Annotated in this window: 60 protein-coding genes, 1 tRNA gene, 1 pseudogene and 1 riboswitch (2 of these 63 cut by a window edge); of the genes and pseudogenes, 18 read left to right on the plus strand and 44 right to left on the minus strand. The window is 62.8% G+C overall.

Going from position 1 to position 54,065, the window contains the following annotated elements:
- Both E0E41_RS09030 and E0E41_RS09035 read right to left on the minus strand, forming a co-directional pair.
- Positions 1-53 carry the start of an enoyl-CoA hydratase-related protein gene (locus E0E41_RS09030; protein WP_130869635.1) on the minus strand. It extends 724 nt beyond the left edge of the window, so only the first 53 of its 777 coding nucleotides appear in the window; it begins with the start codon at positions 51-53; its stop codon lies off the left edge, out of view.
- 362 nt (positions 54-415) lie between these two features.
- Positions 416-1,126: a DUF554 domain-containing protein gene (locus tag E0E41_RS09035; protein ID WP_165450533.1), complete on the minus strand. Its 711-nt coding sequence runs from the start codon at positions 1,124-1,126 to the stop codon at positions 416-418.
- Positions 1,127-1,256: 130 nt separating this feature from the next.
- Here E0E41_RS09035 and E0E41_RS09040 point away from each other — a divergent pair, with 130 nt between their 5' ends.
- Positions 1,257-2,798 (plus strand): putative polysaccharide biosynthesis protein, encoded by a 1,542-nt coding sequence (locus E0E41_RS09040; protein ID WP_242623743.1) that lies wholly within the window; start codon positions 1,257-1,259, stop codon positions 2,796-2,798.
- Between the two features lie 67 nt (positions 2,799-2,865).
- On the opposite strand, the gene E0E41_RS09045 is transcribed toward E0E41_RS09040, so the two are convergent.
- The 3 genes from E0E41_RS09045 to E0E41_RS09055 are packed head-to-tail and all read right to left on the minus strand — an operon-like array spanning position 2,866 to position 4,950.
- The gene (locus E0E41_RS09045) at positions 2,866-3,303 is read right to left on the minus strand and encodes a PaaI family thioesterase (RefSeq protein ID WP_130869637.1); all 438 of its coding nucleotides are present in this window, start codon (positions 3,301-3,303) and stop codon (positions 2,866-2,868) included.
- Entirely contained in the window at positions 3,287-4,210 is a 924-nt protein-coding gene (locus E0E41_RS09050; RefSeq protein ID WP_130869638.1) for a SufB/SufD family protein, read from the minus strand. The genes E0E41_RS09045 and E0E41_RS09050 overlap by 17 nt, the downstream gene beginning before the upstream one ends.
- Positions 4,210-4,950: an ABC transporter ATP-binding protein gene (locus E0E41_RS09055; protein ID WP_130869639.1), complete on the minus strand. Its 741-nt coding sequence runs from the start codon at positions 4,948-4,950 to the stop codon at positions 4,210-4,212. The genes E0E41_RS09050 and E0E41_RS09055 overlap by 1 nt, the downstream gene beginning before the upstream one ends.
- Before the next feature lie 141 nt (positions 4,951-5,091).
- Between E0E41_RS09055 and E0E41_RS09060 the strand changes: the two genes are divergently transcribed.
- Positions 5,092-5,706 (plus strand): ferritin family protein, encoded by a 615-nt coding sequence (locus E0E41_RS09060; RefSeq protein WP_130869640.1) that lies wholly within the window; start codon positions 5,092-5,094, stop codon positions 5,704-5,706.
- A 53-nt stretch (positions 5,707-5,759) separates the two neighbouring features.
- Here E0E41_RS09060 and eno read toward each other — a convergent pair whose 3' ends face one another.
- Complete coding sequence (eno, locus tag E0E41_RS09065) at positions 5,760-7,064, minus strand: phosphopyruvate hydratase (protein ID WP_130869641.1); 1,305 nt, start codon at positions 7,062-7,064, stop codon at positions 5,760-5,762.
- 287 nt (positions 7,065-7,351) lie between these two features.
- Here eno and E0E41_RS09070 point away from each other — a divergent pair, with 287 nt between their 5' ends.
- Positions 7,352-8,560, plus strand: a complete 1,209-nt coding sequence (locus tag E0E41_RS09070; protein ID WP_130870814.1) for an IS110 family transposase — start codon at positions 7,352-7,354, stop codon at positions 8,558-8,560.
- Positions 8,561-9,134: 574 nt separating this feature from the next.
- On the opposite strand, the gene gpmI is transcribed toward E0E41_RS09070, so the two are convergent.
- The 4 genes from gpmI to E0E41_RS09095 form a co-directional block, all read right to left on the minus strand.
- A complete protein-coding gene (gpmI, locus tag E0E41_RS09080) occupies positions 9,135-10,655 on the minus strand; it encodes a 2,3-bisphosphoglycerate-independent phosphoglycerate mutase (RefSeq protein WP_130869643.1) in 1,521 nt (506 codons plus the stop codon).
- Between the two features lie 35 nt (positions 10,656-10,690).
- Positions 10,691-11,464, minus strand: a complete 774-nt coding sequence (gene tpiA / locus E0E41_RS09085; RefSeq protein ID WP_130869644.1) for a triose-phosphate isomerase — start codon at positions 11,462-11,464, stop codon at positions 10,691-10,693.
- Positions 11,465-11,688: 224 nt separating this feature from the next.
- Positions 11,689-12,960, minus strand: a complete 1,272-nt coding sequence (locus E0E41_RS09090) for a phosphoglycerate kinase (protein ID WP_130869645.1) — start codon at positions 12,958-12,960, stop codon at positions 11,689-11,691.
- Positions 12,957-13,451, minus strand: a complete 495-nt coding sequence (locus E0E41_RS09095; RefSeq protein ID WP_130869646.1) for a tRNA (cytidine(34)-2'-O)-methyltransferase — start codon at positions 13,449-13,451, stop codon at positions 12,957-12,959. Before E0E41_RS09095 ends, E0E41_RS09090 begins: the two co-directional genes overlap by 4 nt.
- Before the next feature lie 216 nt (positions 13,452-13,667).
- Between E0E41_RS09095 and proB the strand changes: the two genes are divergently transcribed.
- From proB to E0E41_RS09110, 3 genes are all read left to right on the plus strand, one after another.
- On the plus strand, positions 13,668-14,474 hold the full coding sequence (proB, locus tag E0E41_RS09100) for a glutamate 5-kinase (RefSeq protein WP_242623744.1): 807 nt from the start codon (positions 13,668-13,670) through the stop codon (positions 14,472-14,474).
- 42 nt (positions 14,475-14,516) lie between these two features.
- Positions 14,517-15,764, plus strand: a complete 1,248-nt coding sequence (locus E0E41_RS09105; protein WP_130869648.1) for a glutamate-5-semialdehyde dehydrogenase — start codon at positions 14,517-14,519, stop codon at positions 15,762-15,764.
- Between the two features lie 88 nt (positions 15,765-15,852).
- Positions 15,853-16,185, plus strand: a complete 333-nt coding sequence (locus E0E41_RS09110; protein ID WP_130869649.1) for a hypothetical protein — start codon at positions 15,853-15,855, stop codon at positions 16,183-16,185.
- A 42-nt stretch (positions 16,186-16,227) separates the two neighbouring features.
- On the opposite strand, the gene E0E41_RS09115 is transcribed toward E0E41_RS09110, so the two are convergent.
- The 3 genes from E0E41_RS09115 to E0E41_RS09125 are packed head-to-tail and all read right to left on the minus strand — an operon-like array spanning position 16,228 to position 19,329.
- Positions 16,228-16,815, minus strand: a complete 588-nt coding sequence (locus E0E41_RS09115; protein WP_130869650.1) for a chromate transporter — start codon at positions 16,813-16,815, stop codon at positions 16,228-16,230.
- Positions 16,812-17,405, minus strand: a complete 594-nt coding sequence (locus tag E0E41_RS09120) for a chromate transporter (RefSeq protein ID WP_130869651.1) — start codon at positions 17,403-17,405, stop codon at positions 16,812-16,814. The genes E0E41_RS09115 and E0E41_RS09120 overlap by 4 nt, the downstream gene beginning before the upstream one ends.
- 1 nt (position 17,406) lies before the next feature.
- The gene (locus E0E41_RS09125) at positions 17,407-19,329 is read right to left on the minus strand and encodes an NAD(+) synthase (protein ID WP_130869652.1); all 1,923 of its coding nucleotides are present in this window, start codon (positions 19,327-19,329) and stop codon (positions 17,407-17,409) included.
- A gap of 615 nt (positions 19,330-19,944) precedes the next feature.
- On the opposite strand from E0E41_RS09125, the gene thrS reads away from it, so the two are divergent.
- From thrS to E0E41_RS09150, 5 genes are all read left to right on the plus strand, one after another.
- Positions 19,945-21,711, plus strand: coding sequence for a threonine--tRNA ligase (gene thrS / locus E0E41_RS09130; protein WP_130869653.1), 1,767 nt, complete (start codon positions 19,945-19,947; stop codon positions 21,709-21,711).
- A gap of 149 nt (positions 21,712-21,860) precedes the next feature.
- On the plus strand, positions 21,861-22,127 hold the full coding sequence (locus tag E0E41_RS09135) for an autorepressor SdpR family transcription factor (protein ID WP_130869654.1): 267 nt from the start codon (positions 21,861-21,863) through the stop codon (positions 22,125-22,127).
- A 1-nt stretch (position 22,128) separates the two neighbouring features.
- Positions 22,129-22,728: an SdpI family protein gene (locus E0E41_RS09140; RefSeq protein ID WP_165450534.1), complete on the plus strand. Its 600-nt coding sequence runs from the start codon at positions 22,129-22,131 to the stop codon at positions 22,726-22,728.
- A 98-nt stretch (positions 22,729-22,826) separates the two neighbouring features.
- Positions 22,827-23,801 (plus strand): lysine exporter LysO family protein, encoded by a 975-nt coding sequence (locus E0E41_RS09145; RefSeq protein WP_130869656.1) that lies wholly within the window; start codon positions 22,827-22,829, stop codon positions 23,799-23,801.
- A gap of 14 nt (positions 23,802-23,815) precedes the next feature.
- Positions 23,816-24,298: a hypothetical protein gene (locus E0E41_RS09150; RefSeq protein ID WP_130869657.1), complete on the plus strand. Its 483-nt coding sequence runs from the start codon at positions 23,816-23,818 to the stop codon at positions 24,296-24,298.
- A 74-nt stretch (positions 24,299-24,372) separates the two neighbouring features.
- Here the strand turns inward: E0E41_RS09150 and typA are convergent, their stop codons facing one another.
- Positions 24,373-26,199, minus strand: a complete 1,827-nt coding sequence (typA, locus tag E0E41_RS09155) for a translational GTPase TypA (protein WP_130869658.1) — start codon at positions 26,197-26,199, stop codon at positions 24,373-24,375.
- Positions 26,200-26,400: 201 nt separating this feature from the next.
- On the opposite strand from typA, the gene E0E41_RS09160 reads away from it, so the two are divergent.
- A tRNA-Arg gene (locus E0E41_RS09160) sits at positions 26,401-26,477 on the plus strand.
- Between the two features lie 91 nt (positions 26,478-26,568).
- Here the strand turns inward: E0E41_RS09160 and E0E41_RS09165 are convergent.
- The gene (locus E0E41_RS09165; RefSeq protein WP_130869659.1) at positions 26,569-27,315 is read right to left on the minus strand and encodes a copper homeostasis protein CutC; all 747 of its coding nucleotides are present in this window, start codon (positions 27,313-27,315) and stop codon (positions 26,569-26,571) included.
- Positions 27,316-27,395: 80 nt separating this feature from the next.
- On the opposite strand from E0E41_RS09165, the gene E0E41_RS09170 reads away from it, so the two are divergent.
- A complete protein-coding gene (locus E0E41_RS09170; RefSeq protein WP_130869660.1) occupies positions 27,396-29,570 on the plus strand; it encodes a transglutaminase-like domain-containing protein in 2,175 nt (724 codons plus the stop codon).
- Here E0E41_RS09170 and E0E41_RS09175 read toward each other — a convergent pair.
- Positions 29,551-30,279 (minus strand): nitroreductase family protein, encoded by a 729-nt coding sequence (locus E0E41_RS09175; protein ID WP_130869661.1) that lies wholly within the window; start codon positions 30,277-30,279, stop codon positions 29,551-29,553. The two genes, E0E41_RS09170 and E0E41_RS09175, sit on opposite strands and share 20 nt — an antisense overlap.
- A gap of 29 nt (positions 30,280-30,308) precedes the next feature.
- On the opposite strand from E0E41_RS09175, the gene E0E41_RS09180 reads away from it, so the two are divergent.
- The gene (locus tag E0E41_RS09180) at positions 30,309-31,166 is read left to right on the plus strand and encodes an RluA family pseudouridine synthase (RefSeq protein ID WP_130869662.1); all 858 of its coding nucleotides are present in this window, start codon (positions 30,309-30,311) and stop codon (positions 31,164-31,166) included.
- Between the two features lie 3 nt (positions 31,167-31,169).
- On the opposite strand, the gene E0E41_RS09185 is transcribed toward E0E41_RS09180, so the two are convergent.
- Together E0E41_RS09185 and E0E41_RS09190 are read right to left on the minus strand one after the other, a co-directional pair.
- Positions 31,170-32,156, minus strand: a complete 987-nt coding sequence (locus tag E0E41_RS09185) for a hypothetical protein (protein WP_130869663.1) — start codon at positions 32,154-32,156, stop codon at positions 31,170-31,172.
- Between the two features lie 176 nt (positions 32,157-32,332).
- Positions 32,333-33,397, minus strand: coding sequence for a branched-chain amino acid aminotransferase (locus tag E0E41_RS09190; protein ID WP_130869664.1), 1,065 nt, complete (start codon positions 33,395-33,397; stop codon positions 32,333-32,335).
- 244 nt (positions 33,398-33,641) lie between these two features.
- Between E0E41_RS09190 and lspA the strand changes: the two genes are divergently transcribed.
- From lspA to E0E41_RS09210, 4 genes are all read left to right on the plus strand, one after another.
- Complete coding sequence (gene lspA / locus E0E41_RS09195; RefSeq protein WP_130869665.1) at positions 33,642-34,121, plus strand: signal peptidase II; 480 nt, start codon at positions 33,642-33,644, stop codon at positions 34,119-34,121.
- Positions 34,096-35,010 carry an RluA family pseudouridine synthase gene (locus E0E41_RS09200; RefSeq protein WP_130869666.1) on the plus strand — a complete coding sequence of 305 codons (915 nt, stop codon included), beginning with the start codon at positions 34,096-34,098 and terminating at the stop codon, positions 35,008-35,010. Before lspA ends, E0E41_RS09200 begins: the two co-directional genes overlap by 26 nt.
- A gap of 24 nt (positions 35,011-35,034) precedes the next feature.
- Positions 35,035-35,149, plus strand: a riboswitch (TPP riboswitch).
- Between the two features lie 68 nt (positions 35,150-35,217).
- Entirely contained in the window at positions 35,218-35,808 is a 591-nt protein-coding gene (locus E0E41_RS09205; protein ID WP_242623745.1) for an energy-coupled thiamine transporter ThiT, read from the plus strand.
- 6 nt (positions 35,809-35,814) lie between these two features.
- Positions 35,815-36,621, plus strand: coding sequence for an HAD-IIB family hydrolase (locus tag E0E41_RS09210; protein ID WP_130869667.1), 807 nt, complete (start codon positions 35,815-35,817; stop codon positions 36,619-36,621).
- Between the two features lie 53 nt (positions 36,622-36,674).
- Here E0E41_RS09210 and E0E41_RS09215 read toward each other — a convergent pair whose 3' ends face one another.
- The 26 genes and pseudogenes from E0E41_RS09215 to E0E41_RS19265 form a co-directional block, all read right to left on the minus strand.
- Positions 36,675-37,928: a M16 family metallopeptidase gene (locus E0E41_RS09215; RefSeq protein ID WP_130869668.1), complete on the minus strand. Its 1,254-nt coding sequence runs from the start codon at positions 37,926-37,928 to the stop codon at positions 36,675-36,677.
- 176 nt (positions 37,929-38,104) lie between these two features.
- Entirely contained in the window at positions 38,105-38,935 is an 831-nt protein-coding gene (locus E0E41_RS09220) for a nitroreductase family protein (protein ID WP_130869669.1), read from the minus strand.
- 102 nt (positions 38,936-39,037) lie between these two features.
- Entirely contained in the window at positions 39,038-41,188 is a 2,151-nt protein-coding gene (locus E0E41_RS09225; protein ID WP_130869670.1) for a polyribonucleotide nucleotidyltransferase, read from the minus strand.
- Positions 41,189-41,360: 172 nt separating this feature from the next.
- Positions 41,361-41,627 (minus strand): 30S ribosomal protein S15, encoded by a 267-nt coding sequence (gene rpsO, locus E0E41_RS09230; protein ID WP_130869671.1) that lies wholly within the window; start codon positions 41,625-41,627, stop codon positions 41,361-41,363.
- 169 nt (positions 41,628-41,796) lie between these two features.
- Positions 41,797-42,321: a nitroreductase family protein gene (locus E0E41_RS09235; RefSeq protein WP_130869672.1), complete on the minus strand. Its 525-nt coding sequence runs from the start codon at positions 42,319-42,321 to the stop codon at positions 41,797-41,799.
- A gap of 35 nt (positions 42,322-42,356) precedes the next feature.
- Positions 42,357-43,667, minus strand: coding sequence for an HlyC/CorC family transporter (locus tag E0E41_RS09240; protein WP_130869673.1), 1,311 nt, complete (start codon positions 43,665-43,667; stop codon positions 42,357-42,359).
- Between the two features lie 239 nt (positions 43,668-43,906).
- Positions 43,907-44,248, minus strand: a complete 342-nt coding sequence (gene rplQ / locus E0E41_RS09245; RefSeq protein ID WP_130869674.1) for a 50S ribosomal protein L17 — start codon at positions 44,246-44,248, stop codon at positions 43,907-43,909.
- A 132-nt stretch (positions 44,249-44,380) separates the two neighbouring features.
- A complete protein-coding gene (locus tag E0E41_RS09250) occupies positions 44,381-45,328 on the minus strand; it encodes a DNA-directed RNA polymerase subunit alpha (protein ID WP_130869675.1) in 948 nt (315 codons plus the stop codon).
- A gap of 80 nt (positions 45,329-45,408) precedes the next feature.
- Positions 45,409-46,011, minus strand: coding sequence for a 30S ribosomal protein S4 (gene rpsD / locus E0E41_RS09255; RefSeq protein ID WP_130869676.1), 603 nt, complete (start codon positions 46,009-46,011; stop codon positions 45,409-45,411).
- A gap of 18 nt (positions 46,012-46,029) precedes the next feature.
- Positions 46,030-46,434, minus strand: a complete 405-nt coding sequence (gene rpsK, locus E0E41_RS09260; RefSeq protein ID WP_130869677.1) for a 30S ribosomal protein S11 — start codon at positions 46,432-46,434, stop codon at positions 46,030-46,032.
- A gap of 15 nt (positions 46,435-46,449) precedes the next feature.
- Entirely contained in the window at positions 46,450-46,818 is a 369-nt protein-coding gene (gene rpsM / locus E0E41_RS09265; RefSeq protein ID WP_130869678.1) for a 30S ribosomal protein S13, read from the minus strand.
- Positions 46,819-46,837: 19 nt separating this feature from the next.
- Positions 46,838-46,951: a 50S ribosomal protein L36 gene (gene rpmJ / locus E0E41_RS09270; RefSeq protein WP_006573428.1), complete on the minus strand. Its 114-nt coding sequence runs from the start codon at positions 46,949-46,951 to the stop codon at positions 46,838-46,840.
- Positions 46,952-47,040: 89 nt separating this feature from the next.
- Positions 47,041-47,259 carry a translation initiation factor IF-1 gene (infA, locus tag E0E41_RS09275; protein WP_009258089.1) on the minus strand — a complete coding sequence of 73 codons (219 nt, stop codon included), beginning with the start codon at positions 47,257-47,259 and terminating at the stop codon, positions 47,041-47,043.
- Between the two features lie 4 nt (positions 47,260-47,263).
- Positions 47,264-47,542 carry a KOW domain-containing RNA-binding protein gene (locus E0E41_RS09280; protein ID WP_130869679.1) on the minus strand — a complete coding sequence of 93 codons (279 nt, stop codon included), beginning with the start codon at positions 47,540-47,542 and terminating at the stop codon, positions 47,264-47,266.
- A 2-nt stretch (positions 47,543-47,544) separates the two neighbouring features.
- The gene (gene map / locus E0E41_RS09285) at positions 47,545-48,297 is read right to left on the minus strand and encodes a type I methionyl aminopeptidase (protein ID WP_130870816.1); all 753 of its coding nucleotides are present in this window, start codon (positions 48,295-48,297) and stop codon (positions 47,545-47,547) included.
- A gap of 12 nt (positions 48,298-48,309) precedes the next feature.
- Positions 48,310-48,942: an adenylate kinase gene (locus E0E41_RS09290; RefSeq protein WP_130869680.1), complete on the minus strand. Its 633-nt coding sequence runs from the start codon at positions 48,940-48,942 to the stop codon at positions 48,310-48,312.
- A 14-nt stretch (positions 48,943-48,956) separates the two neighbouring features.
- Positions 48,957-50,288 carry a preprotein translocase subunit SecY gene (secY, locus tag E0E41_RS09295; protein WP_130869681.1) on the minus strand — a complete coding sequence of 444 codons (1,332 nt, stop codon included), beginning with the start codon at positions 50,286-50,288 and terminating at the stop codon, positions 48,957-48,959.
- On the minus strand, positions 50,289-50,729 hold the full coding sequence (gene rplO / locus E0E41_RS09300) for a 50S ribosomal protein L15 (protein ID WP_087343129.1): 441 nt from the start codon (positions 50,727-50,729) through the stop codon (positions 50,289-50,291).
- Positions 50,730-50,742: 13 nt separating this feature from the next.
- Entirely contained in the window at positions 50,743-50,925 is a 183-nt protein-coding gene (gene rpmD / locus E0E41_RS09305; protein WP_087335586.1) for a 50S ribosomal protein L30, read from the minus strand.
- 14 nt (positions 50,926-50,939) lie between these two features.
- Positions 50,940-51,440, minus strand: coding sequence for a 30S ribosomal protein S5 (rpsE, locus tag E0E41_RS09310; RefSeq protein WP_087343126.1), 501 nt, complete (start codon positions 51,438-51,440; stop codon positions 50,940-50,942).
- Positions 51,441-51,458: 18 nt separating this feature from the next.
- Positions 51,459-51,818, minus strand: coding sequence for a 50S ribosomal protein L18 (gene rplR, locus E0E41_RS09315; protein WP_130869682.1), 360 nt, complete (start codon positions 51,816-51,818; stop codon positions 51,459-51,461).
- A 14-nt stretch (positions 51,819-51,832) separates the two neighbouring features.
- Complete coding sequence (gene rplF, locus E0E41_RS09320) at positions 51,833-52,381, minus strand: 50S ribosomal protein L6 (protein WP_130869683.1); 549 nt, start codon at positions 52,379-52,381, stop codon at positions 51,833-51,835.
- Between the two features lie 16 nt (positions 52,382-52,397).
- Positions 52,398-52,796 carry a 30S ribosomal protein S8 gene (gene rpsH / locus E0E41_RS09325; RefSeq protein ID WP_130869684.1) on the minus strand — a complete coding sequence of 133 codons (399 nt, stop codon included), beginning with the start codon at positions 52,794-52,796 and terminating at the stop codon, positions 52,398-52,400.
- A 131-nt stretch (positions 52,797-52,927) separates the two neighbouring features.
- Positions 52,928-53,113, minus strand: coding sequence for a type Z 30S ribosomal protein S14 (locus tag E0E41_RS09330; protein ID WP_006573415.1), 186 nt, complete (start codon positions 53,111-53,113; stop codon positions 52,928-52,930).
- Between the two features lie 14 nt (positions 53,114-53,127).
- Positions 53,128-53,682, minus strand: a complete 555-nt coding sequence (gene rplE / locus E0E41_RS09335; RefSeq protein WP_130869685.1) for a 50S ribosomal protein L5 — start codon at positions 53,680-53,682, stop codon at positions 53,128-53,130.
- 320 nt (positions 53,683-54,002) lie between these two features.
- A pseudogene (locus tag E0E41_RS19265) lies at positions 54,003-54,065 on the minus strand (KOW motif-containing protein) (its annotated part continues 66 nt past the right edge of the window); the annotation flags it as partial.

Genomic DNA, 54,065 nt, shown 5'->3' on the forward strand with positions numbered 1-54,065 from the left:
TCAATGGTAACCACACCCACGTGGCCCTGCTTTTCCAGCTTAACGAATCCCATTTGTCCTGCCTCCTTAAAAGGTCATAACATTAAAGGTCAGAATCGTTATTTTTTTAACACTGCCTTTCCTAATAAGTATAACGCTTTCCGGTCAAACAGGCAAGCAAAATGCAGGCAGAAAAGCGTTATTTTTTTGTCAATGATTATGTAAAAAATGCACAAAGCCATGAAATCACAGCTTTGTGCTCTCAGAAGAATGTTCAAACTGCTCCGTTTGCTTTTTCTTTCATCGACAGGTTTCCTTCCAATTCAGCCTGTCTTTTCCATTTCTGGATACTTCAGCACGCTCCCCGGCCGGCGGCTCAGCGGAATGCACCCCAGCGGCGGGAAGATGGCCGGCGGGGATACAATATGCCGCCCCTTTACCCCAGCACGCTCCCCAGCCATTGGCTCAGCGGAATGTACCCCAGCGGCAGGAAGATGGCAGGCAGCATGTTGCCCACCCGCAGCTTCTCCTTGGACAGCCCCAGCATATTGATGCCGATGCCCACGATGATGGTGCCGCCCACGGCGCTCATCTCGGTGACCACCGCCGGATCCATGCCCTGGCCCACCGCGGCGAAGATCAGGGTCAGGCCTCCCTGGTAGATCAGGATAGGCAGGGCGGCGAAAGCCACGCCCACCCCCATGGCGGCGGCAAAGGTGATGGAGGTCACCCCGTCAATGACGGCCTTGGAGATAATGATGTCGTAGTTGTGGTTCATGCCCGCCTCCATGGAGCCGTTGATGGCCATGGCCCCCACGCAGAAGAGCACCGAGGCGTTGACAAAGCCCTCCACGAAGCGGTTGTTGCCCTCCCCCCGGATGAGCTTGCGGCGGAGCAGCTCCCCTACGCTGTCCATCCGCTTTTCGATGTTGACGGCCTCTCCCAGCAGGGTGCCCACCACCATGCACACGATGACGCACAAGCTGTCCGCCGTGGAGATCATGCTGGTGATGCCGATACCCAGCACGCACAGGCCCAGGGCAAAAGTCAGGCCCGAGGCGAACCGGGCGCTGATGCGGTTCTTGAAGATCAGTCCCAGCATGCTCCCCAGAAGGATCAGGACTACGTTGATAATGGTGGCGATCATGGCTCTCCCTGCTTTCACACTGCAATGCGCTAATAGCGATATGATACCCCTTCTTTTCCCGTTTGTCAACGGATGACGTATGGCGGACAACCTGTGGAGAATAAAGTGGTAGGCGAAGGGGGGCGCAGTGATGAAGCTCGACCGCACATCCATGCTATACGGCACCCTGCTGCTGACGGGCACCGGGATCTGCTCTCAGGCCCTGGGGTTTGTGTACCGCATTTTTCTGTCCCGGCTCATCGGGGCGGAGGTGATGGGCCTGTACCAGCTGGTGATGCCGGTGTACTCCGTACTCATGTCCATCACCGCCGTGGGGCTGACGGCGGCGGTGTCCAATCTGTCGGCCAGTTACCATGCCCTGGGCAACCGGGCGGCCATATCCGCCCTGCTCCGCCGCTGTCTGGTCCTCTTTCTGGCCCTGTTCACCCCGGCGGCAGTCATCACCGTTGTGTGCTATGACCCCATTTCGGTGTACCTGCTGGGGGACGCCCGCACCCAGACAGGGCTGGTGCTGCTGCTGCCCTGCGTGCTGCTCACCGGGGTGGAGAACCTGCACAAGCACTACTTCTACGGCACGGGGAACGTGCGCCCCCCGGCGGCGGTGGAGCTGTGCGAGCAGTTCATCCGGGCGGCGGCGGTGCTGGGCCTGCTGGTGCTTTTCCTGCCCCAGAACCCGGAACGGACGGTGGCCCTCATCGTGCTGGGTATGACGGCCTGCGAGCTGTTCTCCGCCCTCACCCTCCTGCTGCTGGCCCGCCGCAGTCTGGACCGGGCCGCCGGTCTGCCGGGGACGGTACCCGGCCGGCGGGAGCTGACCCGGAAGGTGGCGTCCCTGGCCCTGCCGGTTGGGATGACCAGTCTGCTGGGCAACCTGATGGGTTCGGCCACGGCGGTGCTCATTCCCCAGCAGCTGGTGCGGGCGGGGGCGGAGGTCCACGAGGCCATGAGCGCCTTCGGCGTGCTGTGCGGCATGACCATCCCCATGCTCAGCCTGCCCACCGCCTTTATCGGTGCCCTGGGCCTCACCCTGATGCCCAAGCTGGCCCAGGCCGCCGCCCTGGGCCGGACCGACCTGGTGCGGAGCCGGCTGGACCGGGCCATGCTGGCCACCTCGGTGCTGGTCCTCCCCGCCATGGCCCTGCTCACCGTGCTGGGGCCCACTCTGGGGGTGCTCCTCTTCCGGGAGCCGACAGCGGGAGACTACCTGCTCCCCCTGGCCGTGGGGGTGGCCCTGACCTGCTGGCAGGCGGTGCTCTCCGGCGCCCTCAACGGGGTGGGCAGGCAGAAGACCGCCGCACGCAACGCCCTGCTGTCGGCGGTGGTGGAGCTGGGGGGCACCTACTTCCTCATGGGCCTGCCGGGGGTGGGGCTGGGGGGTTATGTGGCGGGCTTCGTGCTCTCCGCCGCCCTGGGAGCCTGGCTCAACTGGCGGGGGGTCCACAGGGCCACCGGACTGAAGGCCCGGATCTTTGCCTGGTGCACCGCCCCCGGCCTGGCCGCCCTGCTGATGGGTCTGGTGGTCCGGCTGCTGTTCCAGGTACTCCGCTCCCACGGACTGGCTGACATCCCCAATCTGGCCGTCTGCCTGCTCTTCGGTGTGGTCTTTTACCTGGCCGCTCTCCAGGCCCAGGGGGTATCCCTGTTCTCTATCTTCCGCCGGTCCCGGCGGTGACTGCGCGAAACAAAAATCCCGGCTGCCTGTTCCACGGCAGCCGGGACTTTTCCATTCGAATGAAAAATCAGTTCTTCTTGGGGGGCTGATATTCCCCTGTGGCGTAAAAGGTAAAAATACCTGTGGCCACCAGTCTGTTCTCCGAATCGGTCATGCTGATATCATACACCAGAATCGTGCGGCCGATCTTCTTTGGGGCGGCCACACAGAATACCTTGTTCCCTTTGGCGGCGGACAAAAACTGCATGGAACTGTCCAGGGTGACGCAGGTGCGGCCGGTGGTGAAAGCCGCGGTGCCCGCCACTGTGTCCGCCAGGGTGAACAGGGCGCCGCCGTGGACCATGCCCATGGGATTCTGGGTGTCGGTGCGGATCTCTAGCTCCCCCTCGGCGGAGTGGTCCCCGTGGATGGCGGTGACCACAGCCCCGCTCTTGGGCCCGAAGTATGGGCCGCTGTTGACCTTATTCAGCATGCCGCTGTAATCTCTGTTACTGCAGGAATCCATCCAGAATCTTCTCCTCTGCCTCCTGCTCGGTGAGGCCCAGGGTCATCAGCTTGAGGATCTGGTCACCGGCGATGCGGCCGATGGCCGCCTCATGGATGAGCTGTGCGTCTACATGGTTGGCCACGATGGCCGGGATGGAGGAGATCCGGGCCTGGCCCATGATGATGGAATCGCACTGGACGTGGCCGAAGCACTTGGTGTTGCCCGTCATCTTGGGGTAGAACACCTGCACGGACTGGTCCTGGGCCACGGAGCGGGAGATGACCCGCCCGGAGGCGTCCTCCCCGTCCAGGATGATCTCCATGTCGCTCTCGGCGGTCTGCTGGCCGTGGGTCAGCAGCTTTTCGGTGATCACCGCCTCGGCCCGGGGACCCACCACGATCTTGGTCTCCCGCTTGGTGGAGTCCACGCCCCGGATCTGGGTGGACTCCATATTGATGGAGGCGCCCTCGTCCAGGTAGACGATGGTCTGGGGATTCATGATCCGCTTGCCGGTGCCGGGACCCTCACCGTAGTGGCGCTCCACATAGCGCACCTTGGAGTTTTTGCCGATGTGGAAGGTGTGTACGCCGTCGTGCTGGCTGGTCTCGCAGCCGGTGTTGTGGATGCCGCAGCCCGCCACGATGTCCACGTCGCAGTCGTCCCCGATGAAGAAGTCGTTGTACACCAGCTCGGAAAGGCCGGTCTGGCTGATGATGACGGGGATGTGCACCGCCTCGTGCTTGGTGCCGCTCTTCACGGTGATGTTGATGCCCGACTTGCCCGGCTCGGTCTTGGTGGTGATCTCGATGTTGGCCGTGCTGTTGCGGGAATCCAGCTGTCCGTTGCGGCGGATGTTGTAGGCCCCCTGGGGGGTCTTTTCCAGGTCCGCGATCTCCTTGAGGAGCTTCCATTCTGCCTGATCCATTACTTGTTCGCTCCTTCCGAAAGATAGGTGCACCCCGTGCTGGTGTTGGCCAGGATCTGGGGGAAAATTTCGTCCTTGGGGCCGTGCTTCTGGACCTGGCCGTCGGCGATCATCACGATCTCGTCCGCCAGGTCGATGATCCGCTCCTGGTGGGAGATGACGATGAGGGTGGCCTCCCGCTTCTGGTGGATGAGCTTGAAGGTCTCGGTCAGCTTGGCGAAGGACCACAGGTCGATGCCCGCCTCCGGCTCGTCAAAGATCATCAGCCCGGTCTTGCGGGCCAGGATGGTGGCGATCTCGATGCGCTTGACCTCGCCGCCGGACAGGGAGGCGTCCACCTCCCGGTCGATATAGTCCCCGGCGCACAGGCCCACCTTGGTCAGGTACTGGCAGCCCTCCTCCCGGGTCAGCTTCTCGCTGCCGGAGGCCAGAGCCAGCAGATCCTTCACCTTCAGGCCCTTGAAACGGGGAGGCTGCTGGAAGCCGTAGCTCACGCCCAGCCGGGCCCGGTCGGTGATGGACATGTGGGTGATATCGGTGCCGTTCCAAATAATATTGCCCCCGGTGGGCTTCACCAGGCCCATGATGGCCTTGGCCAGGGTGGTTTTGCCGCCGCCGTTGGGGCCGGTAATGACCAGAAATTGATTGTCTGCCACAGTGAGGGACACATCGTTGAGGATGCCCAGCTCCTGGCCTTCCTCGCCCTCTACCTGATAGCTGAGATGCTTGATCTCCAGCATGAGCGGTCTCTCCTTTGTCTATTGGTTGATCTCAGGGTTAGTATTTTATCACGCTCCCTGCCAAAATACAACCCTGGCGGGACAAATGCTTGTATTCCCACATAGAATAGGGGGAATTCAAATAGAATTGGAGGCAGAGCTATGGAACAGAATTCCATTCCGGGCATGGACCGGGAGGTGTTTGAGCGGGTGTGGCGGCGGGTCATGCCGGAGGACCGGGGGGACTGTCCCTTCACCCTGGGGCAGGAGGACAGCCAGCAGGCCGGAGGGCTGCCGGCCGTACCGGCGGCGGCCCAGGCGGAGGTGGTGGCCATGGATCAGGGGGGCGGGGGCCATGACATACCCTGCCTGGGGCCCGGCTCCGCCGCGTATGGGGCCGCGCTCCAGGAATACATCGACGACGAGCTGGGGGATTGGCGGCGCTACCAGGCCCTGGCCCGCCGCACACCGGGCGGGGGCGGCCGGGCCCTGGCGGCGGTGGCCGCCGACGAGCGCCGCCACGCCAAAAAGCTGAGCACCGCCTACTTTCTCATCTCCGGGGTGCGCTACTGGCCGGAGGTGAAGGCCGCCCAGAGCCCCATGCCCCTTCACGCCGCCCTGCGGGAGCGGTTCTGGGCGGAGCAGCAGGGGGCGGCCTCCTACCAGGCCGCCGCCGCCGAGACCGCCGACCCCTGCCTGAAGGAGCTCTACACCGAGCTGGCCGGCGAGGAGGAGGCCCACGCCTGGACGGTGCGTGGGGTGCTGGAGGGGCTGTAACGCAAAAAGGGGGCCGCTGCCAATGGCAGCGGCCCCCTTGTGCTTATCACAGCTTACTTCTTCAGGTTGAAGAAAGCGTCCTTGCCCCAGTACTGAGCCACGTCGCCCAGCTCCTCCTCGATGCGGAGCAGCTGGTTGTACTTGGCCACACGGTCGGTGCGGCTGGGAGCGCCGGTCTTGATCTGGCCGGCGTTCATGCCCACCACGATGTCGGCAATGGTGGCGTCCTCGGTCTCGCCGGAGCGGTGGGACACGATGGCGGTGTAGCCGGCGCGGTTGGCCTTCTGGATGGTGTCCAGAGTCTCGGTCAGGGTGCCGATCTGGTTGACCTTGATCAGCACGGCGTTGGCAACATGGAGATCCAGGCCCTTCTGCACCCGCTCGGAGTTGGTGACGAACAGGTCGTCGCCCACCAGCTGGACGCGGTCGCCCAGAGCCTTGGTCAGCATGGCCCAGCCTTCCCAGTCGTCCTCGCCCATGCAGTCCTCCATGGAGATGATGGGGTAGTTGTCGGCAAACTTCTTCCACATGTTGACCATCTGCTGACGGGTCATGGTCTTGCCGGCCTTGGGCAGGGTGTAGGTGCCGTCCTCCTTGTTGTACCAGTCGGACACGGCGGCGTCCATGGCGATCTTGAAGTCCTCGCCGGGCTTGTAGCCGGCCTTCTCGATGGCGGCCACGATGCACTTGAAGGCGTCCTCATCCTTCTTCAGGTTGGGGGCATAGCCGCCCTCGTCGCCCACGCCGGTAGCGGGGGTGCCGTTCTCCTTCAGCACGCTCTTCAGGGTGTGGAACACCTCGGCGCACATCCGCAGGGCCTCATGCCAGCAGCAGGCGCCCACGGGCATGATCATGAACTCCTGGATGTCCACGTTGTTGGTGGCGTGAGCGCCGCCGTTGAGGATGTTCATCATGGGCACGGGCAGGACCTTGGCGTTCACGCCGCCGATATAGTTGTACAGGCTGGTGCCCAGGCTCTCGGCAGCGGCCTTGGCGCAGGCCAGGGAGGCGCCCAGGATGGCGTTGGCGCCCAGGCGGGCCTTGTTGGGAGTGCCGTCCAGAGCGATCATGGCCTTGTCGATGGCCACCTGATCCAGCACGTTCATGCCCACCAGGCACTCGGCGATCTCGGTGTTCACGTTCTTCACAGCGGTGAGCACGCCCTTGCCCATGTAACGGCTCTTGTCGCCGTCGCGCAGCTCGCAGGCCTCATAGATGCCGGTGGAAGCGCCGGAGGGCACGCTGGCGCGGCCCACGGTGCCGTCTTCCAGATAGACCTCCACCTCAACGGTGGGGTTGCCGCGGCTGTCCAGGATCTCACGGCCCAGCACGTCGACGATCTCAATGATCTGCTTCATGTTAAAAACTCCTATTACAATAAATTTGGACAGGAAAGCCGGGCAGCCAGTCCGGCTTTCCCTCCATCTCGTGCCTAAGCTACAATAAGAGGAGCAACTGGCTGACCACTCACTCCTTGGGCTTGTAAGTCCGTACGAAAGACTGTCAGCCATCCTCTTGTTGTAGCGTTCGATTTCAGCAGGTTGAGCCACCGGATGCCGGGGAGTTCGCGTCACCCAATAGATTGAATCGGCAACGAGAAAAGATGGATTCCGGTTGCAGATTCTTTAGTATTGGAGGAATGTGGATGAACAGCGTTGGCATCGATGTTTCCAAAGGGAAAAGCATGATCGCCGTCATGCGCCCCTTCGGTGAGGTGGTGGTTTCACCCTTTGAAGTGCGACACACCGCCAATGAACTGAACGAACTGGCAGGGCTGCTCAAAAGTTTGGACGGTGAGACCCGTGTGGTGATGGAATCCACGGGTAATTACCACGCGCCGGTGGCCTGGCTGCTCCACGACGCGGGACTTTATGTCTCCGTAGTCAATGCAATGCTGGTGCATGACTATGGGAACAACAGTTTAAGACGAGGCAAGACTGACAAGAAGGACGCCGTGAAACTGGCCAACTACGGCCTTGACCACTGGCTCACACTACCGAAATATGTCCCGGAGGAGGACACCCGGCTCATGCTGAAGACCTGCTACCGCCACTACCAGCAGTATCCCAAAGTCCGGACCCTGCTGAAGAACGACCTAGTCCCCCTGCTGGACCCCGCTTTCCCTGGTGCAAACCGCCTGTTTACCCGTCCCCCCCGCGCCGCTGGCAGCGAGGAGTGGGTGGATTTTGTAGCCGCTTTTTGGCATTGTGAGTGTGTCTGTGGTTTGTCTAAAAAGGCCTTTACCACCCAATACCAGAAGTGGTGCAGAAAGCACGGCTACAATTTTAGCGAGGATAAGGCACTGGACATATACGCCTCTGCATGTGGACACTTCGGTGTCATGCCGAAAACGGATACGGCAAAACTTTTGGTAGAACAGGCTGTTTCCCAACTCCGGGCAACTTCCGCCGCGTTAGCTGCTCTCAAGCAGGAGATGCAGTCCCTGGCCGTTTCTCTACCGGAGTATCCTGTGGTGATGGAGATGTTTGGTGTTGGCCCAACCCTCGGCCCCCAACTCATAGCTGAAATTGGCGATGTACGCCGTTTTCATTCCAAGAAAGCGCTGGTGGCCTTTGCAGGCATTGACGCCCCACCTTACCAATCTGGACAAGTGGATGTCCGTAGCCGTAACATTTCCAAGAGAGGATCTGCCTCACTGCGAAGGACGCTCTTTCTGGTGATGGGGGTCCTCCTGCAATGCGCTCCAATGGATGAGCCGGTCTACCAGTTCATGAACAAGAAACGCTCTGAAGGTAAGCCCTACCGTGTCTACATGATGGCCTCCGCCAACAAGTTCCTGCGCATCTACTACGCTTCTGTGAAAGCCTACCTGGATTCTCTGGAGCATGGCTGATTTCCCAGCTCTATACTGTCTGGCTGACCGCCATTTTTTGAAATGCACAGCGGTTTAATTTGGTGCACCCTTTTCCTTTGCTCGTTTCCTTTGAAAGTTTTACTTGACTTTTGTTAGCAGGTCTNGGAGCATGACTGATTTCCCAGCTCTATACTGTCTGGCTGACCGCCATTTTTTGAAATGCACAGCGGTTTAATTTGGTGCACCCTTTTCCTTTGCTCGTTTCCTTTGAAAGTTTTACTTGACTTTTGTTAGCAGGTCTTTCGTATGAGCGGCGGGAAAACCCGCCCTGCAGGGGTATTGAATTGTGGGGGGCGGGCAGCCGGCCCGCCGGGGCAATATTTGGTACGGCGAAATTCCGCCGGATACCGCTCAGTTGAGGATCAGGGTCTCGCCGTCCATTTCAGCGGGCTTCTCCAGACACCCCACGCGGCAGGCCGCGTAGGGACCCCGGTTCTTTTCATCTGCTCGGGGCAAATGAATTGCCCCGGCATCAAGGTTTTGACCTTCGGTCAAAACGCTTGGACGGCGCAAGCGCCGCCCGCCTGCGGCGGGGATGGGCCTTGAAAAGCCCTTAATTCAGGATCAGCGTCTCCCCGTCCATCTCCACGGGCTTTTCCAGGCCCATCAGGTCCAGCATGGTGGGGGCGATGTCGGCCAGGCGACCGTCCCGCAGCTTCACGTCGGCGCCCACAATGTAGAAGGGCACCAGGTTGGTGGTGTGGGCGGTGTAGGGGGTGACCCCGTCGTCGTCCAGCATCCGGTCGGCGTTGCCGTGGTCGGCGGTGATGAGGGACACGCCGCCCATCTTGGTGGTGGCCTCCACCACCTTGCCCACGCCGGTGTCCACGGCCTCCACGGCCTTCACGGCGGCGTCAAACACGCCGGTGTGGCCCACCATGTCGCAGTTGGCGAAGTTCAGGATGATCACATCGTACTTGCCGCTCTCGATGCGCTTGACGGCCTCCTCGGTGACCTCGGGAGCGCTCATCTCAGGCTGCAGGTCGTAGGTAGCCACCTTGGGAGAGGGGATCAGGCACCGGTCCTCGCCGGGGAATACCCGCTCCTCGCCGCCGTTGAAGAAGAAGGTCACATGGGCGTACTTCTCGGTCTCGGCGATGCGCAGCTGGGTGTAGCCCTGGCGGGCAATGTACTCGCCGAAAATGTTCTTCAGCTCGTGGTGGGGGAAGGCGATGAGCACGTTGGGCATGGTGGCGTCGTACTCGGTGGTGCATACATAGGTCACGGGGAAATAGCCGTGCTTGCGCTCCACGTCGGTGAAGGCGGGGTCCACGAAGCAGCGGGTGATCTCCCGGGCCCGGTCGGGGCGGAAGTTCATGAAGATGATGGAGTCGCCCTCCTTCACCTTGCCGTCCCTGGCGCACACGATGGGCTCCACGAACTCGTCGGTGACCCCGGCGTCATAGGACTTCTGCACGGCGTCCACCGGGTCGGGGTTCTCGGTACCCACGCCCAGCACGATGGCGTCATAGGCCCGCTGCAGGCGGTCCCAGCGCTTGTCCCGGTCCATGGCGTAGAAGCGGCCCATGACAGTGGCTATCTGGCCCACGCCGATCTCCCTGCACTTGTTCACCAGCTGCTCCACATACTCCTTGCCGGAGGCGGGGGGCACGTCGCGGCCGTCCAGGAAGCAGTGGACGAACACCTTGCTGATCCCCCGGCGCTTGGCCAGCTCCAGCAGGGCGAAGATGTGGGTGATGTGGCTGTGGACGCCGCCGTCGCTCAGCAGGCCGAACACGTGCAGCGCACCGTCCCGCTCCTTGCAGTCATCCATGGCCTCGATATAGGCCTCGTTCTCAAAGAAGCTGCCATCCTGGATGGACTTGGTGATCCGGGGCAGGTCCTGGAACACCACACGGCCGGCGCCGATGTTGGTGTGGCCCACCTCGGAGTTGCCCATCTGACCCTCAGGCAGGCCCACATCCATGCCGGAGGCCGCCAGCTTGCAGCCGGGGTTCTCCGCAAAAATCTTGTCCAGATTGGGGGTGTGGGCGGCGGCGATGGCGTTGCCGGTCTTGTCGGCACGCAGGCCAAAGCCGTCCATAATGATGAGGGTTGTCGGTGTTTTACTCATAGTCTACCTCTTTGTTCTCCGCTTTAAAACCGGGCTCACTCCTGGTTGGCGGCGTTGATGATCTCCACAAAGTCGGGAGCCTTCAGGGAGGCGCCGCCGATCAGGCCGCCGTCCACGTCGGGCTGAGCCAGCAGCTCGTGGGCGTTCTTGGCGTTCATGGAGCCGCCGTACTGGATGGTGACGGCGCGGGCCACACGGGCGCCGTACAGCTTGCGGACCACGGTACGAATGGCCTCGCAAACCTCGCCGGCCTGCTCCGCAGTGGCGGTCTTGCCGGTGCCGATGGCCCAGATGGGCTCATAGGCGATGACCACATGACGCATCTTGTCGGCGGGCACGCCGGACAGGGCGGCCTTCACCTGGTAAGAGATCAGATCCATGGTGACACCCAGCTCACGCTGCTCCAGGCTCTCGCCCACGCAAACGATGGGGTACAGGCCGGCCTCCAGGGCGGCGTGGACCTTCTTGTTCACGGTGAAGTCGGTCTCGTTGTAGTACTGGCGGCGCTCGGAGTGGCCGATGATGACGTACTTCACGCCGATCTCCTTCAGCATCTCGGGAGAGACCTCGCCGGTGAAGGCGCCGTGGGACTCATAGTGGCAGGTCTCGGCGCCGATGGCCACCCGGGACTCCTTGAACAGCCGCACGGCGGCCTGCAGGTTCACGGAGGGCACACACAGCACCACCTCACACCACTTGGGCTTGCCGATGAGGGGCTTGAGCTCCTCGGCAAAGGCCTTGGTCTCGGAGAGGGTCTTGTTCATCTTCCAGTTGCCGGCAATGATGGTCTTGCGATATCTTCTGTTCATCGGGATCGTACCTCTTTCTTCCAATCTTTGGATGATATATAACGAATCGATATGGTCGGATCAGGCGTCCGGCAGGCACGCCACGCCGGGCTCGTCGGCACAAGCTCCAGATCTCTCGCTTCCCCGCACACGGGAAAGCTCGCTCCTTCCGCTGCGCCTCCTCTCCCCACGAAACCCGCTGCGCTGGGCTTTCGCGGGGGCCCCGGGAGCTGCCCGGAGCACAATCAGGCGTCCAGCAGGCACGCCACGCCGGGCAGCTCCTTGCCCTCCATGAACTCCAGGGAGGCGCCGCCGCCGGTGGAGATGTGGGTCATCTTGTCGGCATAGCCCAGCTGCTGCACGGCAGCCGCGCTGTCGCCGCCGCCGATGATGGTGATGGCGCTGGTCTCGCTGAGGGCCTTGGCCACGGCCTCGGTGCCCTTGGCGAAGGCGGGGAACTCAAACACGCCCATGGGGCCGTTCCAGATGACGGTGCCGGCGTCCTTCACCGCGTCGCAGTACAGCTTCACGGTCTCGGGCCCGATGTCCAGGCCCTGCCAGCCGTCGGGGATCTCGCCGGTCTTGACCACCTTGCTCTCGGCGTCGGCGGCGAAGGCGTTGGCCACCACGGTGTCCACAGGCAGCAGCAGCTTGACGCCCTTCTCGGCGGCCTTCTTCACCATGTCGTTGGCATAGTCCTCCCAGTCGGCCTCCAGCAGGCTGTCGCCCACCTTGCCGCCCTGAGCGGCGGAGAAGGTGTAGGCCATGCCGCCGCCGATGATGATGGTGTCGGCGATCTCCAGCAGGTTGTTGATGACGCCGATCTTGGAGGACACCTTGGAGCCGCCCAGGATGGCCACCAGGGGCCGCTTGGGATTGGCCAGGGCGCCGCCGATGATCTCCAGCTCCTTCTGGATCAGGAAGCCGGACACGGCGGGCAGGTAGTTGGCCACGCCGGCGGTGGAGGCGTGGGCGCGGTGGACGGCGCCGAAGGCGTCGGACACATAGACATCAGCCATGGAAGCCATGGCCTTGGCCAGCTCGGGGTCGTTCTTGGTCTCACCCTTCTCGAAGCGGGTGTTCTCCAGCAGCATGATCTGGCCGGGCTTCAGGGCGGCGGCCTTGGCCTGGGCGTCGGGGCCCACCACGTCCTTGGCCATGATCACTTCCTTGCCCAGCAGCTCGCTCAGGCGCTTGGCCACAGGAGCCAGGGACAGCTGAGCCAGGGACTTCTTCCACTGCTCCTCGGTGATGGTGGCGGGGTCCTTGCCCTTCTCGGCCTGCTTCTTCACATAGGAATCAAAGGTAGCCACGGGCTTGCCCATGTGGGAACAGGCGATGACGGCGGCGTTCTGGTCCAGCAGATACTGGATGGTGGGCAGGGCGGCCCGGATACGCTTGTCATCGGTGATGACGCCGCTGCCGTCCTTGGCCATAGGTACGTTGAAGTCGCAGCGCAGCAGGACTTTCTTACCGGCTACATCGATGTCCTTCACGGTCTTCTTGTTGTAGTTCATCCTGTACTAGCTCCTTTCATCTCACCCTCCCCGGTAAGGCCGGGGAAGTTCAGCTGCCGCAGCGCCTCGTAGGTCACGATGGCCGCGGCGTTGGACAGGTTCAGGCACCGGGCTTCCGCCCGGATGGGGATACGGATACAGCGGTCGCTGTGGGCCATGCGGAATTCCTCCGGCAGCCCGGCGGTCTCCTTGCCGAAAATGAGATAGCACTCGTCCCGGAAAACCGCCTGGGTGTAGGGTCTGGGGGCCTTGGTGGTGGCCAGCCAGATATCCTGAGCGCCGGTCTTCTGGAAAAAATCCTCCAGCCCCTGATACACGCGCACGTCCACCAGGTGCCAGTAATCCAGGCCCGCTCGCTTCACCGCTTTGTCGCTGATGTCGAAGCCCAACGGCTCGATGAGATGGAGCCGGGATCCTGTCACCGCGCAGGTGCGGGCGATATTCCCGGTATTTTGTGGGATCTCCGGCTCAAAAAGCACAATATTGAGCATCTTCCCACCTCTTTCCATCTTCTTTTTTTACCAGCGGAGGCTATTGTACTCCAAACCGGAACAAATTTCAACCGGGAAAGCGTGAAAAAGTACTAAAACCTTTGGTTTTCTTTCCTGATTTCTTCCTTTCATTTCTTTGCTTTTACACTTTATTGCAATAAGGATCTGTGATATGATAGACTTTGGCGGAAAAGCCGACAGAGAGGATGAATGATTTTGGACGGAAACAACCCCATCCGCAGAGTGGTAGTCAAGGTGGGCACCTCCACCCTCACCCGGGAGACGGGCAGTCTGAATTTACATAACATGGAGCATCTGGCCCGGGTGCTCTCCGACCTGCAGGGCATGGGCCATCAGGTGGTGCTGGTATCCTCCGGCGCCATCGGCATCGGCACCAAGAAGCTGCGCCTGCCCGAGCGCCCCACCGAGCTGCGGATGAAGCAGGCCACCGCCGCGGTGGGCCAGTGCATGATGATGCACGTATACGACAAGTTTTTCTCCGAGTACAACCGGACGGTGGCCCAGATCCTGCTCACCGGCGAGGACGTGGACGCCCCCGTCCGCTCGGAGCATCTCCACAACACCTTTGAGGCCCTGCTGGAGCTGGGGGTCATCCCCATCGTCAACGAAAACGACTCGGTCTCCTCGGCGGAGATCGAGACCGGCCAGTGCAAGGTGCTGGGCGACAACGACACCCTGTCCGCCATCGTCTCCCGGCTGTGCAGGGCGGATCTGCTGATTCTGCTCAGCGACATCGACGGGCTGTACGACGCCGACCCCCGCACCCACCCCGACGCCAGACTGATCCACCGGGTGGAGGCCATCACCCCCGAGCTGCGGGCCATGGCCGGGGGCGCTGGTACCTGGCGGGGCACCGGCGGCATGGCCACCAAGCTGAACGCCGCCCAGATCTGCCTGGAGGCGGGCATCGACATGGTCATCGCCAACGGCAGCAAGATGGAGGCTATTTACGATATCGTTGCGGGCAAGGATGTGGGCACCCGGTTTACCCGGTCCCGCTGACCGCTTTATTTTTTGATCTGAGACAACAAGGAGTGAATGACTATGACACAGTTGGAGACTCAGGGCCTGGCGGCCAAGAACGCCGCCCGGGTGCTGTCCGTGGCGGGCACCGCCCGGAAGAACCAGGCGCTGGAGGCCATTGCCGCCGGCATCCTGGCCCGGCAGGAGGAGATCCTGTCCGCCAACGCCGCCGACCTGGAGGCCGGAAAGGCCGCCGGCCTCCGCCCCGCCCTGCTGGACCGGCTGGCCCTGGACGAGGGCCGCATCGCCGGTATCGTGGAGGGGGTGCGGCAGGTGGCCGCCCTCCCCGACCCCATCGGAGAGGTGACCAAGATGTCCACCCGGCCCAACGGCCTGGTCATCGGCAAGCGCCGGGTGCCCCTGGGGGTCATCGGCATCATCTATGAGGCCCGGCCCAACGTGACGGTGGACGCCGCCGCCCTGTGTCTCAAGTCGGGCAACGCGGTGATCCTCCGGGGCGGCAAGGAGGCCTTCCGGTCCAACCAGGCCTTCGTGGCCGTCATGCGGGACGCCCTGGATGGGGCCGGTCTGCCCCGGGACTGTGTGGCCCTGGTGATGGACACCAGCCGGGAGAGCGCCAACGAGCTGATGGGCCTTACCGAGTATCTGGACGTGCTCATCCCCCGGGGGGGCGCGGGGCTCATCAGGAACGTGGTGGAGCACGCCAGGGTGCCGGTGATCCAGACCGGCGTGGGCGTGTGCCACGTGTACGTCCACGAGGGGGCCGACCTGGACATGGCCGCCCGGATCATCCACAACGCCAAGACCTCCCGCCCCTCGGTGTGCAACGCCGCTGAGTGCCTGCTGGTAGACCGGGGTGTGGCTCGCGACTTCCTGCCCATGGCCTGGCAGCTGCTCCAGACCAAGAACGTGGAGCTGCGGGGCTGTCCGGAGACCCGGGCGATCCTGGGGGATTTTGTGAAACCCGCCTGTGACGCCGACTGGGACACCGAGTTCGGCGACTACATCCTGGCCGTCAAGGTGGTGGGCGGCTTTGACGAGGCGGTGGACTTCATCGCCGCCCACGGCACCGGCCACTCCGAGGCCATCGTCACCAACGATTACATGGCCGCCCAGCGGTTCCTGGACGTGGTGGACGCGGCGGCGGTGTATGTCAACGCCTCCACCCGGTTTACCGACGGCTTTGAGTTCGGCCTGGGCGCGGAGATCGGCATCTCCACCCAGAAGATGCACGCCCGGGGCCCCATGGGCCTGGAGGAGCTGACCTCCAGCAAATTTGTGGTTTACGGCACGGGACAGATCCGCTGAGCATAGCATGGAGCGGCCCCTGAACCAACTCATTACATACGGCGGGCTATGAAGCCCGCCGTATTGAGTTTATTTGGGGGTATGTCCTATGCTGGAACGCCAACTGACCCTGGATGGCGGAGTGCTGTACTGCGACCTGGGCTCCCTGGAGCCCGGGGGCTGGCAGACGCTGGACTGTTCTCTCCGTCTGACGGGAGTACTGCCTGAGCGGCGGGTGGCGGTATCCGTGGATGTGATGGAGGGCGACATCACCCGGGGAACCCGGATCTTCGCCGTTCCCGCCCATCACGGCCCGGAGGCCGTGGACGTGGTGCTCCGGGGCATCCGCTTCTACCTGCCCAAGGAGGTTCCCGCTCGCCGCCTGTCGGTGCGGGCGGACGCCCACTACCTGGAACTGGGACAGCGATCTGTGCTGGTATAAAAAACATCCCGCAAAGCTGATGCTTTGCGGGATGTTTTTTGCTTAAAGCCGAAAGAGCACGCCCACCACAGCAGAGGCGGCAATGAACACAATGGGATGCAGCTTTTTCAGGGGCTTGACCTGAAGGCAGACAAAGACCGCCGCCGCCAGGAGGATGGCGGGCCAGTAGAACAGCTCTGTCGTGGGCACCGCCTGTCCCGGCGCGATCTCGTGCCCCCCCTGATGAAACATCAGGGCGATAGAGCACACCTCCACCAGAGCGGCGGCAATAAGGGCTGTGGAGGCGGGGCGGATGCCATAAAACACCGCGTCCACCCCCCGGCTCTCCCGGAACTTCTTCAGGAACCCGGCGATGATGAGGATAACGATGATGGAGGGACACACCAGGCCCAGAGTGGCCACCACGCCGCCCAGCACTCCGCCGGTATGGAAGCCCACGTAAGTAGCCATGTTCACCCCCATGGGGCCGGGGGTGGACTCGGAAATGGCGATCATATTGGCCAGCTCCCCGGAGGTGAACCAGCCGGTGCGGGCCCCCATGTCGGTGAGGAAGGGGATGGTAGCCAGGCCGCCGCCGATGGCGAACAGGCCCGCCTTGAAGAACTCAAAAAAGAGCCGGAGATAGATCATGCCTTCAGCCCTCCTTTCGCCGCCCGGACACACAGTCCGGTAACGCCCGCCGCCACCACCAGCACGATGGGGGAGGTCACGTACCCCATCAGAACGCCTGCGGCGTTGGAGGGGAAGGTGACGAAGTTGCCCGCCACCGCCAGAATGAGCACCACGATAAAGATGACCACGGTGGGCTTGTCCACCACGGTGCTCTTGCGCAGCTTGAGGACGCTGGACAGGATCAGGGCGCACACGCAGGCCCGGACGCCGTTGAAGGCGTGGACCACCACGGGCAGGTCGGCAAAGTTCTGCAAAAAGGCGGCGATGAGCATGATGATCACCAGGCAGGGAAACACCAGGCCCAGGGTGGCGGCCACGCCCCCCACCGCCCCCTTCAGCTTGTGGCCCACGAAGGTGGCGGTGTTGACGGCGATGATGCCGGGGGTACACTGGCCGATGGCGAAGTAGTCGGAGAGCTCCTCCTCGGTGGCCCACTTCCGCTTCTCCACCAGCTCCCGCTGGAGGATGGGCAGCATGGCATAGCCTCCGCCGAAGGTACACACGCCGATGCGGGCGAAGGTCCAGAACAGGTCTACACAGATATTCACGTCAGTTCAGGCCCTCCAGTTCCTCCAGCCACAGGGCAGCCACCGCGTCGGAGGGCATTCTCCAGTCGCCCCGGGGAGACAGGGCCACCGAGCCCACCTTGGGGCCGTCGGCCAGGCAGGAGCGCTTGAACTGCTGGGAGAAGAACCGGCGGTAGAAGTTCTTCAGCCACTTGAGCAGGGTGGCCCGGTCATACCGCTTGCCCATGGCCTGCTCCGCCAGACGGAGCACCTTTCGGGGTGAAAATCCCCAGCGGATGGCGTAATAGAGGTAGAAGTCGTGGAGCTCGTAGGGTCCCACCAGGTCCTCGGTCTTCTGGGCGATCTGCCCCTCGATGGCGGGGAGCAGCTCGGGGGACACGGGGGTGTCCAGGATGTCGGCCAGCACGCCGGACAGCTTGGGGTCCTCCGCCTCCTTGTCGTCGGAGATGAAGCTGACCAGATGGCGCACCAGGGTCTTGGGAATGCCGGCGTTGACGGCGTAGTTGCTCATGTGGTCCCCGTTGTAGGTGCACCAGCCCAGGGCCAGCTCGGAGAGGTCGCCGGTACCGATCACCAGGCCGCCGGTCTGATTGGCGATGTCCATGAGCACCTGGGTCCGCTCTCTGGCCTGGCCGTTCTCGAAGGTGACGTCGTGGTCCTCCATGGACTGGCCGATGTCCTCGAAGTGGACCTTCACCGCCCGGCCGATGTCGATGGTCTTCAGGGTGCAGCCCAGCCGCTCGGCCAGCAGCACCGCGTTGGACTTGGTGCGGTCGGTGGTGCCGAAGCAGGGCATGGTGACGGCGATGATGTCGGTGGCGGGGCGGTCCAGCATCTCCATGGCCACGGCGGTGATGAGCACCGCCAGGGTGGAGTCCAGGCCGCCGGACAGGCCCACCACCGCCGTCTTGGCGTGGGTGTGCTCCAGCCGCTTCTTCAGGCCCAGGGCGGCGATATACAGGATCTCATTGCACCGCTCCGCCCGGTCGTTCTGGTCCTGAGGCACAAAGGGGGTGGGGGACACGGGCCGGGTCAGATGGGTGTCGGACAGCTCCAGGTCAAAGGACACCCGCCAGATCTCCCGGCTCCCGTCGGCGCTGTAGGTGTTCATCCGCTGCCGCTCGTAGGCCAGGCGCTTCACGTCGATCTCGCTGATGGTGAGGCCGGAGGCAAACCGACGCTCGGCCAGGATGGCGCCGTTCTCGGCGATCATGTTGTGGCCGGCAAACACCAGGTCGGTGGTAGATTCGCCCTCCCCGGCATCGGCGTACACATAGCCGCACACCAGCCGTCCGCTCTGTCCGGACACCAGGCTCCGGCGGTAGGCCGCCTTGCCCACCAGCTCATTGGAGGCGGACAGGTTCAGGATGATGGAGGCGCCCGCCCGGGCCAGGGCCACGGAGGGGGGTTCCGGGGCCCACAGGTCCTCGCACAGCTCCACCCCGATCACCAGCTCCGGCAGGCTCTCGCAGGCGAAGATCGTGCTGTCGCAGATGGAGACCTCCTGCCCGCACAGGGTGATCCCGTCGTCCACCCCGGCTCCCGAGGCAAACCACCGCTGCTCGTAAAATTCCCCGTAGTTGGGCAGGTAGGTCTTGGGCACCAGTCCCAGGATCTCTCCGCTCTGTATCACCGCCGCGCAGTTATACAGTTTGTTTTTCCATTTGTCCCAGACCGGCAGGCCCACGGCGGCCACCATGTCCAGGTTCTTGGTGGCCTCCAGGATGGTGACCAGGCCCTCTTCCGCCCCCTTCAGCAGGGTGGGCTGAAGGAACAGATCCCCGCAGGTGTAGCCCGTGAGACAGAGCTCGGGCAGGGCCAGCACCTTGACCCCCTGCTTGTCCGCCTCCCGCATGAGGGTAAAGATCTGCTCAGCATTATATCGGCAGTCAGCCACCCGGATCCTGGGGGTGCCGGCGGCCACTTTCACAAATCCGTCGCGCATAAACAGCGCCTCCTTTTATCTCAGCACGGAATTTCACCTTATCATACCCTAATTTTCCATCAAATGCAACGCGGGCGCACCAAAAAGCCCCGACCAATGGTCGGGGCTTTTTGGGTGTGTGTTGTGTGTGTTTGCAAAGGTGTTGGAGAGGGATAAGAGAGGAATTGGTTTGGGAGGATGGTCTTGCTTTTGATTCATCTCTGAATCTGTCTGTATCATACCGGGCAAATAAGGCTAAATCGTGACTCCTTTATGAATAAACTGTTAATTCTACTTTTTGTCCGGAAGATCCTTTCCCACCCCTTCCCGCTTGACAGGGGAGGCGTTTGGTGATATATTGCTTTTGCAAAATCGGCACAGACGGAGAAGAACCCGCGCAGCGGCGGACAGAGAGGGGCCTTATGGCTGGAAGGGCCTCACGACACGCGGCGGCTGTACCACTCCCGAGCCGCCCGGGACGACCGGGCCGGGCCCTCCCGTTACAGAGGTCACGAGCGACGGCATTTTGCCGTAAGCAGGGTGGAACCGTGGAGCGTTTTTCGCCTCACCCCTGACCAATCAGGGGTGAGGCGTTTTTTATTACCCTCCGCCCCAATCTTTTAAGGAGGAATCAAGATGTCCGAAGAAGTCAAGAACGAGTTTACCTTTGAAAATCCCGAATACCGCAAGACCTACTGGCACACCTGCTCCCATGTGATGGCCCAGGCCGTGAAGCGGCTGTGGCCCGAGGTGAAGCTGGCCATCGGCCCCTCCATCGACGAGGGCTGGTACTACGACATGGACGCCCCCTTCGCCTTCACTCCCGAGCACCTGGAGCAGATCGAGGCCGAGATGAAGAAGATCTGCAAGGAGAAGCTGAAGCTGGAGCGGTTTGAGCTGCCCCGGGAGGAGGCGCTCAAGTTCATGGAGGAGAAGGGCGAGCCCTTCAAGGTGGAGCTGATCCAGGACCTGCCGGAGGACGCCCACATCTCCTTCTACAAGCAGGGCGAGTTCACCGATCTGTGCGCCGGTCCCCACCTGGACTCCACCGGCCGGATCAAGGGCAATGCCATCAAGCTGACCGCCTGCAACGCCGCCTACTGGCGGGGCGACTCCAACCGGGAGACCCTGCAGCGGATCTACGGCATCGCCTTCCCCAAGAAGGACGAGCTGGACGAGTATCTGGCCCGCATCGAGGAGGCCAAGAAGCGGGACCACCGGAAGCTGGGCAAGGAGCTGGGCCTGTTCATGCTGCGGGACGAGGGTCCCGGCTTCCCCTTCTTCCTGCCCAAGGGCATGGTGCTGAAGAACACCCTGATCGACTACTGGCGGCAGGTCCACAAGCGCTACGGCTATGTGGAGATCTCCACCCCCATCATCCTCAACCGCAAGCTGTGGGAGCGGTCCGGCCACTGGGATCACTATAAGCAGAACATGTACACCACTGTCATCGACGACGAGGATTACGCCATCAAGCCCATGAACTGCCCCGGCGGCATGCTGGTGTACGCCAGCGAGCCCCACAGCTACCGGGATCTGCCCCTGCGGGTGGGCGAGCTGGGCCTGGTCCACCGGCACGAGCTGTCCGGCGCCCTCCACGGCCTGTTCCGGGTGCGCTGCTTCACCCAGGACGACGCCCACATCTTCATGACCCAGGAGCAGCTGAAGGACGAGATCAAGAACGTGGTCAAGCTGTTCGACGAGGTGTACTCCGTCTTCGGCCTGCCCTACAAGATCGAGCTGTCCACCATGCCCGAGGACCACATCGGCACCGTGGAGCAGTGGGAGCACAACCAGGACATCCTGAAAGAGGCCATCACCGAGATGGGCAAGGACTTCGAGGTCAACGAGGGTGACGGCGCCTTCTACGGCCCCAAGCTGGACTTCCATCTGGCCGACTCCCTGGGCCGGACCTGGCAGTGCGGCACCGTCCAGCTGGACTCCCAGCTGCCTGAGCGGTTCGAGCTGGAGTACACCGGCGAGGACGGCCAGAAGCACCGCCCCGTCATGCTCCACCGTGTGGTGCTGGGCTCCATCGAGCGGTTCATCGGCGTCATCACCGAGCACTTCGCCGGCGCCTTCCCCACCTGGCTGGCTCCTGTCCAGGTGAAGGTGCTGCCCATCACCGACCGGGCCGCCGAGTACGCCGACCAGGTGTCCGCCAAGCTGGACGCGCTGGGCTACCGGGTGGAGGTGGACCACCGCAACGAGAAGATCGGCAAGAAGATCCGGGACGCTCAGCTGGAGAAGGTCCCCTATATGCTGGTCGTGGGCGACAAGGAAGCCGAGAGCGGCGCCGTGGCCGTCCGCAACCGCCACGGCGATCAGACCGTCATGTCCTTCGACGCCTTTGTGGCAAAGCTGAAGGAAGAGGTGGACACCAAGGCCCGGGAGCAGAAGTAAATCGGAAGAGAAAAGCGGCCGCCCGTCCGGGCGGCCGCTTTTTTACGGAAAAAAACAATTTGATCTTTTTCTAAATGTATCTTGACAGGCCGGCAGTCCCATGTTACATTTCAATTAGATCAATATCTAATTGATGGGAGGCGGCCGCCATGGGTTTTCAGGAGACCTTCAAGGCCCTCAGCGACCCCACCCGGCGGGAGATCCTCCGCCTGCTGCGGAACCGGGCCAAAACCGCCGGAGAGATCGGCGCACATTTCGACATGACGGCCGCCACCATCTCCCACCACCTGTCGGTGCTGCGGGAGGCGGGGCTGATCTCCGATCAGCGGCGGGGGAAGTACATCTACTACGAGCTCAATCTGTCGGTATTGGACGAGATCACCGGCTGGATCGCCGGGCTGAAAGGAGATGCCTGACATGAACGCCAAACCCGGCAGCCCATCCCCATGGCCGCTGGCCTTTCTCCCTCTGGTTCTGATTGCGGTATGCTATACCCGCCTGCCCGGGCAGATCTTCCCCGCCTGGGGCGCCGCGGCGGGCAGCCGGAATGTACTGTGGCTTCTGGCTGTCCTGGGTCCGGTGCTTGCTCTGCTCCAGGGAAGGTTCCGCTCCGCCGCCCTGGTCCTTCTGTGGCTCCTGAACGGGGCCACGGTCATCCTGCTGTCGGCTCTGCTTCAGGCCGACGCCCTCTCCTGGGGCCGGACCCTTCTCTCCCTGCTGGGCCTGATATATCTGTTCATCGGCATGCAGACGGGCAAGCTGAAAACCAACTTTCTGTCCGGTTTCCGCAACCTCTGGACCCTGTCCGACCCCGATGTATGGAACAAGACCCACCGGCTGTCCGGCAGGCTCACCTTCCTGTCGGGGCTGCTGGTCCTCCTCTCCTCCGTCCTGCTGTCTGAGCTGGTCACCCTTCTTCTGCTGGGCTTCTGCTCCTTCCTCATTCTTTTGATCCCCACCGTCATGAGCTGGGTGTGGTCCAGGCACCTGCCCCTGGACGGCGACCCGCGGTTCTGAATGCCCGTCCACCCTTCTGTTCCCAGGGGGTGGACTTTTTTACGGGTCCATGCTACAATGTGGAGGCTCCTTATTATAAAGAAAAGGACGGATGCGCTATGGGCACCACCCTCAGCACCCTCACGAATCTGGCAATTTACATCGCCCTTGTGGTCGTCGGGGCGTTCATCGGCTCCCGGAAAGGGGTCCGCAGCCGCCCCCTGGTGTGGGTGGGCAAGCTGCAGTTCGTGGCGCTGATGATCCTCATCGTCACCCTGGGCGTCAATCTGGGCGCCAATGACGAGGTCATCGCCTCCCTGGGGCAGATCGGCCTGGCCGCCCTGCTCATCACGGTGCTGGCCATGTTCGGCTCTCTCCTCTTCCTCACCCTGCTGCGGCGGTTCGTGCTCAGGCTGGACCATGTGGGTCTGCCCCGTGGGTCCGCTGAGGCCGAGGACCAGGGGGGACACACCGCCGGCAAGGCGGACAACTCCCTGACCAAGTGGATCGTCATCGCGGTGGTGCTGGGCATGCTGGCCGGCCGGTTCCTCCTCCCCCCCGCCGTCACCCAGCACTGCGGCACCGTCATCAACTTCGGACTCTACCTGCTGCTGTTCATGGTGGGCATGGACATGGGCAAGCAGGGCACCCTGATCAGCGATATCAAGACCGCCGGATTCCAGGTGCTGCTGGTACCGGTGGTGGTGTGCGCCGGCACCCTGGTGTTTGCCGCCCTGGCGGGTCTGTTCCTGCCCATGGGGGTAAAGGACTCCATGGCCGCCGCAGCCGGCATGGGCTGGTACTCCCTGGCCCCCACCCTGCTGGCCCCCTACTCCCTGTCGGTGTCGGCGGTGGCCTTCCTGTCCAACGTGATGCGGGAGATCTTCTCCATTCTGGCCATCCCTCTGGTGGCCAAGTACATCGGCTATGTGGAGTGCGCCGCCCTGCCGGGAGCCGCCGCCATGGATACCGTCCTCCCCGTGGTGGTGGGCGCCACCCATGAGCGGATCACCATCTACTCCTTCACCTCCGGCGTGGTGCTTTCCCTGGCGGTGCCCATCCTGGTGCCTGCCATCGTGGCCCTGCCCTTCTGAAGGAGGTCTTTCCCATGGAAATCGAACGCCGCTGGCTGGTAAGCGGCTGGCCGGAGCTGGAACCCGCCGCTGTGCTCTTGATGGATCAGGGCTATTTTGCCACCCGCCCCGCCGTCCGGGTCCGCCGGGAGGCGGAAGCAGGCGGGCCCTGCCGATACATCGTTTGCTTCAAGGGCAAGGGCGGTCTGGTGCGGCAGGAGATCGAGCTGCCGGTGAGCGAAGAACAGTACCAGGCTCTGGCCGGGATGCTGAACGCCCCCATGATCCAGAAGGAGCAGCGCCGCTACCCTCTGCCCGGGGGGCTCACCCTGGAGGTCAATCAGGTGGACAAGGAGCTGGACACCGGCTTCTTCTACGCCGAGGTGGAATTTCCTGACGAGGCGTCCGCCCATATCTGGAAGCCCCCGGCGGAGCTGTCCGCCTATCTCAGCCGGGAGACCACCGGCCAGAGCGGCGAGAGCATGGCCGCCTACTGGGAACGCACCCGGATTTCGTAGGGGCCGATGTCCTCATCGGCCCGCCCGCTGACAAAAAAATGCCCGCTGTCCTCGGACAGCGGGCATTTTTTCTATCAACCTTTTTTCTTGGACGCCTCGCGCATACGGGCGGCGTGGTCCAGCAGCCGCTTGCGCAGCCGCAGGGACTTGGGGGTGACCTCCAGCAGCTCGTCGTCGGCCAGGAACTCCAGGCACTGCTCCAGGGACATCTGACGGGGCGGGGTCAGCCGCAGGGCGTCGTCGGAGCCGGCGGCACGCATGTTGGTCAGCTGCTTCTTCTTGCAGACGTTGACCGAGATGTCCTCCTGCTTGGGCGTCTCGCCCACCACCATGCCGGCGTACACAGGCACACCGGGGCCGATGAACAGCACACCCCGCTCCTGGGCGTTGTACAGGCCGTAGGTCACGCTCTCGCCGGTCTCAAAGGACACCAGGGAGCCGGAGTTGCGGCGCTGGATCTCGCCCTTCATGGGGGCGTAGCACTCAAAGACGGAAGCCATGATGCCCTCGCCCTTGGTGTCGGTCAAAAACTCGTTGCGGTAGCCGAACAGGCCCCGGGAGGGCACCAGGAACTCCAGCTTCATCCGCTCGCCCACGGGGGTCATCTCCAGCAGGTCGCCCTTGCGGGAGCCGATCTTCTCAATGACGGAACCCACGCTGTCGGCAGGCACGTCCACCACCAGGCGCTCGATCGGCTCACACTTCTTGCCGTCGATCTCCTGATAGAGCACACGGGGCGGGGAGACCTGGAACTCATAGCCTTCCCGGCGCATGGTCTCGATCAGGATGGACAGGGACATCTCGCCGCGGCCGGCCACGTTGAAGGCGTCGGTGGAGTCGGTCTCGGTGACCCGCAGGGACACGTCCTTCAGGGTCTCCCGGAACAGCCGGTCCCGGATCTGCCGGGAGGTGACGAACTTGCCCTCCTTGCCGGCGAAGGGGGAATCGTTCACCGAGAAGGTCATCTCGATGGTGGGGGCGGAGATCTTCACGAACTCGATGGGCTCCACCGCTTCGGGCGCGCAGATGGTATCGCCGATGGTGATGTCGCCGATGCCGCTCATGGCGATGATGTTGCCGGCGGTGGCCTCGGTCACGGGCACCTTGCCCAGGCCGTCAAACTGATAGAGGGCGGTAGCCTTGGCCTTCCGGGGTTCAGCATCGGGATCGTGGTAGTTGCACACCGCGATCTCCTGGTTCTGCTTGATGACGCCCCGCTCGATCCGGCCGATGGCGATGCGGCCCACAAACTCGTTGTAGTCGATGGAGGAGACCAGCATCTGGAAGGGCTGGTCCACGTCCGCCTCGGGGGCGGGGATATAGTTCAGGATGGTCTCGAACAGAGGCACCAGGTCGGTGCCGGGCACGTCGGGGGAGTAGGACGCGGTGCCCTGACGGCCGGAGCAGAACAGGGTGGGAGATTCAAACTGCTCCTCGGTGGCGTTCAGGTCCAGCAGCAGCTCCAGCACCTCGTCCATGACCTCGTGGATGCGCTGGTCGGGGCGGTCGATCTTGTTGACCACCACGATGACCTTGTGGCCCAGCTCCAGGGCCTTGGACAGCACAAACCGGGTCTGGGGCATGGGGCCCTCGGCGGCGTCCACCAGCAGGATGACGCCGTTGACCATCTTCAGAATGCGCTCCACCTCTCCGCCGAAATCGGCGTGGCCCGGGGTGTCCACGATGTTGATCTTGACGCCTTTGTAGTGGACAGCGGTGTTTTTGGCCAGGATGGTGATGCCCCGCTCCCGCTCCAGGTCGTTGGAGTCCATGACACGGTCCACCGTGGCCTGGTTCTCCCGGTAAATGCCGCCCTGCTTGAGCATCTCGTCCACCAGGGTGGTCTTGCCGTGGTCGACGTGGGCGATAATGGCTACGTTACGCAATGTTTGATCCTGCAAGATGGTACACCTCAAATCCGATTATCATACAGTATTCCAATAAGCTCGACCATTTATTATACCGTATGATGTTGCTCCATGCAACTGCTTTCCGCAAAAAATCCGCCGAAATCCGTTCCATTTCTCACCACTGCCGTTGACAGAAGTGGAAAGTTGGGTTACAATGATTCGGTGTCGGGCAGGTCAGCCGCCACATTACACGCGCCTGTAGCTCAGCAGGATAGAGCGACCGCCTCCTAAGCGGTAGGTCGGAGGTTCGAATCCCCTCAGGCGTGCCAGCGCGGCGCAAGCGATTTCGCTTGCGCCGCGCTTTTTTCAATCATTCAGGAAAAATGGCCGGACGGGCCGCCCCGGCGGCCGCTGCGAGAATCACCGTTTATCTCCGGTCACCCGGTCTGCCGCGGCACGGACCGCATCGGCATCGGTGACGGGGTACTGCTCCTCCGGGGGACAGGTACCGCCGGAAAAGCTCACTGCCGGGTTATGGGTGGCGGATATGTCCACTCCCCAGGTTTTAAAAGAACCGTGAATCTGATCGCAGCCGGTTTCCGCCAGCAGCCCGGCGGCGTTGTCCGGATTGATCCCGCAGCCGGGCAGGATCTGGATGCGGCCGGCGGCGTATTCTCTCATGGCCCGGATGGTGGCCGCACCCGCGGGGGCGGAGGCCGCCTGGCCGCTGGTGAGCACCCGGGTGACACCCAGCTCCATCAGGGCATCCAGCGCCGCCCGCCAGTCCGGCGTCACGTCGATGGCCCGGCTGAACACGCTCTCTTTCTCCCCGATCACTTCCAGCATGGCGGCGCACCGCTCCTGATCCACGGTTCCGTCCGGGTGGAGGAAGCCGAAGGCGATGCCGTCCGCCCCCGCCTCCAGCAGGGCACGGGCATCGGCCAGCATGGTGTCAAACTCCGTCTGGGTGTAGCAGAAGCCCCCCTCCCGGGGCCGCACCATGGCCATGATGGGTACCTCCGCCCGACGGGCCAGCTCCATGGCCCCGATACTGGGGGTCAGGCCCCCCAGGAACAGGGCGGCGTTCAGCTCCACACGGTCCGCCCCGGCCTGAGCCGCCGTCCACACATCCCCCGCCGAGCCGCAGCACACCTCTAAAATCATCATTCCCACCTTCTTTTCTATTTGGGGCTATGATAGCACAAAAAATTATGCTATCATAGCCCCAATCAAAAGGAGTGGATCCCATGGAAGAAGAACTGCGCTTTCTCGAAACCGCCCTGCCGGAGGATTGGGCGGCCTATCCCCGGCCCCTGTTTGAGGCCTTCGCCGCCCACGCCAGGATGCTGCGGGACACCGCCCCCTGGTGTACCTCTCTGAGCCGAGAGGCCTATGAGCAGTATGTACTCTGTCCCCGGGTGAACGACGAGGACCTGTCGGAGCACCGGGGGCTGTTTTACGGTCAGCTGTGGGACCGGATAAAGGACCTGGACCAGGAGGAGGCCGTCCTGGAAGTCAACCGCTGGTGCCACGAGCAGGCCAGCTACCAGGCCCAGGACGACCGCACTGCCTCTCCCCTGACGGTGTACCGCTGCGGCAGCGGCCGGTGCGGGGAGGAATCCGCCTTCCTGGTGGCCGCCCTGCGCTCCGTGGGCCTGCCCGCCCGGCAGGTGTACGCCCCCCGGTGGTCCCACTGCGACGACAACCACGCCTGGGTGGAGGCGCTGTGCCACGGAAAGTGGCAGTTCCTGGGTGCCTGTGAGCCGGAGCCGGTGCTGGACCGGGGCTGGTTCAACACTGCCGCCTCCAGGGCCATGCTGGTCCACAGCCGCACCTTCGGCCCGGTGACCGACACCGCCCTTCACGGGGCCCCCCTGGGCCGGGAGGGCCAGGCTCTGTACCATAACCAGACCGCCCGCTACGCCCGCACAAAGGCATACACCTTCCGGGCCGGGCCGGGAGAGGTCATCACCCTGGAGGTGCTCAACGAGGCCCGGTTCTGTCCCATCGCCCACCTCACCGCCAAAGCGGACGGCACCGTACAGGCGGAGCTGGGGATCGGTGACCTCCACCTGTCCGCCGGGGAGCGGGAGGCCTTCTGTCACGGTGAGACCGAGGACGGGGCGGAATTGGCCCCTCCCCTGCCCTGTCCGGACTGGATTCCCTTCGACTTCCACGCCCCCCGCGGCTTCCCCGTCAATCCCGCCCCGCTGGACGAGGGGCAGCGGAAGACCCGCTCGGAGGTACTGGCGGCGGGCACCGCCAAACGTGCGGTGCGCATGGCGGGATACTGCGACCGGAAAAAGCTGAAGGCCCATCCGGAGCAGCGGGAGCTGCTGCTGAAGGCCCGGGGCAATTTTGAGGAGATCTATACCTTTCTGAACAGGGACGGCGACCCCCTGCGGACCGCCCTGGTGGAGAGCCTGTCCGACAAGGACCTGCGGGACGCCACCGCCGCCCTGCTGGAGTTTCATCTGGAGCGGGCCCGGCCCTGGGCGGACAAGTACCCGGCGGAAATCTTCCGGCGCTTTATTCTCTGCCCCCGGGTGGCCTTTGAGCGGCTCACCGACTGGTCCGCCCCCCAGCCCGGAGCGGTGGGGGAGGTCATTGCCCTGCGGAAGGCGGGCGTCCCCGCCTGGCTGCGGCCCCTGGACGGGGCAGTGATGGTGTGGCGGAACGGGAAAGTTGTCCCCCAAGCCCCCGAGAAATGTGGAAAAGTAACCTTCCGCAAAGTGGCGGAGGACCGGTTTCTCTACCGGCAGAACTGGTCGCTGGACTTCTGGACGGGTACAGAGTGGAAACCGCTGAAGCTGACCGACCGGGGGTGGCACCGGAACAGGCTGTCCGCCGCCCTGCCCGCCGGGCGCTACCGGGTACTCACCGCCCTGCGGCTCCCCGCCGGGGACCAACTGGCCAACCGGATGGAATTCTCCCTTGCTCCCGGTGAGGAGCGTGAGGTCTTTCTGGAGCTGCGGGAGTGCTCCCTCAGCGACCTCATCACCCCCCGGGACCTGCCCCTGGAGGAGCTCCGGCCCAAAAACGGAAAGCCCGCCCTGCTCCTCTGGCTGGAGGAGGGGGCGGAACCGACCGAACATATTCTCAATGAGCTGACCGCCGACCTGGCGGCCTTCCGGGGTCTGGAGGCGGAGGCCGTCTGCTACCTGCGCAGGCCGGGGGCGGAACAGCAGGCCACTCTGGCGGCGCTGCTGGCCGCCTGGCCGGAGCTGCGGGTGGAGTACCCCGACTGGAACTACCAGGCAGAGGCGGTGGCCCGCCATCTGGGCCTGGACCCGGACAAGCCGCCCTTTGCGGTGGTGTGCGATCAGGCGGGCCGGGCGGTCTACGCCTGCTGCGGCTATCAGGTGGGTACCGCCCAGCTGCTGCGGCGCATTCTGGAGCGGCTCAGCGCTGGAACGCCTTGAGATATTCCGCCGCCGAGCGGCTCATCTCCCGTGAAAAGTCCGAGTTGTACTTCCGGTCGCAGAAGGCCTTCAGCCAGTCTGCGTAGGGTCGCGGCCCGGCGTTGTCGGCCAGCATGGCCTCCAGCTCGGCCCCGTCCATGCGCCGGTATGAATTTTCGTGGACGATATGCTCCATGGCCCGGCGGCGGGGCTTCTGCCGCTCCAGCTGCTGGTCGGTGGGCCAGCCGAACACCAGCATGGCGGCGGGCACCACGTACTCCGGCAGGTTCAGCAGCGCCCGGTGGGTCTCGCACTGCTCCAGGATGTCCCCGATGTAGCAGGAGCCGATGCCCAGGCTCCAGGCGGCGGTGACGGCGTTCTGGGCGGCGATGTTGGCGTCGCAGAAGGCCAGCAGCAGGTCCCCCACGGCGGGGTCCCGGGGCTGGCAGCCGCCGGCGGCAAAGGCGTCCTGCCACTTCTGGCAGTCGGCGCAGAAGATGAGCACCAGGGGAGCCTGAGCGATGAAGGGCTGGTGGTCGCAGGTCTCCGCCAGGGTATCCTTGACGGCCTGGTCGGTAATGTCTAAAATGGTGTAAAGCTGCTGGTTGCCGGCAGTGGGAGCGGCGCAGGCCGCCTCCAGAATGGCGGCCTTGTCCGCCGGAGCGATGGGCTTGTCCAGAAAGGCCCGCACCGATTTGCGGGCGTGGAGCTGGGCCAGGACCTCGTTCATCTGTCATTCTCCTCTCAGGATGTGAAGTTATGCAGGAAAAAACCTATTCCGTCACCCAGGCCGGGCCGCTGCTCCCCTTTCTTCTGGAGCAGGTCAGGGGCCAGAGCCGCAACAACATCAAGGGCCTGCTCACCCGGGGCCAGGTGCAGGTGGACGGAGTGACCGTCACCCGCCACGACCACCCGCTGGAGCCGGGCCAGACTGTCACCATCCGCCCTCAGGGGAGTAAGGCTGCAAAGGCTCCCTTCCCCATCCTCTACGAGGACAGGCGGGTCCTGGTGATCGACAAGCCCGCCGGCCTGCTGAGCATGGCCAGCGACCTGGAGAAGGTGCGCACCGCCTACCGCATGGCCACCGACTACGTCCGCCGGACGGATCCCAGGGGCCGGGTGTTCATCGTCCACCGGCTGGACCGGGACACCTCCGGCGTGCTCCTCTTCGCCAAGGACGAGGGGACCAAGCGGGCCTACCAGGACAGCTGGGACACCCTGGTGCGCCGCCGGGGCTATCTGGCGGTGGTGGAGGGCCGTCCGCCCAAGGAGGCCGATACCATCCGCACCCTGCTGCGGGAAAATGCCGCCCACAAGGTGTACTCCGTCCGCTCCGGCGGGAAGGAAGCGGTAACCCATTATACCACCCTGAGCGCGGGAGCGGAATACACCCTGCTGGAGGTGGACATCGACACCGGCCGGAAGAACCAGATCCGGGCCCACCTCAGTGAGCTGGGCTGTCCGGTGGCCGGGGACCGGGACTACGGCGCGGCCACCGACCCGCTGGGCCGGCTGTGCCTCCACGCCCATGAGCTGGCTCTCACCGACCCCTTCACGGGAGAACAGCGGGTATTCCGCTCGGAGGCCCCCAAGGGCTTCCGGAGCCTGACCCGGTAGCCCTCACAGCCCCATCTTCGCCCGTGCCTGGTCCCGGAAGGCCACCAGCTCGGGATAGGCGTAGAAAAAGTTCTGCTTCTGAGCCGGGATACCATCCCCCTCCGCCTTGTCGTACAGGACGAAGTAGGCAAAGCTCTCGGCGATGTCCTCCGAAGGGCTGGTGGCGGCGTAGCCGGTCAGAAAGTCGTCGGCGTGGCGGAGGTAGAAGCCGTAGGTCTCCGGGTCGGCCCGCCGGTCGTCCAGGTAGTCCTTCCAGAAGGTGTGGTAGAAGGTGTTCAGGTAGGAGTTGGGATAGGCGGTCAGGTCGCTCTCGGCATAGCAGCCGTAGGAGGGGGTCCGGTCGTAGGTGACCTGCTTGTTGTTCAGGGTCAGGTAGTGACAGTACTCGTGGAACACCGTCTCGGCAAAGGAGACCGCGTCCTCTGTGTCCATGGGGTCCACCGCCAGCTCCCACCGGGCGCCGTCATCGTCGGTGGGCACCACGTAGGCCAGGATCTCCTCCTCCCCGTCGGTAAAGACGGTGAAGCGGTCAAAGGCGTCCAGACTGCCCTGGGGCAGCATGGCGTCCACCAGCTGCCACAGCGCCCGGTAGTCGTCCTTTCCCTCTGTCAGCTCCAGGGTACCGTTCCCCTTGACCTGATATTCGGCCAGGGCCTCCATCTTCTCCTCGTCGGCACTCCAGCCGCCCAGATCCCCCAGGTAGCGGCGGGTGCAGTCCTCGTAGAGCTGGTTGAGCTGGGTCACCAGCCGCTCCTCCTCACCGGAGGGCTCCCACTCCCCCCGGACCTCCCGGGCCTGACGCAGGGGGATCAGCCGTTCCAGCAGATCGGTCACCTGTTGGTGTTCCGCCTTGGTGATCTCTCCGTCCAGCTTGCCCAGCTGGACCGCGGCCAGCCGCCGGGCCTCCGCCTGGATGCGGGGTGAACTGCCGCAGGCGGACAGCAGCAGCAGGGCCAGCAGCAGGAGCGGAATATACTTGCATCGTTTCATAGCAGCACCTCATTTCGTTTGCGGTATTGTACCACAGCGGGCTCCGTCAGAGGTGAAAGCTAAAGAAACCAAAAGGTAAATATCAGATTCCCTGAAGAAAATAGACCAAGGGGCGGGACATTTGTCCCGCCCCTTGGTCTGGGAAGGTATTATAGGAAGGCTAGAAGAAAGCAAAGTTACAGCTTGACCACCCAGCCGTGGGGATCGGGCTTGGTGCCCCACTGGATCCCGGTGAGGGTGTCGTACAGCTTCTGGGCCAGAGGGCCGATCTTGCCGCCGTTGACCACCACGTGCTTGTCCTCCCAGCCCATCTCGCCGATGGGGGAGATGACAGCGGCGGTTCCGGTGCCCCAGGCCTCCTTCAGGGAGCCGTCGGCGCCAGCGTCAAAGAGCTCCTGGGCGGTGATGAGCCGCTCCTCCACCTTCAGGCCCCAGCTCTGGAGCAGCTCGATGCAGGACTTGCGGGTGATGCCGGGCAGCACGGAGCCGGTCAGCTTGGGGGTGACCACCGTGTCGCCGATCTGGAACATGACGTTCATGGAGCCCACTTCTTCAATGTACTTGCGGTGGACACCGTCCAGCCACAGCACCTGGGCGTAGCCGTTCTCCTCCGCCCGCTCGCCGGCGCGGATGGAGGCGGCGTAGTTGCCGCCGCACTTGGTATAGCCGGTGCCGCCCCGGACGGCCCGGACGTCCTCGCTCTCCACATAGATCTTCACCGGGTTGATGCCCTCGGCGTAGTAGGCGCCCACGGGGCAGGCGATGATGCAGAAGATATAGTTGTGGGCGGCGTGAACACCCAGAGAGGGAGTGGTGGCGATGATAAAGGGACGGATGTACAGGGAGGTGCCGGGGGCGCTGGGTACCCAGTCGGCCTCTACCCGGACCAGCTGCTCGATGGCGGCCAGGGCGTCCTCCTCATTCAGGGGCGGGATGCACATACGCTCGCAGGAGGAGTTGATCCGCTTCACGTTCTCGGTGGGACGGAAGAGCTGCACGCCGCCGTCGGGGGCGCGGTAGGCCTTCAGGCCCTCAAATACCTCCTGGGCATAGTGGAACACCATGGCGGAGGGCTCCAGCTGGATGGGGCCGTAGGGCACGATGCGCCCGTCATGCCAGCCCTGGCCGGCGGTGTAGTCCATGATAAACATATGATCGGTAAATGTCTTACCAAAAACCAGCGTGGCCGGATCGGGCTTGGGCTTGAGCACTGTGGCGCGCTGAACAGGATATTCCTTCATGGGGACGGCCTCCTAATTGCTTCACTTTATACCTGGTAGTATGGCACCATGCCGGCGGAAAGAATGTAAACCACGATACAATGCCGGAAAAAGTTCCGGCGATTCCGCCGTGTTCCATTGTATCACACCCATAAGGGGGAAACAAGTGGGCAGGTGGGGCTTGCCCGGCGGAGGCCGGCATGGTACAATAAAAAGAATCCTGCCGGCCTGTCCGGCCCTTACATTTCGCAAAGGAGCCCTGCTTATGCTCTACGCCATTCTCATCGTGGCCCTGGTGGCCCTGGATCAGCTGGTCAAGTTCCTGGTGCGGACCAACATCGGTCCGGGAGAGGCTGTGCCCTTTCTCCCCCACATCCTGCAGCTGACCTACGTGAAGAACACCGGCGCCGCCTTTTCCATCTTTGAGGAGCACACCTGGATCCTGGCCCTGGTCTCCCTGGTGGTCTCCATCCTGCTGGCTGTGCTGCTGGTAAAGAAGGTGTTTCCCCACCCCTTCGCCATGTTCTGCCTGTCGGTGGTGCTGGCCGGGGCGGTGGGCAATCTCATCGACCGGGCCTTTATGGGCTATGTCACCGACATGTTCCAGACCATCTTCATGAACTTCGCCGTGTTCAATGTGGCCGACATCTGCGTGGTGTGCGGCGGCATCGCCTTCTGCGTATACTATCTGCTGTTCCACGGCAAGGAGGACAAGAATCATGACACCCCTGCATCTGAGGGTTGAACAGGACGGCCAGCGGGCAGACCAGTTTCTGGCCGCCGCCCTGCCCCAGCTCACCCGCTCGGCGGCCCAGAAGCTGCTGGAGGAGGGCGCGGTGACCCTGGACGGCAAGCCGGTGAAGAAGAACTACAAAACCTGCCCGGGGGACGAGCTGGTGGTGGTCCTCCCCGACCCCACGCCGGTGGATATCGTACCTCAGAACATTCCCCTGGACGTGGTGTATGAGGACGACGACGTGATCGCCGTCAACAAGCCGGTTGGCCTGGTGGTCCACCCGGCGGCCGGCCATCCCGACGGCACCTTGGTCAACGCGCTGTTATATCACTGCGGAGATTCACTCTCCGGAATCAACGGAGCCCTCCGGCCCGGCATTGTCCACCGCATCGACCGGGACACCTCGGGGCTCATTATCGCCGCCAAGAACGACTTCGCCCACCTGGCCCTGGCGGAACAGCTCCAGGACCACTCCCTGTACCGGGAGTATGAGGCGGTGTGTGTGGGCAACCTAAAGGAGGACGGGGGGACGGTAAACGCCCCCATCGCCCGCCACCCCACCGACCGGAAGAAGATGGCGGTAAACTTTCTCCAGGGCCGGGAGGCCATCACCCACTGGACGGTGCTGGAGCGGTTCCCCGGCTATACCCACGTCCAGTGCCGGCTGGAGACGGGGCGCACCCACCAGATCCGGGTCCACATGGCTCACATCGGCCACCCCCTGCTGGGTGACGTGGTGTACGGCTCCAAAAAGCCCTATCCCGGTCTGGCAGGCCAGTGCCTTCACGCCCGGCGGCTGTCCTTCGTCCATCCACGCACCGGGGAGCGGATGACCCTGGAATGCCCCCTGCCCGACTGGTTTCAGGATGTATTGACAAAACTGGGGCGGTTGGTATAAACTTTGCTGTGACCGCAGAATAAATCGATTTTCCAGGGGCGCTGGACGCAAGTCCGGCTGAGATCTGGGCGTAGTGCCGCCCGTGTCCCTCAAACCTGATCCGGGTAATGCCGGCGTAGGAAGTGGATTCGGCTTTTGTCGTTCTTCCCGTACCGCATTGCGCATACCGGTTTGCGCTGCGGTACGAATTTTTAGGAGGAACGATCTATGTATACAGGTAAGCGGAAATCCCATCTGGCCGTGCGGATGCTGTGCGAGGGCGGCATCATGCTGGCCGCCGCCTTTGTGCTCAGTCTGCTTCAATTCTGGAAGATGTACGACGGCGGCGGCATCGACTTCGGCATGCTGCCCATCCTGCTCTTCGCCGTGCGCTGGGGCGTGGGTCCCGGCCTGGTGGTGGGCTTTGCCGACGGCGTGCTCCAGTTCATGCAGGCCGGCGGCATCGCCATCGGCTGGCAGTCCATTATCGGCGACTATCTGGTGGCCTTCACCGTGCTGGGCCTGGCGGGCCTGATGCGGGGCCGGAAGGGCGGCATCTTCATCGGTACCGTCATTGGCTGCGTGGCCCGGTTCCTGGTCCACTATATCGTGGGGGCCACCATCTGGGCAGAATACATGCCCGACCTGTTCTTCGGCCTGACCATGACCACCCCCTGGTTCTACTCCCTGCTGTACAACGGCTTCTACATGGCCATTGACATGGTGCTGTGCCTGGTGGTGTTCGGCCTGCTCAGCGGGCCTTTGGGCAAATATTTCCGGGCGGAGGATATCCGCCCCATCAAGACAAGAATTAGGTGATACGATTTGGGCAAATTTGACGGCGTGCTGCTGGTCAGCGATTTTGACGACACTCTCTACGGAGCCGACCTGCGGGTACCGCCGGTCAATGTGGAGGCCATCGACTACTTTACCCGCCAGGGCGGTACCTTTACCATCGCCACCGGCCGGGCGCACCCCACCTTTGCCCCCCATGCCCGGATCGTAAACATCAACGCCCCGGTGATCCTGTCCAACGGCTCCGCCCTGTACGATTTCAGAGCGGACCGGATGGTGTTTGAGACCTTTCTCCCCGACCGGGCCAGAGAGGATCTTCAGCAGGTGGCCCGGGACATTCCCGAGATCGGGTTTGAGGCCTACAACCACGACGACATCTATGTCTACCAGCCCAACGCCGTCACCCGCAACCACCTGAACCGGGCGGGGATGGACGCCGCCGAGGTGCCTATCGGGGAGATGCCCCTGCCCTGGAGCAAGGTGATCCTCCAGCAGAAGAACGACGTGCTCCGCCGCACCCAGCGGTATATGCTGGAGCGGTGGGGAGAGGCGTATGAGCTCATCTTCTCCAACGCGGTGCTGCTGGAGATGACCAGGAAGGGCAGCAACAAGGGCGGCATGGTGGACTACCTGGTAAATTATCTGGGCATGGACCCCAAAAAGGTCTACTGTGTGGGGGACAATCAAAACGACATTCCCATGCTGGCCCGTTCCGCCATCCCCTTCGCCCCCTCCAACTGCGCCCAGGAAGTCAGGGACTGGGGTGCCCGGATCCTGTGCAGCTGCGAGGAGGGCTGTGTGGCCCAGATCATTCAGGAATTGGACAAGCTCTATTAAAACATAAAACGGCGCCCGCTGCCGCATGGCAGCGGGCGCCGTTTCTCTTTTCCTCAACTCAGCAGAGCCTGGTACTCCGCCTGAGAGCCTACCCGGCCTACAGCGGACAGGGAGGCGTTCTCGAACCGGAACAGCTCCCGGGCCAGATTCCGCACATCTTCACGGGTGACCGCATCATAGGCGGCGATGATCTGGTCCTCGTCCAGCACCTCGCCCTGGAGGATCTCCCCCCGGCCCAGACTGCTCATGTGGGACTGGGTGGATTCCAGACCCATGAGCACGTTGGCCTTGGACTGCTCCCGGGCCCGGTCCAGCTCCTCCTGGGTGACGCCCCCCTCGGTAAAGTCCCGGATCACGGTGAGGATGGTGTCCAGGGCATGGCCCTCGGTCTCCTTCCCCAGGGCGGTGTAGATGCCGAAGTAGCCGGTGTCGTCGTGGCAGGTGCCGTAGGTGTAGATGGAGTAGCACAGCCCTTTCTTCTCCCGCACCTGCTGGAACAGCCGGGAGGACATGCCGCCCCCCAGAATGGAGGACAGCAGCTGCAGGGTGAACCGCCGCCTGTCGGCGAAGGGCAGGCCGGGGAAGGCCAGGGTCAGGTGGTTCTGCTCGATGGCCTTCTTCTTCACCACCACACCGGGGGTATAGAAGGCGGGCTTGCCCGCCTGATGGCGGGCGGAGGGCTCCAGGCCGGCAAACCGCCGGGCCAGATCGTCCACATTCGCCTGGGTAAAGCTGCCCGCCAGGGCCACCACGATGCGCTCCGGGCCGTAGTGGGTGTGCTGGTAGTGACGCAGCCAGGCCCCGTCCATTTTCTCCAGGGTGGCCTTCCGGCCCAGGATGGGGCGGGCCAAAGGGGTACCGTGGAACACCGCACCCGCCAGCCGCTCGGCGCACAGGTCCTCCGGATTGTCCTCGTACATGCCGATCTCCTCCAGAATGACCCCCCGCTCGGTCTCCACATCCCCGTCGTCAAACTTGGAGTGGAAGAACATATCGCACAAAATGTCCGCCGCCCTTGGCAGATGGGTGTCCAGGACCCTGGCGTAAAAACAGGTGCACTCCTTGGTTGTAAAGGCGTTTACCTGTCCGCCTACCGCATCCATCTCCTCGGCCAGCTGGGCCGCCGTCCGGCGGGCGGTGCCCTTGAAGAGCATGTGCTCGATAAAATGGGCGGCGCCGTTCTCCCCCGCCGTCTCGTGGCGGGAGCCGGTGCCCACCCAGATACCCAGGGAGGCCGAGCGCACCCCGGGAACGTGTTCCGTTAAAATCCGCACCCCATTGGGGAGCGTCAGCCGTTCATAATCCAAATAGAATAACCTCGCACTTCTGTGGCATTTTCTCTAGTATGCGCAGCAGACAGGCGCCCTACCCCCGCAGGGCGATGAAAAGCAGGACCGCCGCCGTGATCGCCAGGATCAGCGCCAGGTAGCCCACTACCTTTTTCTTCATGGCTGTGCCGCCCCTTTCTCTCCTTCTTATCTGATTACAGCCGGGTCACGTCGGCGGGATTGCGGTTCACCGTCCGGCGGTAGCGCACCGCCGGGTAGCCGACAGCCATGGTGGACACCACTTCCTCCCCGTCCCGGATCCCAACCCGCCGGTAGAGCTCCGGCTCCAGCGCTGCGGCTATGGTGAAGAAGCCGATATAGCACACGCCCAGACCAAGCGCATGGGCCATCAGCTCCGCATTGGCGGAGGCCAGCCCCGCGTCCAGCCGGCCGGTGCCCGACTTGGGGTTGCCGGACACCACCATCAGCACACAGGGCGCATGGAAGAACAGGCCATCCTTCCCCTGCTCCTTCCAGGCCGGATACATGCTCCGGAACTTAGCCTGATAGCGTTTCAGGCCCTGGAGAGACGGGTCCGTATCCATCCGGCCCGCCGCGTCATACAGGGTCTTGAGGGTCAGCTCGATCAGCTCATCCTTCTCCTGCTCCAGCAAGATATAACGCGTCTTCTGCTGGTTGCCGCCGGTGGGCGCATACCGGGCCGCCTCCAGCAGGGTGGCCAGCTTGTCCTCCTCCACCGGCTTATTCTGAAACTGGCGGATGCTCCGCCGGAACTGCATAAAGTTCAGCAGCTGGGCCGCCGGGATATCAAAGGCGGCGGGGTCATAGGAATGGATCTCCTCCTCCGGACAGCCCTCCAGCCGGATGGCGTCCATGGGGCACACCGCCACACAGTGGCCGCACCGGATGCAGACGCCCTCCTTCCTCCTGGCCTTGCCGTCTTCCACACAGAGCAGGTCCCGCAGGCAGTCCCGGACGCACGCCCCGCAGCCCACGCATTTTTCCTGACAGATGATCGGATCCATTTCCTTTCCCCCTTCGGTCGGAGTGTATCACAGGCTCCTTCGCCTTGTCAAGGGAAGGGCAAAAAGGCCGGGCGGAGCTCCGCCCGGCCTCAATATGCGGTTTTACTTAATGGGCTCGCCGGCGGCCTTCTTGGCCTTGATCTCTTTCAGCGCATCCCGATAGGACAGGTTGACCCGGCCCTTCTCGTCGATGTCGGTGACCTTGACCCAGATCATGTCGCCGATGTTCACCACGTCCTCCACCTTCTCCACGCGGTGGTCGGCCAGCTTGGAGATGTGGACCATGCCGTCCTTACCGGGAGCCAGCTCCACGAAGGCGCCGAACTGGAGGATGCGGACCACCTTGCCGTAGTACAGCTGGCCCACCTCGGGCACGAACACGATGGTCTCGATGGTCTTCTTGGCGGCGTCGCAGGAGGCCTTGTCGGTACCCGCGATATAGATGGTGCCGTCGTCCTCGATGTCGATCTTGGCGCCGGTGTCGGCACAGATCTTCTGGATCACCTTGCCGCCGGAGCCGATGACCTCGCGGATCTTGTCCACGTCGATCTTCATCTTCACCATCTTGGGAGCGGTGTCGGCCACGTCGTCACGGGGCTTGGAGATGCAGGGCAGCATGATCTCGTCCAGGATGGCATACCGGGCGTCCTTGGTGATGGCCAGGGCCTCCTTGATGATCTCATGGGTCAGACCGTCGTTCTTGATGTCCATCTGGATGGCGGTGATGCCGGCCTTGGTGCCGGCCACCTTGAAGTCCATCTCGCCGTGGAAGTCCTCCACGCCCTGGATGTCGATGAAGGTCTGGAAGGAGCCGTCATCGTCCTGGATCAGGCCGCAGGAAATGCCGGCCACGGGGGCGGAGATGGGCACGCCGGCGTCCATCAGGGCCAGAGTGGAGCCGCAGATGGAGCCCTGAGAGGTGGAGCCGTTGGAAGAGAGCACCTCGGACACCACGCGGATGGCGTAGGGGAAGTCCTCCACGGAGGGGATGACGGGCTCCAGGGCGCGCTCGGCCAGAGCGCCGTGGCCCTTTTCACGCCGGTTGGTGGAGCGGGCGGCACGGGCCTCGCCGGTGGAGTAGGCGGGGAAGTTGTAGTGGTGCATGTACCGCTTCTCCTCCTCCTCCCAGATGGTATCCAGCTTCTGGGCGGCGGAGAGGGTGTTCAGGGTGCAGATGCTCAGCACCTGGGTCTGGCCGCGGGTGAACAGGCCGGAGCCGTGGACACGGGGCAGTACGCCAACCTCGGCGGCCAGGGGACGGATCTCGTTCTTGGCGCGGCCATCCACACGGTGGCCCTCCAGCAGCCAGGCCTTGACGATCTTCTTCTGGAACTTGTAGGTGATCTCCTCCAGGTACTTGTCCATCTCGGGATAGTCCTCCAGGAAGAGCTCGTGCCAGTGCTCGATGAGGGCGTTCCAGCGCTCCTCACGCACGTTCTTGTCGTCGGTATCCATGGCGGCCTTGGCCTCGTCCATGGTGGCGGCCACGATCTTGTCGAACAGCTTCTGATCGAAGTCGGCGTGGTCGTAGGTCATCTTCTCCTTGCCGATCTCCGCCACGATCTGGTTGATGAAGGCCACCTGGGCCTTGATGTCCTCGTGGGCCTTCACGATGGCCTCATACATGATGTCGTCGGGGATCTCCTTGGCGCCGGCCTCGATCATGATGACCTTCTTGTCGGTGGCAGCCACGGTCAGATCCAGCTGGGACTTGTGCTTCTGCTCGTTGGTGGGGTTCATAACGATCTGGCCGTCCACGTAGCCCACCTCCAGGCAGCCGATGGGGCCGGCCCAGGGGATGCAGGAGTAAGCCAGGCAGGCGGACACGCCGATCATGGCGGTGACCTCGGGAGAGCAGTCCCGGTCCACGCTCATGACGGTGGCGGTGACCACCACGTCGTTGCGGAAGTCATAGGGGAACAGGGGCCGGATGGACCGGTCGATGACCCGGGAAGCCAGCACGGCGGGCAGAGAGGGCTGGCCCTCACGGCGCATGAAGGAGCCGGGGATGCGGCCCACGGCGTACAGCTTCTCTTCAAAATCCACGCTCAGGGGGAAGAAGTCCACGCCGTCCCGGGGACGGGGGGACACGGTGACGGCCACCAGCACGGTGGTCTCGCCGTAGGTCACCATGGCGGACGCGGTGGCCAGCTCGGCTACCTTGCCCACGTCGATGGTCAGAGGACGGCCAGCCACTTCGGTCTTGTACACTTTGTGGTTGGTGAATTCCTTGTGCTTGATAATGGTTGACATGTGAGTTTGCCTCCTTTTTCGTTGGTGTTTCCCACACATCAGAGCCGGGCTCTTTTTAGCACTTGAACCCATGCCCGGCACCCGGGCCCAGGTTCAACTGCTAAAAAGCGTGCTCTGAGGAATGGGAAGAAGGGGTGGCACGGTGTCCCGCGCCACCCCTATCAACATACAATTACTTACGGATGCCCAGCTTGGCGATAATGGCACGATACCGCTCGATGTCCTTGTCCATCAGGTAGTCCAGCATCTTGCGGCGCTTACCGACCATCTTCAGCAGGCCGCGGCGGCTGTGGTTGTCGTGCTTGTGCACCTTCAGGTGCTCGGTCAGCTCCTGGATGCGGGCGGTCAGAATGGCGATCTGCACCTCGGGAGAGCCGGTGTCAGTGGGATGAGTGCGGTTGGCCTCGATAACAGCAGTCTTTTCGTCCTTACGGATCATGGTTAGGTTCCACCTTTCTTTTGATGTGCCCGCGGGCTGCGTGACCGGCCGGTGTGAGCCGGGAGACGAAGTCCGGGGTAGTGCCTGCGGTACACAGGCTATGATAGACTATCACATTTTTCCCGTATTGTAAAGTCTCATACGGAAATTTCAGCGCATTTTTCCGCTTTCAGCGGACGTAATACACATAGTTGGCCTTCCGGGGCGCGGGAGCGGGCACCGCGTCGGCCCGATAGCCCAGCACGCAGTGGCCGATGCCCTCGTAGTCCCCTTCCACGCCCCACTTGGCCAGCAGAGCCTTGCCCTCGTCGGATTCGAACTCCTCCCGGGCCCGGTGGATCCAGCAGGCGCCCAGGCCCACCGCCTGGGCGGCGTTGAGCAGGTTATCCATCACGCAGCTGCCGTCGTACACCCGGTTGACACAGCTCTTGTCCGCCAGCACAATGAGCACGGTGGGGGCGCCGTAGAAGGGGTCGGCCTCCGGCGTGCCCATGATGGCGGCGTTCATCTTCCGCAGGGTCTCGATGGTATCCTTATCCTGCACCACCACGATGATGGGGGACTGGCCGCCCCGGGCGGTGGGGGCGTACATGCCCGCCTCCAGCACCTGCTGCAGCTCCTCCTCCGTGATCTGCTGAGGCTGATAGCTGCGGCAGCTGCGGCGGTTCTTCAGATCTTCCAATGTATTTGCCATGGTTTCCACTCCTGTCTGTTCCATGGGGTGAGGGCTCAGCCCTCTTTTCCCTTATCTTTATCCTTTTCCTTGTCTTTTTCCTTCTCCTTGCCCGTCTCCTCTTCCTGGGGGAGCACCACCACCCGGATCTCCAGCACCCGGCGGTGGTCCACCTTGGTGACGGTCACGTCCAGGCCGTCGGAGGTGAAGTGGTCCCCCTCCTCCGGAATGCGGCCGATCTGCTCCATCACCCAGCCGGAGATGGTGTTGGCGTCGCACTCGCCCTTGATGGAGAACAGGTCGAACAGGTCGGTCAGGTCGGCGGAACAGGAGATCAGATAGCTGCCGTCCTCCTGCTTCTTGAACTCCTCGATGACCTCGTCGTGTTCATCCCAGATCTCGCCCACCAGCTCTTCCACGATGTCCTCCAGGGTCACCAGGCCCTCAGTGCCGCCGTACTCGTCCACCACGACCACCATGTGGGCCTTCTCCCGCTGGAGGATGCGCAGCAGCTCGGAGATCTTGGTGTTGCCGGTGGTATAGAGCATGGGGCCCATGATGGACTTGATATCGTCCATTCCCCGGTAGCGGGCGGCGTGGAAGTCCTTCTCATGGATGACGCCCACAATGTCGTCGATGTCCTCATGGTACACCGGCAGGCGGGAGTAGCCGCTCTCGGCGAAAGCCTGGGCGATGTCCTCCATGGAGTCGGTGTCCTCCACCGCCACGATGTCCACACGGGGGGTGAGGATCTCATCCACCTCCATGTCGTTGAACTCAATGGCGGAGCGGATCAGCTTGCTCTCGTGCTGGTCCAGACCGCCCTCGCTCTCCGCCTGGTCCACCATGGTCACCAACTCCTCCTCGGTGATGCCGCTGTCATCCGCCTTATGGACCACCTTGGACAGCAGCTTCTTCAGCAGGCTGAACAGGAAGTTCACCGGCGTGAGGATCACCATGAGCACCCGCATCATGGGGGCGGAGAACATGGCGAAGCTCTCGGGATATTCCTTGGCCAGGCTCTTGGGCGAGACCTCGCCGAACACCAGCACCACGATGGTGATGACGGCGGTGGAAATTACCGCGCCGTTCTGGAGACGCAGGCCCTCGGTAAAGAACACCGTGGCCAGGGAGGAGGCGGACAGGTTGACGATGTTGTTGCCCACCAGAATGGTGGACAGCAGGTTGTCGTACTGGTCCACCAACCTGAGGGCCAGGGCAGCCCGGCGGTTGCCGGAATCCGCCTTGCTTTTCAGCCGGATCCGGTTCAGGGAGGTAAAAGCAGTCTCGGTGGCCGAGAAATAGGCCGAGAGGATGACAAGGACCACAAGGATCAGGATCATCGTAATACTGGAACTGTCTGGCATAAGAAAAAAATCAACTCCAACTCTTGTTTTTCAAAGGAACGCGCAAAAGGACACCCCTATTCCGGCGGAATAAGGCTGTCCTCACTGTTTTCCTTCTGCACTTGTGACTAGGCGGAGGTTCGTCCACGAGGGCTCACCGTCTCCTTTATCAGTTATTGGAGTGTAGTATATCATAGCCGGGCCTGGATTGCAAGCGAAATTAAAAGCGCCCTGCCTGCGGCAGGGCGCTTTCTCAGACATTACACCAGCTGGACGATGGCCATCTCGGCGGCGTCGCCGCGGCGGGGGCCGATCTTCACAACCCGGGTGTAGCCGCCGTTACGGGTGGCATACTTGGGGCCGATCTCGTCGAACAGCTTCTTGGTCACATCCTCCTTGGTCAGGTAGGACAGGGCCTTGCGGTAGTTGGCCAGGCCGGGATTCTTGGCCAGAGTGATCATCTTCTCGGCCATGGGAGCCACTTCCTTGGCGCGGGAGTAGGTGGTCTTGATCTGACCGTTCTCCAGCAGGTAGGTGGTCATGGCGCGCAGCATCGCGATACGCTGATCAGTGGGCTTGCCCAGTTTACGATAGTGAGACATAGTTTCCAACTCCTATGGCGGTTGAGATTCGTCCGGAGGGAGCGCTGTGCTCCCCGGAAACAGGCGCCTGACGGCCCGCGGGTCCGGGAGGGGACGTTACGTGCCCCCGGACCGCCCGTTTCCTCTCTGACCTCAGTTTTCTTCGTCGGCCAGGTGCAGGCCCATCATGGCCAGCTTGTTGATGACCTCTTCCAGGGACTTGCGGCCCAGGTTGCGCACCTTCATCATCTCGTCCTCGGTCTTGGAGATCAGATCCTCCACCGTGTTGATGTTGGCCCGCTTGAGGCAGTTGAAGGAACGGACGGACAGGTCCAGCTCCTCGATGGTCAGCTCCAGCACCTTGTCCCGCTGGGCCTCCGCCTTCTCCACCACCGTGGACTTGGAGCCCATGGTCTCAGAGAGATCGGTGAAGAGGACGAAGTGGTCGCACAGGATGCGGGCGCCCAGGCTGACGGCGTCCCGGGCGGTGATGGTACCGTTGGTCCACACCTCCAGGGTCAGCTTGTCGAAGTCGGTCAGGTCGCCTACGCGGGTGTTCTCCACCGTGTAGTTGACCTTCCGCACCGGCGTATAGATGGAATCCACCGGAATGAGCCCGATGATGGTCTGAGCCGGCTTGTTCCGGTCGGCGGGGACGTAGCCCCGGCCGTGGGACATGGTCAGCTCCATGTTCAGGCTGGCGTCGGGGCCCAGGGTGGCGATGTGCAGGTCGGGATTCAGGATCTCGACCTCACCGTCGGCCTTGATGTCGCCGGCTGTTACCTCGCACTCGCCGCTGGCCTCGATATAGACCGTCTTTACGCCCTCGGAGTGAAGTTTGGCGATGATCTTCTTGACGTTCAGGACGATCTCCGTCACGTCTTCCTTCACGCCGGGGATGGTGGAGAACTCGTGCTGCACGCCGGCGATTTTGATGGAGGTAACCGCCGTGCCGGGCAGGGACGAAAGCAGGATGCGCCGCAGAGAGTTGCCCAGAGTGGTGCCGTAGCCGCGCTCCAGGGGCTCTACCACGTATTTGCCGTAAGAACCGTCGCCGGGGTTCTCCACACATTCGATGCGGGGCTTCTCGATTTCTACCATGTGTTACCCTCCTTTTCGCGGCTGCGGGCCGTTGCCCGCAGCCATATACAGCTCACCAATAATCGAGGGTACAATCTAACTTACTTGGAGTACAGCTCGACGATCAGGTGCTCCTCGACGGGCAGATCCACGTCCTCGCGGACGGGCAGCTTGGTCACGGTGCCCTTCAGGGAGTTCTTCTCCCGCTCCAGCCACTGGGGCAGCAGCACGGTGGGAGCGTCCTCACCGACCAGTTTCTTGAACTTGACGGAGGAACGGCTGGCCTCGCGGACCTCGATGACGTCACCCGCCTTCACCAGGAAGGAGGGGATGTCCACCCGCTGGCCGTTGACGGTGAAGTGGCCGTGGCTCACCAGCTGGCGGGCCTCACGCCGGGTAGCGGCGAAGCCCAGACGGTACACCACGTTGTCCAGGCGGCGCTCCACCAGGATCAGCAGGTTGTCGCCGGTCTTGCCGGGCATCCGGGCGGCCTTCTCATAGTACATCCGGAACTGCTTCTCCATCACGCCGTAGACAAACTTGACCTTCTGCTTCTCGGTCAGCTGCAGGGCGTACTCACTCTTCTTCTTTCTCATCTGGCCGCCGGGATTCCGGTTGGACTCCTTCTTGGCATAGCCCATGGCGGCAGGAGAAATGCCCAGCGCACGGCAGCGCTTGGCGATAGGCTGCATATTCTTTGCCATTTGTTCTTCCTCCTTCTCTTACACGCGGCGGCGCTTCGGCGGACGGCAGCCATTGTGGGGGATGGGGGTCACGTCCTTGATCAGGGTGACCTCCAGGCCCACGGCCTGCAGGGCGCGGATAGCGGCCTCACGGCCGGCGCCGGGACCCTTCACGTACACCTCCACGGTCTTCAGGCCGTGCTCCATGGCAGCCTTGGCGGCAGTCTCGGCAGCAGTCTGAGCGGCGAAGGGGGTGGACTTACGGGACCCGCGGAAGCCCAGGCCGCCGGAGGAAGCCCAGGACAGGGCGTTGCCGCCCATATCGGTCACGGTGACCATGGTATTGTTGAAGGAGGAACGGATGTGCACCTGGCCCTTCTCAACGTTCTTGCGCTCACGGCGCTTACGGATAACCTTCTTACCCTTGGTAGCAGCGGTAGCCATGTGTTTCTCCCTCCCTTACTTCTTCTTGTTGGCGACGGTGCGCTTGGGACCCTTACGGGTGCGCGCATTGGTCTTGGAACGCTGACCACGGACAGGCAGGCCCTTGCGGTGCCGCATGCCGCGGTAGCAGCCGATCTCGGTCAGACGCTTGATATCCATCGCAACGTCGCGGCGGAGGTCGCCTTCCACAGTGTAGCTGTGGCCGATGATCTCACGCAGCTTGGCCTCATCAGCCTCAGTCAGGTCCTTCACGCGGGTGTCGGGGTTGATACCGGCCTCAGCCAGGATCTTATTGGCGCTGGTGCGCCCGATGCCGTAGATATAGGTCAGGCCGATCTCGACCCGCTTATCCTTGGGCAAATCAATGCCAGCAATACGTGCCATACTGTTTCAGCACCTCCTGTTAACCTTGTCTCTGCTTATGCTTGGGGTTTTCGCAAATTACCATGACCTTGCCCTTGCGCTTGATGATCTTGCACTTCTCGCACATGGGCTTCACGGACGGTCTAACTTTCATGTCATTAACCTCCTGTTGAGCCTGATGGCCCCGGCGCGGCGGAGGCAAGGCCCCGCTGTCCCGCGCCGGTCATTGATAGGTTCGCCGGATTACTTGCTTCTCCAGGTGATCCGGCCTCTTGTTACATCATAAGGGGACATCTGGACTGTGACCTTATCACCGGGCAGGATCCGGATGAAGTTCATCCGCAGCTTGCCGGAGATGTGGGCCAGAATGATATGGCCGTTTCCGATGTCCACATGGAATGTGGTGTTGGGAAGGGACTCGGTCACGACGCCCTCCACTTCGATCATATCGTCCTTTGCCAAAGCGTCATACCCTCCTTAGTTCCTCAGCTCGGAAAGCGGCCAGCGCCCTCCGTACTTCGCGGTTGCTGGTGGGGATCCCCGCCCGGAGCTTCTCCAGGACGGGGTGCTGAAAGTCCCCGGCGTCGGCCGTGTGAACGGCCTTCTTCCGCTTGGGCGCCTCCACCCTTCTCCGCCTGCCGTCGCACAGCAGCAGATAGGGGCCCTCAACGCCCAGTACACAGAACAACCCGCCCCTGTCGTGTCCCGCCAGGGAGCGGACGATTCCAGGTCGTTCCAGCTCCATCCTCACTCCTCCGCCACGGTGAGCACTTCCGGCTCCCCGTCGGTGATGAGAATGGTGTTTTCATAGTGGGCGGTCAGGCTGCCGTCGGCGGACACCGTGGTCCAGCCGTCCTTCAGTACCTTGACCCGCCAGTCGCCTGCGTTCACCATGGGCTCCACCGCAATGGTCATACCGGGCTGAAGCCGCGCTCCGTGACCCGCCGGCCCGTAATTGGGCACCTCCGGCGGCTCATGAAGCTTGGCGCCTACGCCATGGCCCACAAAGTCACGCACTACGGAGAAGCCGTTGCCCTCCACGTACTGCTGGACCGCGTGGGAGATATCGTAGACCCGCTTGCCGGGACGGGCAAACTTGATGCCCTCCCAGAAGCTCTGCTCGGTGACCCGGATGAGGCGCATGGCTTCCTCGCTGACCTCCCCGCAGGGGAAGGTAGCGGCGCAGTCGCCGTGAAAGCCGTCCAGATAAGCGCCTACGTCAATGCTGACGATGTCGCCCTCCTTCAGCTTCCGGGGGCCGGGAATACCGTGGATCACCTGCTCATTGACGGAGATGCAGGCCGAGCCGGAAAAACCGCCATACCCCAGGAAAGAGGGCTTTGCTCCGTGGCTTTCGATAAACCGGCGCACCGCGGTGTCGATCTCGTGGGTGGTGACACCGGGCCGCACCATGGAGCCGGCCAATGCCCGGGCCTGGGCGGTAAGCCGCCCGGCCCGGCGCATGCAGTCGATCTCCCGGGGGGATTTGAGTGAGATCATATCCATCTCAATTCACTTCCCCAAAAGTTCCATGATTTTTGCGTTGGTCTCCTCAATGCCGCCCATATCGGGAACAGTCACCAACAGCCCGTGGGCCTGGTAATAGTCCTTCAAGGGCTCGGTCTCACTGTGGTAGACCTCCAGCCGGTGCTTGACCGTCTCCGGCTGGTCATCCTTTCGCTGCTCCAGTTCGCCGCCGCACTTGTCGCAGACGCCCTCCTGCTTGGGAGGAGCCGCCTTGACATGATAGGTGGCGCCGCAAGTGTGGCAGGTCCGGCGCCCGGTCATCCGCTCCTCGATGACGCTGTCGGCGATCTCCAGAGAGAGCACCGCGTCAAAGCGGATTCCGTGCTGCTCCAGGGCCTCGGCCTGGGCGATGGTGCGGGGCACTCCGTCCAGGATAAAACCGTTGGCACAATCACTCTGGGCCAGCCGCTCCTCAATGATGCCGATGATGACCTCATCGGGAACCAGCTTGCCCGCGTCCATATAGCTCTTTGCCTGCAGGCCGATGGGCGTTCCCGCCTTCACGGCCGCGCGGAGAATATTGCCGGTGGAGATGGTGGGGATATTCAGCTTGCCGCTGATGATCTCCGCCTGGGTCCCCTTACCGGCGCCTGGGGCGCCTAACAGGATGATTTTCATGATAAAGTCCCCTCTTACTCCAGGAAGCCCTTGTAATGCCGCATGAGCATCTGAGCTTCCAACGCCTTGGTGGTCTCCAGGGCCACGCCTACCACGATGATGATGGAAGTGCCGCCGATGGCCAGGCGCTGCTGGCCGATGACCGCGCCGGTGATGATGGGCGCGATGGCGATGATGGCCAGGTACAGGGCACCGAACATGGTGATCTTACCCAGCACCTTGTGGATAAAGTCGGCCGTGGGCTTGCCGGGACGGAAGCCGGGAATGAAGCCGCCGTTCTTCTTCAGGTTGTTGGCCACCTCCACCGGGTTGAACTGCATGGTGGAGTAGAAGTAGCTGAAGCCCACGATAAGCAGGAAATAGATCACGATATACACCACGCTGGTGGTGTCGAACACGCGGAGGAACGCACCCCACGCGCCCTCGCTGTCAGTGCTCTTGCCGAAGAACATGCCTACGGTAGCGGGCAGAGAGGCGATGGCCTGGGCGAAGATGATGGGCATAACGCCGCTCATGTTCACCTTCAGGGGGATGTGGCTGGACTGACCGCCGTACATCTTGCGGCCCACCACACGCTTGGCGTACTGCACCGGGATGCGGCGCTCGGAGTTCTGGATGAACACGATGAGCACCACCAGGGCCAGCATGCCGATCACGATGAGGATGGCGCCCCACCAGGGCAGGTTGAACACGTCCTCACCGGTAACGCCGTCCAGGTTGTGCCGGATGCCTTCGTACATGGTCTGCACCATGGCGGGCACCCGGGACAGGATGCCGGCGAACAGGATGATGGAGATGCCGTTGCCGATGCCGAACTCGGTGATCTGCTCACCCAGCCACATGACAAAGGCGGAACCGGCGGTAAAGCACAGGATGATGACGATGGCCGCCCACCAGCCGGGCAGGCCGGCGGTATCCAGCAGGGCGCCACCGCTTTGGGTGCGGATCAAGGTGTAGTAACCGAAGCCCTGGAGCAGGGCGATGGCCACGGTCACGTAACGGGTGATGGCCGCGATCTTCTTCCGGCCCTCCTCGCCGCCGTCCCGCTGGAGGCGCTCCAGGGCGGGGATGGCAACGGTGAGCAGCTGGATGATGATGGAGCTGTTGATATACGGCTGCACACCCAGGGCAAAGACGGCGGCCATGGAGAAGGCGGTGCCGTTCATGGTGCCCAACAGGGAGAAGATGCCTCCCATGTTGTTCAGGGTGCTGCTCAGCAGGTTGCTGTCGATGAAAGGCACAGGAACCACGGAGCCCAGCCGGAAGATGAGCAGAGCGAACACGGTGAAGAGGATCTTCTTGCGCAGCTCAGGAATCTTCCACGCGTTACGGATGGTTTCGATCACTTATACCACCTCGTACTTTCCACCTGCCGCCACGATCTTCTCCTTGGCGGAGGCGGAGAAAGCGGAGGCACGGACCGTCAGCTTCTTGGTCAGGGTGCCGTTGCCCAGCACCTTGTAGCCGTACTCACACTTGGAGAGGATGCCCTTCTCCAGCAGGTCGCACACGTTGACCACGGCGCCGTCCTCGAACTTCTCCAGGGCGGACACGTTGATGGCCTCCAGGGGCTTGGCAAAGATGTTGTTGAAGCCCCGCTTGGGGATGCGGCGGGTCAGAGGCATCTGGCCGCCCTCAAATCCCACGCGGACACCGCCGCCGGAACGGGCCCACTGGCCCTTCTGACCGCGGCCGGCGGTCTTGCCGTTACCAGAACCGTTGCCGCGGCCCTTGCGGTAAGCCTTGGGGTTGGAACCGGCAGCGGGAGACAGATCATGCAGATTCATTTCGCGCACCTCCTTACTGTTCCTCGGTCACCTGCAGCAGATAGCCGATGTGGGCGATCTTGCCGCGGGTGGCCTCGTTATCGGGCTGTACGGTGGTGTCGCCGATGTGGCGCAGCCCCAGAGCCTCGGCGGTGGCCTTGTGCTTGGCAATGCGGCCGTTCAGGCTCTTGACCAGCTTGATGTTCAGATTAGCCATGTTCACGGCCCTCCTTAACCTACGATCTCGTCCACGCTCTTGCCGCGGATGCGGGCGACCTCCTCGGGACCACGGAGGGACTTCAGGCCCTCGAAGGTGGCGGAGACCACGTTCTGCGGATTGTTGGAGCGCAGGCACTTGGCGCGGATGTCACGGATGCCGGCGGCCTCCATGACAGCGCGGACAGGGCCGCCGGCGATGATGCCGGTACCGGGGGCAGCGGGCTTCAGCAGCACGCGGCCGGCGCCGAACTCGCCGATGACCTCATGGGGAATGGTGGTGCCGGACCGGGTGATGGTCACCAGGTTCTTCTTGGCGTCCTCGATGCCCTTGCGGATGGCTTCGGGGACCTCGGCGGCCTTACCGGTGCCGAAGCCCACGCGGCCCTTCTCGTCGCCCACCACCATCAGAGCGGCGAACTTCATGACGCGGCCGCCCTTCACGGTCTTGGACACCCGGTTGAGGGAAACGAGCTTCTCGGTAAACTCGCTGGGTTCTCTTTCAAAACGAGCCATTTATCTTTTCCTCCTCCCTTAGAACTGCAGGCCGCCCTCACGGGCGCCCTCGGCCAGGGCCTGTACGCGGCCGTGGTACACGTAGCCGCCGCGGTCAAACACGACGTTCTCGATGCCGGCGGCCTTGGCGCGCTCAGCGACGGTCAGGCCCACCTTCTTGGCGGCCTCACAGTCGGAGCCCTTGCCTTCAAAGCCCTTCTCCAGGGAAGAAGCGGACACCAGAGTCTTGCCGTTCACATCGTCGATGATCTGGGCATAGATGTTGGTGTTGCTGCGGAACACGTTCAGACGGGGACGCTCGGGCGTGCCGGAAATCTTACCGCGCACTCTCTTGTGGCGCTTAAGCCGCTGAGCATTGGTATCGGGTCTGTTGATCATTGTGGCACACCTCCTTATTTCTTCTTGACGCCGGTCTTGCCTTCCTTGCGGCGGATGACCTCGTCAGTGTATTTGATGCCCTTGCCCTTGTAAGGCTCAGGCGGACGCTTCTCACGAACTTCGGCGGCGAACTGGCCCACCTTCTGCTTGTCAACGCCGCTGATGACGATCTTGTTGGCGCTGGGGACCTCGATGCTGATGCCGTCGATCTCCTCCACGGTGACCTGATGGGAGAAGCCCAGGTTCATGACCAGCTTGTTGCCCTCCTTGGCCACACGGTAACCGACGCCGTTCACGTCCAGCTCCTTCTTGAAGCCCTCGGTGACGCCCACTACCATGTTGTGCAGCAGGCTGCGGGTCAGGCCGTGGAGGCTGCGGTTCTCCTTCTCGTCGTTGGGACGAGTCACGTGGAGCACGTCACCCTCCTGGGTGATGGTCATGTTGGGGTGGAGCTGCTGGGTCAGAGTGCCCTTGGGCCCCTTCACGGTAACCAGGTTACCGGCTTCGATCTTCACGTCCACACCGGCGGGGATGGAGATCGGCATTCTTCCGATTCGAGACATTTTCTACTCTCCCTCCTTACCAGACAAACGCCAGGACCTCACCGCCGACATGCTGCGCGCGGGCAGCCTTGTCGGTCATGACGCCCTTGGACGTGGACACGATGGCGATGCCCAGGCCATGGAGGACCCGGGGCAGCTCGTCAGCACCGGCATATACACGCAGGCCGGGCTTGGAAACGCGGCGCAGGCCGGTGATGATCTTCTCTTTGCCGGGGTTGTACTTCAGAGTGATGCGGATCACGCCCTGAGTGCCGTCGTCGATGAGCTGGAAGTTCTTGATATAGCCTTCGTCCAGCAGGATCTGCGCGATGGACTTCTTCATGTTGGACGCGGGGACGTCCACGGTGTCATGCTTGGCGTTGTTCGCGTTGCGGATGCGGGTGAGCATATCCGCAATGGGATCGGTGATATGCATGATGTTTACCTCCTATTAGAATTACGGGCTGCGCCCGTATCAGCGGCAAGGTATCGCAGCTAGGCAACTGCGACCTATTGCACGCCGGCTGGGGAAATTTATCAAATTACCGGCCAAGAGGCGGGCTGGTTTTACCAGCTCGCCTTCTTGACACCGGGAATCTGACCCTTGTAAGCCAGCTCGCGGAAGCAGATACGGCAGATGCCGTAGTCCCGCAGGTAGGCGTGGGGACGGCCGCAGATCTTGCAGCGGTTGTAGCGGCGGGTGGAGAACTTGGGCTCCGCCTGCTGCTTCAGGATCATAGACTTCTTAGCCATTTCGTTCTCCTCCTTTACCGGGCAAAGGGAGCGCCGATCAGAGTCAGCAGTTCCTTGGCCTCTTCGTCGGTCTTGGCGGTGGTGCAGATGACCACGTCCAGGCCGCGGATCTTGTCGATCTTGTCGTACTCGATCTCGGGGAAGATCAGCTGCTCCTTGATGCCCAGGGCGTAGTTGCCGCGGCCATCGAAAGAGTTGCCGTTGATACCCCGGAAGTCACGCACGCGGGGCAGGGCCACGTTGAACAGGCGGTCCAGGAACTCCCACATACGGTCGGAACGCAGGGTCACCTTGGCGCCGATGGGCATGCCCTCACGCAGCTTGAAGTTAGCCACGGACTTCTTGGCCTTGGTGATGATGGCCTTCTGGCCGGTGATCTTGGTCAGATCGCCCACGACGGCCTCCAGCACCTTGGAGTTGTCCCGGGCCTCGCCGCAGCCGCAGTTGACCACGATCTTGTCGATCTTGGGGATCTCCATGGAGCTCTTGTAACCGAACTTCTGCATCAGAGCAGGAGCGACCTCGGCCTGGTACTTCGCCTTCAGGTTGGGCACTTTCTTATCAGCCATTGTTGTTCACTCCTCCTCTCTCAGATCTCGGCGCCGCACTTCTTGCAGACGCGGACCTTCTTGCCGCCGCGGCGGAGGCCCGCATTCCGGTGGCGGTGAACCAGATCGGCTCCCTGTTGGCCCCCTTCTTCACCCCCACCGAAGTGACCACCTTCGTGGACGCCNCCCCTTACAGCACTTCGGGAGCCAGAGACAGGATCTTCATATAATCCTTGTCGCGCAGCGTGGCCCTCCACGCTCTTGACCCGCAGCTCGATCAGGCCGTCATCCACCAGGATGCGGCAGCCGGGACCCACCTCCTTATGGAGGTTCTCATAGGTCACAGACACCTTCTCCACCACGACCTTGCCCTCCTTGGGCATGACACTCAGGACCTTGCCCTG

This window comes from Intestinimonas massiliensis (ex Afouda et al. 2020) (assembly GCF_900626285.1).
In the GTDB taxonomy this organism is placed as follows: domain Bacteria; phylum Bacillota; class Clostridia; order Oscillospirales; family Oscillospiraceae; genus Flavonifractor; species Flavonifractor massiliensis_A.

Excerpts from the sequence above, each read along its gene's own strand:
- rpsK (WP_130869677.1), bottom strand. The coding sequence starts at position 46,434 with ATGGCTACCGCTGCTACCAAGGGTAAGAAGGTTATCCGTAAGCGCCGT.
- E0E41_RS09205 (WP_242623745.1), top strand. The coding sequence starts at position 35,218 with ATGTATACAGGTAAGCGGAAATCCCATCTGGCCGTGCGGATGCTGTGC.
- rpsH (WP_130869684.1), bottom strand. The coding sequence starts at position 52,796 with ATGCATATCACCGATCCCATTGCGGATATGCTCACCCGCATCCGCAAC.
- rplQ (WP_130869674.1), bottom strand. The coding sequence starts at position 44,248 with ATGTCTCACTATCGTAAACTGGGCAAGCCCACTGATCAGCGTATCGCG.
- rplO (WP_087343129.1), bottom strand. The coding sequence starts at position 50,729 with ATGAATCTGCATGATCTGTCTCCCGCTGCCGGTTCCAACCCCAAGGCT.
- rpsO (WP_130869671.1), bottom strand. The coding sequence starts at position 41,627 with ATGATCCGTAAGGACGAAAAGACTGCTGTTATCGAGGCCAACCGCACT.
- rplF (WP_130869683.1), bottom strand. The coding sequence starts at position 52,381 with ATGTCTCGAATCGGAAGAATGCCGATCTCCATCCCCGCCGGTGTGGAC.
- rpmD (WP_087335586.1), bottom strand. The coding sequence starts at position 50,925 with ATGGCTAATCTGAACATCAAGCTGGTCAAGAGCCTGAACGGCCGCATT.
- E0E41_RS09060 (WP_130869640.1), top strand. The coding sequence starts at position 5,092 with ATGGAACAGAATTCCATTCCGGGCATGGACCGGGAGGTGTTTGAGCGG.
- E0E41_RS09110 (WP_130869649.1), top strand. The coding sequence starts at position 15,853 with ATGCTGGAACGCCAACTGACCCTGGATGGCGGAGTGCTGTACTGCGAC.
- E0E41_RS09070 (WP_130870814.1), top strand. The coding sequence starts at position 7,352 with ATGAACAGCGTTGGCATCGATGTTTCCAAAGGGAAAAGCATGATCGCC.
- E0E41_RS09185 (WP_130869663.1), bottom strand. The coding sequence starts at position 32,156 with ATGAAACGATGCAAGTATATTCCGCTCCTGCTGCTGGCCCTGCTGCTG.
- eno (WP_130869641.1), bottom strand. The coding sequence starts at position 7,064 with ATGAAGCAGATCATTGAGATCGTCGACGTGCTGGGCCGTGAGATCCTG.
- E0E41_RS09180 (WP_130869662.1), top strand. The coding sequence starts at position 30,309 with ATGCAGGAAAAAACCTATTCCGTCACCCAGGCCGGGCCGCTGCTCCCC.
- E0E41_RS09280 (WP_130869679.1), bottom strand. The coding sequence starts at position 47,542 with ATGGAGCTGGAACGACCTGGAATCGTCCGCTCCCTGGCGGGACACGAC.
- rplE (WP_130869685.1), bottom strand. The coding sequence starts at position 53,682 with ATGGCTGATAAGAAAGTGCCCAACCTGAAGGCGAAGTACCAGGCCGAG.
- map (WP_130870816.1), bottom strand. The coding sequence starts at position 48,297 with ATGATCTCACTCAAATCCCCCCGGGAGATCGACTGCATGCGCCGGGCC.
- E0E41_RS09175 (WP_130869661.1), bottom strand. The coding sequence starts at position 30,279 with ATGAACGAGGTCCTGGCCCAGCTCCACGCCCGCAAATCGGTGCGGGCC.
- E0E41_RS09135 (WP_130869654.1), top strand. The coding sequence starts at position 21,861 with ATGGGTTTTCAGGAGACCTTCAAGGCCCTCAGCGACCCCACCCGGCGG.
- rpmJ (WP_006573428.1), bottom strand. The coding sequence starts at position 46,951 with ATGAAAGTTAGACCGTCCGTGAAGCCCATGTGCGAGAAGTGCAAGATC.
- E0E41_RS09140 (WP_165450534.1), top strand. The coding sequence starts at position 22,129 with ATGAACGCCAAACCCGGCAGCCCATCCCCATGGCCGCTGGCCTTTCTC.
- tpiA (WP_130869644.1), bottom strand. The coding sequence starts at position 11,464 with ATGAACAGAAGATATCGCAAGACCATCATTGCCGGCAACTGGAAGATG.
- E0E41_RS09035 (WP_165450533.1), bottom strand. The coding sequence starts at position 1,126 with ATGATCGCCACCATTATCAACGTAGTCCTGATCCTTCTGGGGAGCATG.
- E0E41_RS09330 (WP_006573415.1), bottom strand. The coding sequence starts at position 53,113 with ATGGCTAAGAAGTCTATGATCCTGAAGCAGCAGGCGGAGCCCAAGTTC.
- E0E41_RS09190 (WP_130869664.1), bottom strand. The coding sequence starts at position 33,397 with ATGAAGGAATATCCTGTTCAGCGCGCCACAGTGCTCAAGCCCAAGCCC.
- E0E41_RS09165 (WP_130869659.1), bottom strand. The coding sequence starts at position 27,315 with ATGATGATTTTAGAGGTGTGCTGCGGCTCGGCGGGGGATGTGTGGACG.
- E0E41_RS09225 (WP_130869670.1), bottom strand. The coding sequence starts at position 41,188 with ATGTCAACCATTATCAAGCACAAGGAATTCACCAACCACAAAGTGTAC.
- E0E41_RS09055 (WP_130869639.1), bottom strand. The coding sequence starts at position 4,950 with ATGCTGGAGATCAAGCATCTCAGCTATCAGGTAGAGGGCGAGGAAGGC.
- E0E41_RS09115 (WP_130869650.1), bottom strand. The coding sequence starts at position 16,815 with ATGATCTATCTCCGGCTCTTTTTTGAGTTCTTCAAGGCGGGCCTGTTC.
- E0E41_RS09045 (WP_130869637.1), bottom strand. The coding sequence starts at position 3,303 with ATGGATTCCTGCAGTAACAGAGATTACAGCGGCATGCTGAATAAGGTC.
- E0E41_RS09125 (WP_130869652.1), bottom strand. The coding sequence starts at position 19,329 with ATGCGCGACGGATTTGTGAAAGTGGCCGCCGGCACCCCCAGGATCCGG.
- lspA (WP_130869665.1), top strand. The coding sequence starts at position 33,642 with ATGCTCTACGCCATTCTCATCGTGGCCCTGGTGGCCCTGGATCAGCTG.
- rplR (WP_130869682.1), bottom strand. The coding sequence starts at position 51,818 with ATGATCAACAGACCCGATACCAATGCTCAGCGGCTTAAGCGCCACAAG.
- E0E41_RS09220 (WP_130869669.1), bottom strand. The coding sequence starts at position 38,935 with ATGGATCCGATCATCTGTCAGGAAAAATGCGTGGGCTGCGGGGCGTGC.
- rpsM (WP_130869678.1), bottom strand. The coding sequence starts at position 46,818 with ATGGCACGTATTGCTGGCATTGATTTGCCCAAGGATAAGCGGGTCGAG.
- E0E41_RS09050 (WP_130869638.1), bottom strand. The coding sequence starts at position 4,210 with ATGGATCAGGCAGAATGGAAGCTCCTCAAGGAGATCGCGGACCTGGAA.
- E0E41_RS09105 (WP_130869648.1), top strand. The coding sequence starts at position 14,517 with ATGACACAGTTGGAGACTCAGGGCCTGGCGGCCAAGAACGCCGCCCGG.
- E0E41_RS09235 (WP_130869672.1), bottom strand. The coding sequence starts at position 42,321 with ATGGCAAATACATTGGAAGATCTGAAGAACCGCCGCAGCTGCCGCAGC.
- E0E41_RS09240 (WP_130869673.1), bottom strand. The coding sequence starts at position 43,667 with ATGCCAGACAGTTCCAGTATTACGATGATCCTGATCCTTGTGGTCCTT.
- E0E41_RS09200 (WP_130869666.1), top strand. The coding sequence starts at position 34,096 with ATGACACCCCTGCATCTGAGGGTTGAACAGGACGGCCAGCGGGCAGAC.
- E0E41_RS09150 (WP_130869657.1), top strand. The coding sequence starts at position 23,816 with ATGGAAATCGAACGCCGCTGGCTGGTAAGCGGCTGGCCGGAGCTGGAA.
- rpsE (WP_087343126.1), bottom strand. The coding sequence starts at position 51,440 with ATGGCTCGTTTTGAAAGAGAACCCAGCGAGTTTACCGAGAAGCTCGTT.
- E0E41_RS09095 (WP_130869646.1), bottom strand. The coding sequence starts at position 13,451 with ATGCTCAATATTGTGCTTTTTGAGCCGGAGATCCCACAAAATACCGGG.
- thrS (WP_130869653.1), top strand. The coding sequence starts at position 19,945 with ATGTCCGAAGAAGTCAAGAACGAGTTTACCTTTGAAAATCCCGAATAC.
- E0E41_RS09145 (WP_130869656.1), top strand. The coding sequence starts at position 22,827 with ATGGGCACCACCCTCAGCACCCTCACGAATCTGGCAATTTACATCGCC.
- gpmI (WP_130869643.1), bottom strand. The coding sequence starts at position 10,655 with ATGAGTAAAACACCGACAACCCTCATCATTATGGACGGCTTTGGCCTG.
- E0E41_RS09290 (WP_130869680.1), bottom strand. The coding sequence starts at position 48,942 with ATGAAAATCATCCTGTTAGGCGCCCCAGGCGCCGGTAAGGGGACCCAG.
- E0E41_RS09090 (WP_130869645.1), bottom strand. The coding sequence starts at position 12,960 with ATGAACTACAACAAGAAGACCGTGAAGGACATCGATGTAGCCGGTAAG.
- E0E41_RS09250 (WP_130869675.1), bottom strand. The coding sequence starts at position 45,328 with ATGGTAGAAATCGAGAAGCCCCGCATCGAATGTGTGGAGAACCCCGGC.
- E0E41_RS09040 (WP_242623743.1), top strand. The coding sequence starts at position 1,257 with ATGAAGCTCGACCGCACATCCATGCTATACGGCACCCTGCTGCTGACG.
- E0E41_RS09170 (WP_130869660.1), top strand. The coding sequence starts at position 27,396 with ATGGAAGAAGAACTGCGCTTTCTCGAAACCGCCCTGCCGGAGGATTGG.
- rpsD (WP_130869676.1), bottom strand. The coding sequence starts at position 46,011 with ATGGCAAAGAATATGCAGCCTATCGCCAAGCGCTGCCGTGCGCTGGGC.